The sequence below is a fragment of the Pontibacter sp. E15-1 genome (assembly GCF_022601975.1).
Lineage (GTDB): Bacteria > Bacteroidota > Bacteroidia > Cytophagales > Hymenobacteraceae > Pontibacter.
Map to the genome: position 1 here is coordinate 230686 of NZ_JAKVIR010000002.1, position 40472 is coordinate 271157.

Below are 40472 nucleotides of genomic sequence, written 5' to 3' on the forward strand. Positions count from 1 at the left end.
CATATTTGGGTATAAACTTCCTCTGATAAGGAATGATGCTTCTGCTAAACTAAATTGAGATTATACCCTGCGCTATATGGCGTGCAATTATTGTCGCATCACTTTTAACCTATACCCCATGAAAAAACTTCGTTTCCCTCTCCTGGCCGCCATTATCACGCTGATGCCTTTTGCCACGTCGTACGGCCAGAAAATTCCGGTGGAGCTTCCTTTATACACCAAAGGTATACCAAACGAGAAACCTGGCCCTGACGAGGAAAAAACGGCAACCACAAACGGTATCCTGCGCATCAGCAATGTGCGCACGCCAAGCGTATATGTATATCTTCCGGCTCCCGAAATAGCAACTGGCACTGCTGTGCTGATATGCCCCGGTGGCGGGTATGGCATTTTGGCTGCGAGCCATGAGGGGCATGATGTAGCGAAAAAATTTAAAGAGCAGGGAATTGCCGCCTTCGTTCTGAAGTACCGCCTGCCCGATGCCAAAACGTCTTCCGATCCTTCCATCGCACCGCTTCAGGATGCTCAACAGGCACTCGGCATGATTAGGGACAGCGCCACGGCCTGGCACCTGAACCTAAACAAAGTAGGGATTATGGGATTTTCTGCCGGCGGGCACCTGGCAGCTACCGTGGGAACTCATTTTCAGAAATCTTATCTACCCAATGCTGCGAAGGAGGCAAATGTGCGCCCAGATTTTATGCTGCTGCTATACCCCGTGATCAGTAGCGACAAGGCCATCGCGCACCAGGGTTCCTTCGACAAATTATTGGGCAAAGAGGCGTCGCAGGCGCGGCTACTTGAATTTTCGAACGAGAAAAAGGTGACACCACAAACTCCGCCAACGTTCCTGGTGCATGCTTCCGACGATAAAGCAGTACCAGCCCAGAACAGTATCGTCTTTTACGAAGCCTTGCTCCAGAACAACGTGCCTGCCGAACTCCATATCTATCAAAATGGCGGGCACGGCTTTGGCCTGAATAACCCCACCACCTCTGATGTATGGTTCGAGCGCTGCATTAACTGGATGAAGAGTAACAAACTATAACGACGTGCTGAATTAGCCAGCGAGTACATCAAAACCAAAGGCCCACGGATTGTATGATTCGTGGGCCTTTTATTTTGATAGTAGATGATGGTGACCAACATTGTGCTCTTATCATGCACTCGGGAATAGCTGTAGGTTACTTCTAATCTTGAACTATTTATTTTCATAGCTTGCTGTGCGCTCCACGCCCGCTGGGGCGCGTTTTCCCGCTCAGCACTGTGTAGCTGAAGCTGCCTTCGCCCTGCTCAGGCTGCCTCACTGCGTTCGGCACCGCAACATCTACAAGGTGCCTCTCGGAAAAACTGGGTATCATTTTACCCTGATTTAGCTAAACTATACTTATCCAAAGCAGAAAAACTCATTTGAAAGCGAGTTAACGCACAACTATTCCAGAGTTCACGTTACCTTTAGTTAAACCGAAACTGAAGGTACTTAATGGGCACACCTTCAGCCAGATACCGCTTTTCATAGGTGGTATAAATACTCATGGTATGTTGCTGTAGATCAGAGGTATAAAGATCGTCAGTATAGAGCAAATCTCTGATTTTTCCTTTTAGTTCGTGCTGTAACGTCTCGAGGGTAAAGGCATATAGGGCAAGGTTGTCTGTCTTGAGGTGCAGGATGCCGTCTGGCTTCAGGATTTTCTGGTATAAGTTCAGGAAACGCGGTGAGGTTAGCCGTCGCTTAATATCCCGGTCGCGCGGGCGGGGGTCCGGAAAGGTTATCCAGATTTCATCTACCTCATCAGTGTCGAAGTTATCCTCCAGCTGCTCTATAAAAGTGCGCAAAAAAGCCACATTGCTCAGGTCTTCGCTCTCAGCTAGGGTGCTTCCTTTCCAGAGGCGTGCTCCCTTTATATCGCTCCCAATAAAATTCTTCTCCGGAAAGAGGCGCGCCATCCCCACCGTATACTCACCGCGGCCACAACCTACTTCCAGAATCAAAGGCTTGTTATTATCAAAATGGAGCGCACGCCATTTTCCTTTCAGTTGCCCATAGCGCTCGTCGCCCGGCTCCACCACGTTCTCCCGCTCCCCGATGGCAGCAAATTTTGCTAGTTTAGATCTTCCCATGAAGTTTTAAAGTTCCTCAATTTCTGCGACCACAAAGGTACTGCCGCCAATGAAAATAACCTCATCCGGGGCTGCATTTGCCCTGGCTGCCGCTATTGCCTCAGCTACGGTATTATACCCATTGCCTTGCAGCCCGACGGTTTGGGCCATGTCTAGTAATTGCGCCACAGGCAAAGCCCTTGGGATAGCGGCCTGGCAAAAATAGTAAGTATACTCAGCAGGTAACAGTTGCAGTATACCGGAGATGTCCTTGTCGTTGACGGCTCCAAACACCATGTGTACCTGCCTTGCGTTAATCCCCCTGAGCTGCTTCAGTATTTGTTTTATACCATCCTCGTTGTGCCCTGTATCACAAATGGTTAAGGGTCGCTTCGCGAGCACTTGCCAACGCCCTTTAAGTCCTGTCAAAGTCTTCGTGTTAGCCAGGCCACTCCGCACAGCTGTATGGGAAATATGCCATCCGCGCTTGTGCAGCAACACCAGAGCCTGTAAAACCCCCGGTAAGTTGTGTTTTTGGTAAATACCTGCCAGGTCAATCTCCAGGCCGGGCAAAAACGATTTCTCATCATGGTATACCTGCAAGACCTGGCGCTCGTGCGTGGCTTCGGTCACCTCTATCCTGAAATGGTCCGGTGCAAAATAGATGGGCGCACCTACTTCCTCGGCCTTCGCCTCAAACACCTCCTGCGCCTCCTCCTGTCTCGTGCTGATCACGGTGGGAATGCCCGATTTAATGATACCGGCTTTTTCGGAAGCGATCGCACTGATGGTATGGCCCAAAAGGGCTTGATGATCATAGCCAATGTTGGTGATCAGGCACAGCTCCGGCGTAATGATATTGGTAGAATCCAGCCGCCCCCCAAGCCCGACTTCGATCACGGCCACCTCCACCTCTTGATCAGCGAAATACCGGAAGGCGAGTGCCACCGTCATCTCAAAGAAGGAAGGTTGCACGCGCTCAAAAAGCTGCTGGTGCTGCTGTACAAAATCGATAAGGTAGCGCTCAGGCAGTTCCTCGCCGTTTATGCGGATGCGCTCCGTGAACGACTTCAGGTGCGGCGAGGTATACAGCCCGGTTTTGTAACCAGACTCCTGGAGCACGGCGGCGAGCATGTGGGAGCTGCTGCCTTTCCCGTTTGTGCCCGCCACATGTATAGACTTAAACTGATGCTGTGGCTGGCCCAGCGCTTCACAAAGTGTTTCGATATTGTCCAGGCTCTTCTTAAAAGCAGCATTGCCGATGCGTTGGAACATCGGCAATTGCTGGTATAGGTAATCAAGGCACTCCTGATAGGTCATAGGTAAAGGTACTGGGCGCGGCTTAGCGCGAGGTAATTCTAAATGTCACGACGCCAGAGGCTCCGGAATTGACGGTGCCGGAACCTGTACGGCTAAATGTGGTTTTCTGCAGCTGCTCTTTGTACCAGGCCACCACCTGCGGCGACACATTACTTTCAAGCACGGTGATTCCCTCCAGGTTTCCGTCTGCGTCGATCTTGATCGAGAACTTGACGAGGCCCGTCACATTGCTGTAAGGGTCTTTGCGGGGCTCAATGTCATAGCGCCAGCCCGGCATGTTCAAGGATCCGCCTCCGCCGCCACCCGCTTTGCCGTAAAGTGACTTGGCGTCTACTTTTCCTTCCGGATCGCCTTTGTCGCCAACGGCTCCGTCGTTATCTCCGTTATTGTTGCCGGTAGCGGCATCTGAAGAACCGTTTTTGCCATTGCCTGTACTGTTGGTAGGCTTGCCGGGGTATAAAGACTTCGGCTTTTCAGGCTCCTTTTTAACAACTTCTTCCTTTGGCTCCGCCTTGGGCTGAGGCTTCGCCTCTTCCTTTGTTGGCTGCGGCTTTAGTTGTGGCTTCACTACTTCCTTCACCGATACCGGGGCTTCGGCCGTGGTCGTGGTTACCTTAGGCGTTTCCACGGGTTGCGGAGGCGAAGGCGGTGTTGGCTTGGCCACTGGCTGAGGGTCTGGCAGTGGGTCAGGCTGCGTTGGGGCTGGTTTGCTGTCCTCTGTGTTTTTGGAGGGGTTCGGGGTGGCCAGGGTCTGTACATCCCCGCTTCCCACAGCATCTAAGCCGAAATTCAGCTCAATCCCGTACTCGGGTGCAGGTGGGTCGGGAGCGCTCCAGGCCAGCATATAAATCAGAAAAAGCAAGAGCAGCACATGCATGCCGATGCTCACACCGGCAGCAATGCGCTTGTTCTTCTCTTCTTCTTCTATTGGGTAAGGGGCAATGGCCATATTCCGTTTTTATTCAGTTGGCACTGTGGCCAATGTTACGCTTGCGTTCAGGTTCTTGGCGATTCCGGCCACCTTCACCAGGTACTCTACCGGCACGCTCTTGTCAACGTGTAACACCACGGCCCCTTCTTCTGTTCCTTGCAACAAGGCAGTCAGCTGAGGCTCTATCTGCTCAAGGGGGATTTGCTTTTCGTTTAAGTAATACTTTAAGTCCTCGGTAATGGTCACGCTTATCTTTTGCATCACAATGTCCGAGGTCTTGCTGCTTGGCAAGCTCACCGGAAGCCCGGAGGGCGTCACGAAATTGGAGGTCAGCATGAAGAAGATGAGCAACAGGAAAATAATGTCCGTCATCGACGACATGCTAAACTCGGCATTTGTCCTGTTTTTCGAGCGAAGGTTCATTGCTAAAGCTGTGGTTCTTGTAAGAGATCAAGGAACTCGATAGACGAGTACTCCATGGCATGCACAATGCTGTCGATTTTGGATACCAGGTAGTTATACCCCACATAGGCCGGAAGACCGATAATCAGACCTGCCGCCGTGGTTACCATGGCCTGGTATATACCGCTCGAAAGCAGCTTCGGGCTCACGGAGCCTTCAGCCTGGGCAATGGCGATAAACGCCTCAATCATACCTGTTACCGTACCAAGGAAGCCCAGCATCGGGGCCGCACCCGCGATGGTGGCCAGGGCAGACAGATTTTTCTCCAGGCGGCTGATCTCGATCTTGCCCACATTCTCAATGGACGTCTCGATGTTCTTCAGTGGGTTTCCGATGCGGGTAAGTCCTTTCTCCAACATGCGGGAAACCGGTGTATTGGTTTGGGCGCAAAGCATCTTGGCTCCATTTATGTCGCCGGCCAGCACCATTTTCTTGATGCGCTCGTTAAAGCCCTCCGGGTTTTTGGCGGCTTTCTTCAGGGTAAGGAACCGCTCCACGAAAATGTAAATGGCCGCCAGCGAAAGCAGAGCCAGCGGAATCATTGCCCAGCCCCCGGCAAGCGCCAGGTCGAGTAGCCTTACAGATTCTGGTGCCTCTTTGGCACCTTCAACCAATGCAGTGGTCGTGTCAGCGGCTGTTGTTGTGATTTGTAATAAGAGTGAGGTCATGTTAATAATTAAGTACCCAAATTGTTTCTCCGAATGATTTTTTAAAGTCGCTGAGCGCAGCCTTCGCTTCATCTGCCGAGGCAAAATCCGCTACCGACACGCGGTAAAGTTTACTGTTCTGACCCGGTACCAGCACTTTGGAGGCGTGTCCCTCCTTGCGCACGGCGTCCCGTTTCAGCTCTGCATTCTGGTTGGTGGAATATCCGCCAATGATAATATAGGAACGACCGGTCTGGCCATTAATTGTAAGCACAGGAGCCTCCGGCTGCTTGGCCTCTACCTTTGCAGGTGCCTCGGCTTTTACCACTTCCTCAGTGCCTTCTGCTGTGGTTTCAGGACTAAACGCCTCAGCCGGAGTCTCTTCAGCAGCGACTTCGGGCATTGTCTGCCATACCTCCTGTGCTTCGGTCACGGCATCTGACTGAGACAGGATGGTGCTGTATACCTCCGCCTGTTCTTCTGCCGTAAAGGGCACATAGTCTGCAGCATATCTGTCTGTAGCTGCAGTACTGCTTGCGGCGTGGCTATAATTAAATAAGGTTACCGGGTTGAGGCTGCTCAAATTGTAATCTGCCTGCAGCGACAGAAAGTATAAGGCGGCTCCGGTGAGACCAGCCAGTGCCATACCTGCCGCCACGTTGTAGGCCCGCTTCAGACGCTTACGAAACGGCTGCTTTTCCGCCGCATGCTCCTGCTGCCGCTCTTTGATAAGCGTGCGCAACACAGCGGGCTCCTCTATCCGGATTGGGCGGGCCACCAACTCAGGCAGCCCAAAGCTGGCATCCAGCAGGTTGTCGCCCTCTATGTACTCAAATTCGATCTTATGCTCCGGACTATACCTGAAAATGCCAATGCCAGCCATCTCCAAACGGTTCTCTGTCTGCAGACGGGCTTTTGCCTGTAGCACGAACGAGGCGACAAGTTGCTGCGCCTCTTCATTAGAAACTCCGTTGTGGTATGCGATCGTGCTGATCAGCAGGCCATCGTTCAGTATAAGCTTCTCGTTAAAGGCGACCTTTTTGGAGGGAGGCGCAAAAGAATGCTTTACCGGATTTATCCTGGCCGCTACATACCGCGTAATCAGCCCGCCGAAGTCGGGTATGATGACGCAGTCGTGGTCATAGAGCAGTGACTTGATATACTTTTCAACCATATGCAGTTAGAATGAGTAAGAAACGCCTCCGATCAGGTTTATGCTCTTGCCCGGATAGTTGACGAACCTTTCGTACTTCTGCCCGAACAAGTTGTTGGCCATCAAAAATACGGTGAAATTGTTTGTAAAGCGATAGTCTGCCTTCAGATTTAAATCCACTATATTGTCCGTCTGGCGCAACTCGGTTGTTCCGTCCGGACGGGTGATCCGGCCAAATGAGTTTCCAATATAATAAAGTTCTGAATTAAAGAGAACCTTGTCGTAGAAGTTATAGGTACCGAACACGCTCGCCATGAGCTCGGGGCGGTGGAAGGGCTGCTCTAAGGAAGCCATGTTATAACTATTATAATCAGCCTTTACGCCCAACCGTATTTCATCGGAATAGTTGAAGGAGGCCTCTGTATAAAAATTCAGCACGTTGGTCACGCCGTCGTCATACAGCAGGTCAAACTTGGCCGGGTCCTCCACTGAGTTATTGAAAAAGTAAAGGTTTCGGAAGTTCTGATAGGCCACGCGCGCATTTAGCTGCACATAGTTGGCAATATTCGCCTGCATGCCGCCGTATACCTCAAGCCCTTTGTTCACGTCAGCCACCTGCGCATTCGGCGCCAGCCAGGGGTTTTCCTGAGTTAGCTGGTATAAAGTAACCCTTTCCAGGTCTCCCCCTAACCCAGCGTATAACAACAGGTTGCCTTTAATCGGCTCTACTGCCAGGCGCACCATGGGGTATACATTCACTTTGCGCGCATCGTTAATGGTATCCCCGGTGTAGGCCACCTTGGCCCCCAGTGTCAGACGGACGGCGTTAAGCTGGCGCTCGTAGGCGGCATGCAGCTTAAAGAAACTGCGGGTTATGCTCAGGGAGTCTTTCTGCGAAAGGAAAGAAAGATCCACGTCAGTCTTAAAAGCAGACTCCTCGTCGATGCCATACTCACTGCGCAGTTTCAGGGCGAGGTTGCTCTCGCTCATGGCAAAGCGGTCGTTCAGATACCGGAACTGCACATCGCCTTTGTACTGCAATGGGGCGTCAGATGTCTGGTTATGCAGAAACCCATTCGCAGAAACACGGTTAAACACCTGACGGATAGTATCCTTATCCACCTCCTGGTCACCCTCTACTGCAGGCTCATACCCATAAAAGAACACCTTGTCGCGGCCGTAGTCCAGTTTGCCCCCCACGGTAAAATCTCCCACATAGCGCTCTCCGTGCAGGGTAATCGCGGAGTTGGCCACGGCAGAATTGCTTTTGTCCACAGGGCCCCGGGCAGAGGCGATATGGCTCACCGACGCGCCGAAGTCTGACGTCTCGCTGCGTTTGTTGTGGAAATACCCTTTCAGGTAGAGCGAGGCGTAGTTACCGAGTCCGGCCTTGAGGTAATTGCCGTAGAGTTTCGTCAGCTCGTCCTGCTTGATGGTCAGCACGCGCATCTGCAAGTCAATGTCCTGCTCCGGCAAACGGTAGTCCGAAAAGCGATAGCGCACGTTGCGCTCTTCGTTAGAGGGTGGGTCGATGCGGAATTTCTCGAAATTACGGGCAGCCTGGGGCAGTTCGTTCACGCGGTTCTTCTCCACAACTACCTCGGCGTCTTCCAGTTTGGCTCCCTCACCCCAACCTTGGGTTTGCGCCTGCACCGTGTTCAGGTAGCTATACCCCACACTCATCACAATGGCCAGGGAGGCTAATCTTATCTTATTCTTCATGATAACGATTCTGTTCTAAACTAAAACGGATGTTGTACTTGCTTACTGCTGGTCTGTGGTATCGCTCGGCATCTGCATTTCCAGCGAATCAGTGGGCGGCGTCAGCCTTGGCTGCGGGGCCTGCTCCTGCAGTTGCTGTGTGTTGTCTGTAGTGGATTTTCCTTCCAGCTTTGCCAGCTTCTGCTTCGCCTCCGCCACAATCTCCTTGTTAGGGGCATTCTCGATGATGGAGTTGAGCGTGGCCTTGGCCTGGAACATCTCGTTTTGGGCAGTGTAGTTGTCAGCGATGATCAGGAAGGTTTTGCCGAGCCAGAAATCATAGTTCGAGTATTTGGTGTTGAAGCCAAAGGCCACATCAATGGACTCTTTGTATTTTTTCTGCTTATACAGGATTTGCGCGATCAGGTACTGTGCCTCCGCCCCGTTCACATCGGCAGCCGAAGCGACTGTCTCGCGCAATTCCGTTAGGGCCTGCTCCATGTTTCCCTGGGCGTAGGTAGACTTTGCCCGGAACAGCAGCGCAGAATTGTAGGCATTCAGCGAGGCGTTGCCTTGGCTGATCAGCTCGTTGGCCGAGCGCTTGGCAGACGTGTAGTCGTTGCTCTGGTAATAGGCCTGCATCAAGCCGATCAGGGCCGTCTGTTGTTCTTTACGGTTAGAGGCCAGGTCGCGCAGGCGGCTGTAATACTTGATGGCCTCGGTGTAGTTTTTAGCCTCCAACTCCAGATCCCCAACGCGCTGCACGGCACGGTTCACGTACTCCGATCGGTTCTCGTTAATAACCTCTTTCATACGCTTCAGGCCCTCCGGGATATTGTTCTGGCGCAGGTATGAGTCAGAAAGGAAGTAACGGGTGTCCGCCGCGAAGGAGCTCTTGGGGTATGATTTGAGATAAGCTTCGAACTTCGGAATCGCCTGCTCATACTTCTGGCTGAAATACAGGGTTTTGGCTGCCTCATACTCCACGCTTTCTAAAGCATCACTCTGCGGGTTGGCAGACTTGAAACGGTCCAGGTATGCGTCAAACTCGTTGCTGCGGTTCTCAGTGCCCAGCACCTCCTGCAGGCTGTAGAGTGCGCCGCTGGCTACTTTTGCGGAAGGGAACTCCTCCAGCACGCGTTTCTGGTCGGCAATGGCCAAGTCATTTTGCCGCAGGTTGGCGTAGGCTGTGCCGCGCTTCTGCAGCGCGTTTGGCACCAGCTTGCTTTGCGGCATGTTATTGATCAGCGTGCTGAATTCTGCCACGGCCGCCTTATAGTTGCCAGACTCATAGTCGATTACTGCCATCTGGTAGTAGGCATCGTCCAAGTACCGCGACTTCGGATATTTGTTAATCAATTCCTGTAAGGCTTCCTTGGCCTTGTCGTTGCGGTTGTTGATGCTCAGCACCACGCCTTTCTGGAAAAGGGCATAGTCGCGGTCCGGGGAGCTGGAGGCAATCACGCGCTCATACAGCTTCAGGGCCTCGGCATAGTTTTTAGACACATAATAGGTATCAGCCAGGCGCACCGTGGCGTCGTTGTAATTGGGGTTGCTCGGCTGAATCGACTCCAGGTATGCTTTGAAGTGGGTCAGCGCCTTGTCATACTCCTTCGTGTTGAAATACGCATACCCGATGCCATACCGTGACTTGGTATAATAGTCTGACTTTGTGGATGGGGTGGTTCGGAACACGGCTGCGTAACTGTTGATCGCGTCGTTGTAGCGCTGCCCGATAGAATAGGCCTCGCCCTTCACAAAGTGACTCGACGCTGTCACCTCCTTATCGTAGGGGTACTGCAGCGACTTGTCCAGCATTTGCACAGCCTGCGGGAACTTGGCATCGTTGAACAGGTTTACGGCGTGATAATAGGTCACACGCTGATAGGTTTGCAGGATGCGCCAGCTCTTGGTGGGCAGGCTTTCGATGTGGCGGATCGCCTCCGCGTAGTTGTTCGAGCCGAAGTAGGAGTCGCTCAGCAGTTTGTCTGCCTCCTCTGCCTGCTCCGAGTTGGGGTACTTGTCGTTGAAGTCGGCCAGAGAGGTGATCACCTCTCTGAAATTGCCCAGCTCATAGTTTACCTGCGCATACTTGAGCGTGGCCGCCTCCGTCACGGCTTTATCCTGATCGTTCTTTCTGGCTTGGTCAAAGGCAGTTAAGGCAAACTGCTTGTTGTTCTCCTTCAGGTAACTCAGGCCCAGGTAATACGCTGCGTTCTGTCCTAGGGCATCTTTTTTAAGCGCGATTTCCTTGAAGTTGGCTATCGCGTTTTTGTAGTTGTTGTTCTTAAAGTCGGTGAAAGCGATTTTATACTGTACTGTTGGCTCAAGCGTACGCTTGCCGTTCGCAAACTGGTGGAAATACTTTTCAGCAGTTTTGTAGTCGGCTTTCTGGTAGTAGGCATCCCCGACCAGCAGGGCAATGTCATCAGTCTGCTGCACCGGCGGCGATTTGGCCAGCGCCGCCTCGCCATAGCGGATCACTTCGTATATGTCGTTTTCCTTATACAGGATTTCGGTAACCATATAGGGCACGATGGCGGCGTATGCCTCATTCTGCTCCGCAATCTTCAGGTCTGCCTTGGCAGCGGCGTAGTCGCCTTTGCGGTATGCGATGTATCCGGCATAGTAATTAGAGGCATAGGCAAAGCGATGCTCATCCTGCCGAAAGCCGGTCGTCTTGTTTTTGTCGAAGTAGGTTTTGGCGTTATCGAAGTCTTTGGTGGCAAAATACGAGTAGCCCAGCTTAAACTCAAGCTCCTTATTCTGCTTGATGCCAAGCAAATGCGTGGGCGCCTGCAGCAACAGTTCAATGGCTTTTTTATAGTCCTTCTGCTCGAAATAGTACAGGCCAAGCTCGTAGTTTGCCAGGGCTGTCTTGGGGTGCGAGGGGTAGTTGCTGGCAAAGTTCAGGATCAGTTGTTCTGCATCCGGATGGAAGAGGTATAGGCCGCTGAGCGCGTAGTAATACTGGGCGTCAGCTGTTTTGGCGTCATCGCCCATCACATCGATGTACTTCTGAAAAGCCTCCTGGGCAGCGCCGTACTTGGCGCGGTCAAAAAGCTCTAGCCCTTCATGATAATACCGTTCTTCATTCTTAAAAACCTGCGTATGCTGTGCGGCTACTATATGCGAGCCGCCTGTAAGTACGGATGCAAGTGCTATTTTGTACGCTATCTTCATATATTGTTTTCTGCCCTCTCAGGCCTTCAAATTTATCGGGTTCTTCTAAAAAACACATCCCTTCAAACCAACCTTGGCTCCTCTTCCGAAGCCATAGCCACCTCTTCCAAAGTTAACAAAATTTGATTAGCAGCGACCTACAATTTGATAATCTTGTCGCACTTACGCCGCATAAATATTGCCTGCAATCTATATACTAGGAATTGCCCCAAAATATTGTGTGGTGTGGATAAATTACTTGTTTCAGGAGGCCAGGGCCCTGGGCACCGGGTGCAGCACCTTGAACACGAGCTCGCGCAAAATGGCTGCGTCGGACATGTCGCCACCTGTAATGCCCTTCACCTGCAAGTCGGCCACCCGGATGCCGTGAATGATGTCGACGCAGCGCGCCAACGGGAACACGCGCAGGGCCTGCATGTACTCTTTCACCAGGAAGCCGCGGTTGCCGAGGCTCTTGCGCACCCCTCCTTCCGATTTGTCGGCAGAGGTATGCAGACTCAATAATTTAGTGAAAAAAGAGAACAGCAGCGACAGGTTGGGTATGAGCGGGTTATTTTTGGGATTCGCCTCAAAATATTGGATGATGCGGTAGGCTTTCAGGGCATCACGGGCAATCAGGGCCGACTGCAGCTCGAAGATGTTATACTCCTTGCTGATGCCGACGTTTTCCTGCACCACACGCTCGTCTATCGTGGCCCCCGGCTTCAGGTTGATCAGTAGTTTGTCGATCTCGTTTGCCAGCCGGGACAGGTCCGCTCCGATAAACTCACTCAGCAACACGACTGCCTGTGGCGTGGCCCGCACGCCTTGCTGTTTCAGGTAACTGTTTACCCAGGCAGGCACCTGGTTGTCGTAGAGTTTCTTGGTGGTCAGCAGCACGGCGTGCTTCCCGATGGTTTTCGCCAGGGCCTTCCGGCCATCTAAAGTCTTGTGCTTGAAGCAGAACACCAGCACCGTTGAGGTCAGCGGGTGGTTCAGGTAGGTCTCCAGCTGTTTCATCCCCTCCTCCTTCTCGATGTCCTGTATGCTCTGGGCCTCCTTCACAATCACCACCGACTTCTCCGACATCATCGGGAAACGCTTTGCCTGCAGCAGCACCGTGGCCACATCTACATCCTTGCCATAAATCACTACCTGGTTAAAGCCCTTCTCATGCTCCTGCAGCACATGCTCCTCTATATAATCCGAAATCAGGTCTATGTAGTAAGGCTCTTCGCCTTGCAGAAAATACACTGGCGCATACTGCCGCTTCTTGAGTTGCTCCAGGATGCCTTCGGAGGTATGGGACATGGGTGTCAGGTTAAAATTTACAGTTCACAGCTGCTTCTTCGCGCTGTTACAGATTGCTGCAAATTTAATACTTTAACAGAGAAGATGAAGGGGAAATGGTATGAGATAATCGGCTCGCTCATGAGTCAGCAACTACGTTGGCTAGTATTGTATTTGTGAGGGATTAGGTTGAGCATTTTACCACAGTACTTCGACATGGTATTTCGCTATATTGCTGTCCTTTGAAATAATTGCGAGATGATCAACTAGGCACTGTGCAATCAAAATTCTATCAAACGGGTCGCCATTTATAAAATCTAACTCGGCAACTTTCAATGTATGCTCGAATGTAATAGGCAATTATTCGAAGCCGTTTTCAGCAATCATATTTGCTAAATCAGAAAATGCAGCAAATTCAAGTTTTTTTAAACTAATTTTTATGGCCATTTCCCACAAGCTAGCAGTAATTATGTCTTACTATAGAGCCATTTACAGCACGTATTCCTTAAAGTCATCTAGCGGTTCATCGAAGTCAGGAGACATCTTGAATTGCCCCTTTGTATAGCCAAACTTAGGTTTATTCGCTTTGACGGCTTTCTTTTTCTTACTTAAAAGGAAATCGATGAAATCACTAACCTCCGCCTTAAGTGCCGGCGGAAGAGAACTTAATTTAGTAAAGAGTTGCAAATGTGTCATGGAATTTTTCGAGAGTGTTCTGATTTACGTTTACGAATTTCCAGTTTACATGATGGGTCATTAGGATGAGAATAGCGCTTCTACCTAACTTAAAAGCTTTCGCTTGATTTATGCAGTTAGCTTATCATCTATCCATCTTCATATATAACATCTTTTTCACCAAGCCCTGTTCGTCGAAGTATCACTGGTATCCTTGCCGCACCAGATTGTCTGTCCCCTTTTACTTTTAATATCTCCATAGCTATCGTGTGTCCTGATACAAGGGAGGATTATAGTTGGTAAGCTTTTCCATTCTCTCTACTTTACTTTCCATGATTTCATCATAGCCAATTATCTCTGAATGTATGAAGCCATCAGGCCCAAAATCTGTACCTGCGCCAACTGACCAACAGAATCAAATTTTGCTACAGAAAATAACCCTCCTGATTTATAGTAGCCTTACCAAATGCCTAGTATAGCAAAGGTGTATTCATCCTAATTAACTCGCACCCGCATAGAACCCCACCAACGAGTTTATCAATTACTAAAATTAGTTGTTTTGCTATTTTATAAAATAACACGTCTCTAAATTGGTTATTTTATTCCAATTGACGCAGAGGTTTCTTTAACAAAAATTAGCCCTTCAAAATCATAACCAGGTCTTATCGGTAGTGGATTGGGCTCTTTCCAATTAGAATAAATATTGGTGATTTTATTAACTGTATTTATAAATGGATTGCCTTGTGTAGTGAAATCTATAAAAAACGATGGATATATAGCTTTAGCAAATAGACTCGAAAATGTATCCTCATTTCCTTTAAAGTAGTGCTTTTCCAGCTCTCCATTATTTAATACATTCACACTTCCTTTGTAAGTGTCAAAACCAATAGCGTAAAAGTTGATGCCAAATTCCTTTTTAAGGTAATAGCCCATTGCCTTAAACTCAGCCATAGTGGTATCTTTCGCAATATGTAAGTTATGCGCCCAGACAATAGTTTTGCAATTCTGAACTGTACGTGCTTTAATAAGGCTTTCTGCCATTAATTTATCTCGCGTAAACGGATTTCCCCAATATTCTTCGCTATCATAACCTATTAGTTTGACTTTATCTTTATCAGATTTGTTTTTGTTATAAGTCATTATCCATAGACATAGTTTATACATTTCTTCTGAATTATAAAGACCCATAGCTTTCAGCATGACTTTCATATCTCCTGTACCATCTTGTAGAAACTGATTAATGGGTTCTATAGTAGTACTTGGAGATTCTAAAGCAACCATCTTATAACCTGCTTCTTGAATTAGATATTCTACTATACGTCTCTTTTGATAGTAGAATTCCTGTGTACCATGAGAAGCTTCACCAAGACCGATGATGGATTTATCTTTTAGCACCTTAGATAAAAACCGAAGGTCGTGGTAGTTACTGGAAGAGGAATCTGCTTGTAAAGGATAGGCGTTTTTATTCACCCAATTGATAGTGATATCCTGTGCATTTACAGCACCAGTAATGAATAATAAAAAGCAAAGCATTTTGAACATCGTGTAGATTTTTTAGTTGGTTAAACTGTATGCTTTTTGTTGACTGCTATTTGACACCAACGGTTTCGATATGAACAGTACGGGAGCAAATAGGCGATTACTTACTACCACTCAAATAGCAATCATCAATTTGCTCAAACCTTTGGATAAATCCCGAACCCCGTATTGTTTATAGGTTGTGTTGTTGTCATTAATTATTTACAGGATATAGTAGAATATGAAATAGGTCATTGCAAAATTGAACCCTGAGTGGCTAAGAATAGCGCCATAAATTGATTCCGTTTTTGTTTTGCAATAAAAAAATAGCCTACTGATCAAGAACATTAGTGTCATCCATAAAATAGCAGGAACAAACAAGAATTTCCAACTTCCGCTGGCGTATACAACTCCAAAATGAGCCAAGTGAACAATGGCGAATGCAAAACTGTCCAAAATTGACGCTTTATTATTTCCGAATTTAGGAACGAAACTTTGGTGGATTAGTCCTCTGTATAATAGCTCTTCGCCAATCGGGCTGAAGGTCATTCCAATTCCCGCAAACATTGCAAAAAAGAATAGTTTATTATCTCCTTTAAGTTGATCGATGGGGATGCTGCTATATGATTTTGAGATATACACAAACCAATTTTCTATAGATTTTTGGTAAAGATATTCTCCAAGAAAAAATATTATTGTAGATGCAAAAATTCCTAGTACAAATGAACTGCCTAGCCATTTAAGGTTTTTTGTCCCTTTTATACCAATTAACTCACGCCCCTTCTTTGATAAAAGCAAAAATGGGGTGAGCACCATAATCACAAATATTATTGAAGTAAAATTGTAGTTTCCAGTTCGATTAGCCTCCAGAACAAGTAAAAAGCGAGTTATTCCAAATAAGAGGATAAGGGCCAAACCAAATTGCCAATTAAACTGTAATTTTCTAAATCGAAAAATGTTCTTCATAATTAATGACAACTAGCTGCTAACAGGAGTACCCTACTATCTGCACTTTATATAAAGCAGCATAAGCGTCTACTTTTCACATAGAGTCAACACAATATAAACATTTGACTCGAATGCCACTGCACCTTCGTCGCCACAAACTGGGAACTCTTTTATATATTTGCCTAGAACAGACGAAATAAGCAATACATGAATCTTATTGAAGAATTGCGATGGAGAGGCATGCTCCACGATTTTATGCCAGGCACTGAAGAGCAACTGGCAAGCGAAATGACCACCGGCTATATCGGTTTCGACCCGACAGCCAACTCACTCCATATCGGTAACCTGGCCACCATCATGCTTTTGGTGCACCTGCAGCGCGCCGGCCACAAGCCTGTTGCCCTGGTTGGCGGTGCCACCGGTATGATAGGAGACCCTTCCGGGAAGTCTGCGGAGCGCAACCTGCTATCAGAGGAAGTGCTGCAGGAAAACCTGGCAGGTATAAAGCAGCAACTAGAGAAGTTCCTCGACTTTAACGCCGGGGCGAACTCAGCCGAGATCGTGAACAACTACGACTGGTTTAAGGAATTCAGTTTCCTGGGTTTCCTGCGTGAGGTTGGCAAGCACCTTACCGTGAATTATATGATGGCGAAAGACTCCGTGAAAAAGCGCATCAGCGCCGACGAGGACGGCGACCGTGCCGAGGGCCTGTCGTTCACAGAGTTCTCGTACCAACTCATCCAGGGGTATGACTTCTACCATCTCTATAAAAACAAGAACACAAAACTGCAGATGGGCGCCTCCGACCAGTGGGGTAACATCACGACCGGCACGGAGTTGATCCGACGCATGGGTGGCGGCAAAGCCTTTGCCCTGGTGGGCAAGCTGGTAACGAAGTCGGACGGCACTAAATTCGGCAAGTCGGAAGGTGGCAACGTATGGCTCGACCCGAACCTGACTTCGCCTTACAAATTCTACCAGTTCTGGCTGAACCTGTCGGATGAGGAAGCCGAAAAGCTGATAAAAGTTTATACCCTCCTCCCCGAGGACGAGATAAACCGCATCGCCGAAGAGCACAAACAGGCACCGCACCAACGCGCGTTACAAAAAGCCTTAGCTAAAGATGTTACAATTCGGGTGCACTCCGAGGCCGACTACCTGGCAGCCGTAGAAGCTTCAGAAATTTTATTTGGTAAAGGCGATTTAAAGACCTTAAAGGGCCTTCGGGAGGATATTTTGCTGTCTGTGTTCGAAGGTGTGCCGCAGATTGAGGTGAGCAGGGAGCAGTACACGGCCGCTGGCACCGTAACCGACCTGCTGTCTGAGATTACAGGCGGGCAGGTTTTCGAGTCGAAGGGCGAAGCCAAGCGCATGATCAAGAACGGCGGCGTGAGCATTAACCGCGAAAAGGTGCAGGGCCCGGATGAGGCCGTTACCTATGAACTGCTGCAAGGCAAGTACCTGGTGGTGCAGAAAGGAAAAAAGAACTACTATCTGGTTAGCGTTAACTAACTAATTAACAGCATATTAACTAAAAAAGGTGACCGATATGGCCACCTTTTTTAGTTAATACTCACCAGGGAGTTTACCTATTTAGCGCTTTCAGTGCTGTTTTTCATATCCTGAACTTCCTTACGGATGTCCTGAGCCATGTTTTTCAGATCCTGCATGCCTTTACGTACGCGAGTACCTGCAGCTGCATTATTCTTATCATAGAACTTCTCGAAGTCGCCTTCCAGTGACATTACTAAATCCTTGAGTTTGCTGAAGTTGTTGTTCATTTGAGCTATTGATTATGTGAAACAATTGATTTATTAGCTCCAATATACACATTTAATGAAAACTAGCAAAGATTAAGGATTTTTAATATAGGCCTTTAAAGCCATTTAAGCGGGTACAGCCGGACTTGAATACAAGCCCTTGTCTAGCTTTTGTGCAATTTTCTCGAACGCTGCGATGGTTTCTTTCACGTCATCCAGGGTATGCGAGGCAGTTGGGATAAGGCGCAGCATGATCACGTCTTTCGGCACGACAGGGTATACCACGATCGAGCAGAAGATGCTGAAGTTCTCGCGCAGATCCAGGGTCAGTTGAGTGGCATCCGGAATCTGGCCATTCAGGAACACGGGCGTAACCGGCGACTCGGTGGTGCCGATGTTAAACCCTTTCTCGCGCAGGCCGCTCTGCAGGGCCGTTACCACCTCCCAAAGCTTGTCTTTCAGCTGAGGCTGCGTACGCAGCAGCTCCAGGCGCTTCATCGCACCCACCGTAATCGGCATCGGCAGCGACTTAGCGAAAATCTGGGAACGCATATTATAGCGAAGGTACTCTACTACCTGCTCGTTGGATGCCACAAAGGCACCAATGCTGGCCATGGATTTGGCAAAGGTAGAGAAGTATACATCGATTCCGTCCTGGCAGCCCAGGTGCTCCCCGGTGCCAGCCCCTGTGTCGCCCATGGTACCGAAACCGTGCGCATCGTCCACAAAAAGGCGGAAGTTGAATTTTTCTTTCAGGGCCACCACGTCTTTCAGGTTGCCCAAATTGCCGGACATACCAAAAACGCCTTCTGTGATCACCAGGATGGCGCCGCCCGTGTTCTCAGCCCAGCGCGTGGCACGCTCCAGCTGTTTCTCCAGACTCTCCATATCGTTGTGGGCATACACAAAGCGTTTGCCCTGGTGCAGGCGCACACCGTCTATAATGCAGGCATGCGACTCGGCATCATACACTATTACATCGTGGCGGTCTACGAGGGCGTCTATGATAGAAACCACACCCTGGTATCCGAAGTTGAGCAACAAGGCATCCGGCTTCTGCACAAACGCAGCCAGCTCAGCCTCCAGTTGCTCATGTATGTTGGAGTTACCAGACATGATACGGGCACCCATCGGGTAGGCCATACCCCACTCGGCAGAGGCTTCCGCGTCAACTTTGCGCACCTCAGGGTGGTTCGCAAGGCCAAGGTAGTTGTTGAGGCTCCAGGTTAACACTTCCTTGCCCCTGAACTTCATGCGCGGCGAAATGTCCCCTTCCAGCTTAGGGAATGTGAAATAGCCATGCGCATAATGTGAGTGGCTTCCCAAGGGGCCTCTGTTGGACAACAACTTTTCAAATAAATCCACTTGTGTAATAATTAGGTTTTCAGGATAGTTTCAAACGTAATGTCAGCCTTTTACAGTGCGATCCATATATGCACAAGGCTGCGCAAAGTTAGGGTTTATTCGAATCATATACAATCCATATGTCTGCCGCCTCCAAAAGCTTTTTAGGCCCTTTCTTTTTACTTTCCCCGTAATAATGTTTCTTTGAAGCAAAACAACAGGATGCTCCTCTATGAAAAAAATAAAGAAGGTTCTGGTAGCCAACCGGGGTGAGATTGCCTTGCGCGTGATGCGCACAGCCAAGGAAATGGGTATCAAAACAGTAGCTATTTTCAGTGAGGCCGACCGTAACGCGCTGCACGTCCGCTTTGCCGACGAAGCCGTGTGCGTGGGTGGCCCGAAGTCCAGCGAATCATACCTGCGCGGCGATGTGATCATTGATGTTTGCAAGCAGCTGCAGGTAGACGCGATCCATCCCGGCTACGGGTTTTTATCCGAGAACGCCGGCTTTGCCCGCAAAGCACAGGAGGCGGGCATTATCTTTATCGGCCCCTCGCCGGAGGCCATTGAGCTGATGGGCAGCAAACTGGCGGCCAAGGCGGCTGTGGCCCGATACAATATCCCGATGGTGCCCGGCACCGAGGAGGCGATTACAGACGTGGAGGCAGCCAAGCAGATTGCCAGCCAGGTGGGCTTCCCAATCCTCATCAAAGCCAGCGCAGGCGGCGGCGGCAAAGGGATGCGGGTAGTGGAGAATGTGGGAATGTTTGAGGAGCAGATGAAAATGGCTGTCAGCGAGGCGACCTCCGCCTTCGGCGATGGGGCCGTCTTCATCGAAAAGTACATCGGCTCTCCCCGCCACATCGAAATCCAGGTGCTGGGCGACACACACGGCAACATTGTGCATCTGTTTGAGCGGGAATGCTCTATTCAGCGCCGCCACCAGAAAGTGATCGAGGAAGCCCCTTCGGCCGTCCTCACCCCTGCCCTGCGCGAGGAAATGGGGCGCTGTGCCGTGAACGTGGCCAAAGCCTGCGATTATGTGGGAGCCGGTACGGTGGAGTTCCTGGTGGATGAGAACCTGAATTTCTATTTCCTGGAGATGAACACCCGCCTGCAGGTAGAACACCCGGTAACGGAGCAGATCACGGGCCTGGACCTGGTGAAAGAGCAGATCCAGATCGCTGAAGGGCATCCGCTGGGCTTTAAGCAGGAAGACCTGCAGATAAACGGCCATGCGCTGGAACTGCGCGTGTATGCTGAAGATCCTGCCAACAATTTCCTGCCCGACATTGGCCGGCTTGAGACGTATACCCGCCCGCAGGGCCAGGGCGTGCGGGTGGACGACGGCTTTGAGCAGGGTATGGACATCCCGATCTACTACGACCCCATGATCGCGAAGCTGGTGACATTTGGCAAGGACCGCGAAGAGGCGATCGCCAAAATGCTGCGCGCGATTGACGAATATCAAATCACAGGCATCGAGACGACCCTGCCGTTTGGCGCATATGTGCTACAGCACGAGGCTTTTAGGAGCGGAAACTTCGACACGAAGTTCATCGAACGCTACTTTAGCCCTAGCGTGCTAGAGCAAAAACCCGGAATCGAAGAAGAAGAAATCGCAGTTGCCTTGGCTGCGCTGCTCCTCGAAAACAAAAAGCCCGATACCGCAGAAACTAGCAATGTGCCGACCTCCACTTCCAACTGGCGCAGAAACCGAACCTAAATCCACAAAAAAAGGTCCTGCATTACAATGCAGGACCTTTTTATACCCCTTGGATGAAGTGAGCACAGGCTTATATCAAATCAAATAAATTACGTGTGCCCACAAGCCTGTCTGCAGTAAAGCCCTCGCCGTATTTTACGCCAATGGCATGGCCAAACTCCTGTGCCCTTGATTCAATAAAATTCAGAAACTCCGGAGACGAGATGTAGGTGTTCGGAGACGCATCGTCGGGGTTGTGGAACTGTGAGCGAAAGGCACGGATGGTTTCCATTTTCTTCTCCCAGAAAGGGCTAACGTCCACCACAATATCAGGGGTAATCAGGCGGTCCTGTATAAAATGGTAGATCACTTTGGGGCGCCACGCCTCCTGCTGCTCCCCGTCTTCTCCTGTGGTTTTGATCATTTTCAGTCCTGCCTTAAAGCAAGCCTCGGTTACCAGCTCAGAGCCGCGCCCGTGATCGGGATGGCGGTCGTGCACGGCATTGGCCAGCACAATCTCAGGCCTGTACTTCCGGATCTTCTCTATCACCTGCAGCTGGTGTTCGCGGTCGTTCCTGAAAAAGCCGTCAGCCAGGCCCAGGTTATCGCGCACAGACACCCCCATGATTTTGGCGGCGTCTTCCGCTTCCTGCAGCCTGATCTCCGCCGTGCCGCGCGTGCCCAGCTCGCCCTTTGTTAAATCCACGATGCCAACGGTCTTTCCTGCGGCAATGTGTGCAATCAGCGTTCCCGCGCAGCCCAGCTCCACATCGTCCGGATGGGAGGCAAAAGCCAGTATGTCTAATTTCATGTGTGTCTTATGTTATCGTATGCGTAATGATTTTCCCACACGCAGCGTTGAGCGCGAACTGATGCCGTTGAGTTTGGTGAGCTGGCTCACGGATACCCCGTACTTTTTTGAGATCGCCGAGAGGGTATCGCCGCTCCTGATCTTGTGGTATGCGGCGCGCCGACCCGTGGAAGTACCTCCTCGGGATGCATTGGAATACCGAAAAAGCGCCGAGGTAATCTGGAAGCTCTCTCCCTTGAGAAGGTAATCTGGGAAGTCGTAGATGTTTTCGGGGTCCAGGGGGTTGCCCTGATACCGCACTTCATAGTGCAGGTGCGGGCCAGAGCTGCGCCCGGTGCTGCCGCCAAGCCCCAGCAGGTCTCCGGCACGCACATACTGCCCGACCTCCGCTATGGGCTTGCTCATATGCCCATACAACGTCTCAAGCCCATTGTAGTGCCGCACCACAATGTAGTTCCCGTAGCCGCCTCCGTCCCACTTGTTGATCCGCACCACCCCATCGAAGGCCGCAAATATGGAGTCGCCGGTGTTCAGGTCGATGTCGGTGCCATAGTGCCAACGGGAACCGCGCGCCCCGAAATGGCTCGTGATCGGCGTCTTCTCCAGTGGCATGTTGTAGTTGCGCTTGCTCGACAGGTCGTATAGCTTGATTTCGACGGTATCCTTTAGCTGGCGGCTGTCCATCTTGTATGGATTCAGGTTTCGGGTGTCCCAGATGGAATAATACCCCGCTATTTTAATCCAACTGGAATCCACTAACATCTCCTCCGACATCTCCACGATGTGCTGTTCCCCCAAATCCAGTTCAGAGGTATCCTCACTCACAATGGAGAGCTCTTTCTTTGGGTTGAAAAAGACGGAATTGTCGGCATCGGAGCCCTCATCCGGAAAGTCCTCATACTTGATGAGTATGGTAGTATCCGGTCGGACATACTGAATCTTGGGCGTTTTTACCTTAAATAGGTCTTTAACAGTGCCTTGCGCCAATGCACCTCCAGCCGAAACGAGCAGGAAGAGCATGAGCGAAAGAAAGAAAGTAGGTAATTTGATTTTATACATCCGGTTTTCCTGATGGGCGTTGCTGCAAGTTTCAGCACTTGATTCTGCTTAAATAAACTTCTGGCAAGCCATTTTATTGTAGCCTCCCGCAACTGCACAGAAATCGGCAGCGTTGAGACAGACGAAAAATCAGTGCAAATTTTGGGCCGCAAGATACCGTTCTGCATCCAGTGCTGCCATACATCCGGTGCCTGCCGCCGTTACTGCCTGGCGGTAGGTAAAGTCCTGCACGTCGCCGCACGCAAACACGCCGTCGATATTGGTTTTGGATGTTCCCGGAATCGTTCGGATATACCCGTTCTCATCCAGGTTCAGGTAGTCGGCAAAGATGTCGGAATTTGGCTTGTGCCCGATGGCCACAAAGAAACCAGCAATCGGAATTTCCCGTGTTTCCCCGTTTACCACGTTCTTGACACGCACGGCCTCCACGGTCTGCTCTCCCAGAATCTCGTCCGTAACAGAGTTCCACAGAATCTCTATGTTAGGTGTGTTCTTCACGCGTTCCTGCATAATCGTGGAAGCGCGCATTTCCTCGCGGCGCACGATCATGTATACCTTCTTGCACAGGTTTGCCAGGTAAGTGGCCTCCTCAGCGGCAGTGTCACCGGCTCCAATGATGGCTACGTCCTGCCCGCGATAAAAGAAACCGTCGCATACGGCGCAGGCAGACACCCCGCTCCCGTTTAGCCGGGCCTCAGACTCCAGTCCAAGCCACTTGGCCGACGCACCCGTCGAGATGATCACCGTCTGGGCCTCAATTACCTTTTGGTCATCAATCGTCACTTTATGGGGTTTGGAAGAAAAATCCACTGCGGTGGCGATGCCGTAGCGCACATCGGTGCCAAACCGTTCGGCCTGTGCCTTGAAGTCTTCCATCATTTGCGGGCCGTTAATCCCCTGAGGGTAACCCGGATAGTTCTCAACATCATTCGTGATCGTCAGCTGGCCGCCAGGCTGGAGACCCTGGTATAGCACAGGAGTGAGACCGGCTCTGGAAGCGTATACTGCTGCTGTATACCCAGCAGGCCCCGAACCGATGATGAGGCATTTTACTTTTTCTATTTCCATTTTAATTTTGTTTCAAAAGAAATCAGGTTGCAAACATACAAAATTTCTGTGCCTCTGCCTGCATCAGCACCGCAATTTGCATGCTTGGGAGGGTAACAAAGCAAAAACCCCGGCTGTTTGGCCAGGGCTTATACTTTCCTTAAATAAATGCTTATCCCAGGTAAGGCTTCAGGGCCTTGCTTCTGGATGTATGGCGCAGTCTTCTGATTGCTTTTTCCTTGATCTGGCGCACGCGCTCACGCGTGAGGTTAAACTTCTCCCCTATTTCCTCGAGGGTTAGGGAGTGCTCGCCGTTCAGCCCGAAGTACAGGGTGATGACATCTGCCTCGCGCTTTGTCAGCGTGGACAGCGCGCGCTGCACTTCTTTGCGCAGTGAGTCGTTCATCAGGCCCATGTCCGGCGACTCTTCGTCGTCGTTCTCAAGCACGTCTAACAAACGGTTTTCCTCGCCCTGCACGAAGGGGGCATCCACTGACACGTGGCGACCCGAGATTTTCAGGGTGTCCACAACCTCTGCGGTTGTTAGCTCCAGTACTTCTGCAATCTCTTCCGGCGAAGGCTCACGCTCAAACTTCTGCTCAAGCTCAGAGAAGGATTTGGAAATCTTGTTTAGAGAACCTACCCTGTTCAAAGGAAGGCGCACAATCCTGGATTGCTCGGCCAAAGCCTGCAAAATAGACTGGCGGATCCACCAAACGGCATAAGATATAAATTTGAAGCCCCTGGTTTCGTCGAAGCGCTTGGCCGCTTTGATCAGACCGAGGTTTCCCTCGTTGATCAGGTCACCTAAAGACAGGCCCTGGTTCTGATACTGCTTGGCCACCGACACCACAAATCGCAAGTTGGCTTTTGTTAATTTCTCAAGTGCAAACTGATCTCCTTCTTTAATTCGCTGTGCCAGAGACACCTCTTCGTCTGGAGTAAGCAAATCGACTTTACCAATCTCCTGTAGGTATTTGTCAAGCGATTGGCTTTCGCGGTTTGTAATCTGTTTGCTTATCTTGAGTTGTCTCATCAGAGTATTTTGTTATTCCAAAAATGTAAAAAATAAATTAGGCCCGGTGACGTAACACTAGAAAATCGCGCAAAGTTCTGGCATCTTTTAAATAAAGTCAAGATGTCGCCCCTTGCGGGAAGTAAGAAACTCTTGGTACCATGTATTTAACCAATACAAGGCACCAAGAGTTCTATACTGGTATGATGTTACTGATTTTGTTCTGTTGCGCCTGGTCTTGGCAACAGGGCTTTACGGGACAGCTTGAACTTGCCCGTCTTTTTATCTACATCAATCAACTTCACGTTTACTTCCTCGCCAATTTCCAGAACGCCGTCCATTGTCTCAAGGCGCTCGTGCTTGATCTCAGAAATATGCAACAGGCCGTCTTTTCCGGCCATAAACTCTACGAACGCGCCATAAGGCTGAATAGACTTCACTTTACCGATGTATACCTCGCCTACTTCGGGCATGGCCACAATGGCCTTGATTCGGGCAACGGCAGTGCTCATAGCATCCTGGTCGCTGGCGAAGATATTCACGTGGCCTTTCTCGTTCTTCTCTTCGATGATGATCGTGGCTCCGGTGTCTTTCTGGATCTGCTGGATCACTTTACCGCCTGGCCCGATCACGGCACCGATGAACTCCTTGTCGATCACCATGTTAAACGAACGCGGTGTATGCGGCTTGTAGTCGGTGTTTGGCGCGGCAAGCGTCTTGGCCATCTCGTTGAGAATGTGCGCACGACCTGCGTTTGCCTGAGCTAGCGCCTGCGTCAGCACCTCATGCGACAAGCCTTGTACTTTGATGTCCATCTGGCAGGCGGTGATACCGTCTTTTGTGCCAGCAACTTTAAAGTCCATGTCTCCCAGGTGATCTTCGTCTCCCAGGATGTCAGACAACACGGCGAATTTGCCGGTTTTCTCATCTGTGATCAGACCCATGGCGATACCAGAAACGGCACCTTTTACAGGTACACCGGCATCCATCAGGGCTAAGCTACCCGCACAAACGGTTGCCATAGAAGATGAGCCGTTTGACTCCAGGATATCGGAAACGATACGGATGGTATATGGGTTTTGATCTTCCGGGGGAAGCACTTTCTTCAGGGCACGCAACGCCAGGTTACCGTGTCCTACCTCACGTCGGCCTGGGCCTCTGTTTGGTTTAACTTCTCCTGTAGAGTAGGCTGGGAAGTTATAGTGTAATAAAAATTTGTTTGTGCCGGAAACCATGGCGCTGTCGATCATCTGCTCGTCCAGCTTCGTTCCAAGAGTTACCGTGGTCAACGACTGCGTTTCGCCACGCGTGAATACGGCGGAACCGTGTGTAGCTGGCAGGTAGTTCACTTCTGACCATATCGGGCGAATCTCGTCCAATTGGCGGCCATCCAAACGCACACGGTCATTCAGGATCATGTCACGAACGGCTTCCTTCTCCACATCGTGGTAGTAGGTTTTAATCATGCCCATGTCGTAGGTATGATCTTCGGGCAGTGAAGAAACGAATCCTTCCAGCACGCTGGCAAAACCAGCCTTACGATCATTTTTGTTGGCGCTGCCCCTTTTGGCAACCTCGTATGTCTGGGCATACGTGGCATCATATATACGCTGACGAAGTTCATCGTCGTGTGTTTCGTGGGAGTACTCACGCTTCACCGTCTTGCCTACCAGTTCGGAAAGCTCGATCTGCGCCTGGCACTGCACTTTAATGGCTTCGTGTGCATACTGGATGGCTTCGAGCATTTCCTCTTCAGAAACCTCGTTCATCTCACCCTCTACCATGGCTACGCTGTCGATAGAAGCACCCACCATCAGGTCGATGTCAGCACGCTGCAAGTCAGAAACGTTCGGGTTGATGATCAGTTTACCATCTATACGCGCTACGCGCACCTCAGAGATCGGTCCGTTGAAAGGAATATCCGAAACGGCCAGCGCGGCAGACGCCGCCAAAGCAGCAAGCGCATCCGGCATGATCTCGGTGTCGGCAGAGATCAGGTTGATGGTCATCTGGGTCTCTGAGTGGTAATCCGACGGGAATATCGGACGCAGAATGCGGTCTACGAGGCGAGACACGAGCACTTCATAGTCAGAGAGTCTGGCCTCGCGACGGAGGAAACCACCCGGGATTTTGCCTGAAGAGGCAAATTTCTCCTGGTAATCCACAGAAAGGGGCAGGAAGTCTACCCCCTCGCGGGCGTCTTTGTTAGAAACAACGGCAGCCAGAAGCATGGTATTCCCCATCCTAACTACGACTGAGCCGTCTGCCTGCTTGGCAAGTTTTCCTGTTTCAATTGTTATCTCCCGGCCATCCGGAAGCTGAATAGTTTTTTTAATCGCGTTGTAAGGCATCTTCAGTTTTTCGTTAACATCAAAAAGACAGGGCTACCCATTGTGGCCGCTGTCGGTGTTGGCAATTGAGGAAGGAAAGAGTGGCACTAAAAAAGATTAGGGAATCTCTGTGTGAAGAGATTCCCTAAGGCTTGATAGCTTATTTACGGATACCTAACTCAGCAATGATTGCTCGGTATCTTTCAATATCGTTTTTCATGAGGTAGTTAAGAAGTCTTCTTCTTTTACCTACTAATTTCAAAAGGCCCAGGCGTGTGCTGAAATCCTTTTTGTGAATTTTCAGGTGCTCCGTCAGGTCGGCGATGCGTGTTGTGAACAGCGCGATCTGCGACTCTGCAGAACCTGTGTCAGACTTAGACTTGCTAAAGCCGTGCTTCTCGAAAATTCCTTGTTTCGCTTCGGTGGTTAATCTCATTGCGTAATTATATCAATCTGTTTTTATCTTGCAAAGATTACTATACAAGCCACAAAGGTATATAATATACTTAAACAAAAAAACTTTTCCCTAATGTTTATATACCAAATCGCCTATAGCTTGTTGCGCCGCAAACGCGTCATCAGCTTGCGCCAGAAGTCAACTTCCAGCAGGTTAGAGTCGTTGCGCGCCTGGTTCAGGAAAAACAACCCGATGGGCAGCAGGATAAAGTTTCCCGCCCAAAGGCCGACGCCCACTTCCACAAGTCCTTCCCGCGCCCATTTCTCGCCGAGTATCGACATAACATACATCAGGATAAAGAAGAGGATCGAGATGAGTACCGGCACCCCCAGTCCGCCTTTCTTGATGATGGCCCCCAAAGGCGCCCCGATCAGAAACATGATCAGTATGGCTGCAGACTGGGTGAATTTTTTCCAGATCTCGATTTCGTAGTTATTCGCCTCGCGTCGCGTGTTCTTGATGCGCTCAACGTAACTGTTTGTAAAACTCTTGATGTTCCGGGCCTTGTTGGTGGCCAGCGACAGCACGTTCATGTCCGGGGCGGGCAGCTCTTTCTTCTTAATCTTTGCTGGGTCGGGCAGGTCGCTCAGGCGGCGGCCGTTTTTCACATGGCCTGTGTCTGCTTTAAAGTAACTGTAAAAAGGGTCTACGTTGGGGGCAAAAAACTTTACTTCCCGGGCGCTATACCGGTGCAACGAGTCCGTCACGATGTTCAATTCCGTGATGTTCTTCATCATCTTGTTTTCGGAGAAGAACTCCTCGCGGGTGCGGTTGAGGTTGAAGGAGGCCATGCTCAGGATGATCTTGCTCTCGTCGAACTGCTGCCGCACAAACTGATCGTTGGAGTTGCGGAACGACTCAGTGTTCTGGGCCACATAGGTGTTGCCCCTGAACAAATCAAGGATCAGGTAGCTGTCGTTGTGGGCCATGTACATCTCCCCCGAATCCGCTAATATGACGGTGGTATTAGAGCCGCCCTTGGAGTGGTCATAAATCATCACGTCGCCCAGGGTCTGGCCGTCGTTCAGCTTCTTATTTACCTTGATGCTGTAGCCGGGGATGCCATTGTAAAAAGCGCCTTCCTTAAAGTTCATGGCAGGTTTTTTCTGCCGGATGTCCCAGAGCAGGCTATAGGCTTTGAGGTTGGCCTTGGGCACCACGTTGTTGTTGAAGAAGAAGGCCCCGACGGTAAGCAGCGTGACTGAAATGAAGACAGGCCGCAGGATTCGGGTAAGGGTAATGCCGGAGGTTTTGATGGCGGTGAGCTCGTTGTGCTCCCCCAGGGTGCCAAAGGTCATGAGCGAGGAAAGCAGCACGGCCAGCGGAAGCGCCACCGGCGCCATGTTGATACTAAAGTAAAAGAGCAGTTCGCCAAACACCTCCCCGCCCAGGTTTTTACCCACCAGCTCATCGAGGTACTTAAGCATATACTGGGTGAGCAGAATAAACTCCACCACAGCAAAAGTAAGTATGAATGGCCCAAAAAAGGCCTTTAAAATAAGCTTGTCTAATTTTTTCATGCGCAACAATGGGCAGTATGGCCAGGCGCCACAGCTTCTAACCCTTGCCTTAGGCTCTCAAATACCATGCAAAGATAGGCAGCCGCAGGCGGAAACCTGCTACCCCCCCACTATTTCGCGCAGATTTTGCATCAGGTTCTCCCAAAGCTCCTCCAGCTCCTCTATGTCTTCCTCGCTGGTATAGTCCATCACTTTCAGGTACTGCTCCTGCGTCAGGTCACTCGATTCGATAGAGAAGTCAATGTAGGAGGCATCCGAAAGGTGCGCTTTGTTCTCGCCCAGGAATAGGAAGCGGATAGAGCGATTGGTGCGGTGGCCGGTCAACTCGGCGAAGTGGTTGCGCCCGTCCCAAAGGAAATTGTAAATTTTGTCTGCGTCTATCGTCACGTCATCGCAAAACCACTGCGAAAGTCCGCCGGGGGTAGAGAGATAAGGATACAGAAGCTTGGCTGAAGCATTGATCGGGTACTCGCGAACAAATTTAGTCTTCGTAGCTTTCGTCATGATGGATCGTCTAAGTGTCTGAGTAAGTATAAGCTTTATTTCTGACTGTTTATATATCGGGAATTTAAAATATTTTTTTCAAATCAAAATTTGTTTGTTTCAAAAACTAACTGTTATATTTGCACCACAATTCGGCGGGGTAGCTCAGATGGTTAGAGCGCAGGATTCATAACCCTGAGGTCGGCAGTTCGATTCTGCTCCCCGCTACAAGTGCAAAAGCCGCACCATCTTCTGATGGCGCGGCTTTTTTTGTTACTCTATCTCTCCAGCTCCCTGGCAAACGCCTTAGGTGCTTCACTCAAAGTACGTTGCAGGCTGCTTGGCATGTCCGGTACCAGAAACCGATTAACATAGTTGAGGCCAAACTTCCCTGCTGGATTTTTCCATACCTTTCAGTTTTTTCCTGAAAATTAAACACCCATTCATACACGCAAAATGAACCATTAAAATAGCTTACCAGTCTCTAAGTATACAGATAGGAAACTTTTAAACTCAGCAGGCTGCCATGGCGAACTCCAAAATCCACTCCCCTTCCATCCTTCGTATTCTTTTTCTGCTGATCTTCCTGATCCATTTCGGCTTCCCATCCCAAGCACAGGAATTGCCTGCCGTGCCCACGCCCACGGTCCACTTTTATCCCCTTGATTCCACGTTCTTTGCCCCTCCTTCGCTCAGGAGGCAACCCTTGCAAACACCGTTTCTCAAAAGCTCAGCTTTAATCACGGCAGGAGCCACCGCCTTTGTGCTTGTGTTCTCGGTGGCGGATGAGCCGCTGCAGCAATTCACGCAGAGCCACCGCGGCGCTGCCGCCAACACCATTGCCAATGTGGTGCAGCCGCTTGGCCGCCAACGGAACCTGGCTCCGCTTGCGGGCGCGGCGCTGCTCGGCGGCATTGTGGCACAAGACCAGAAACTGCAGAAAGTGGGCATCCTCTCGCTGGGGAGCATCGTCACGAACGCAGTGGCCACCAGCACCCTGAAGGCCATGTTTGCCCGGCAACGCCCTTCCAACACAACAGAGAACCACTTGTTCGACAAGCCTTTCAGCAACTCCGGAAACACCTCGCTTCCCTCCTCCCATACCTCGACGGCCTTTGCCGTGGCTACTTCGGTGGCCACCGTGTACAAAGACAACAAACTTGTGCCCCCCATCGCCTATGGTGTGGCCACGCTGGTTGGCCTGTCCCGGGTGAACGACAACATGCACTGGGCTTCGGATGTGCTGGCCGGGGCGGCTGTGGGCTACGTGAGCGCCAAAGTGGTGAACCATGTGTATGACATCGCCTCTCAAAAGCTCCGCGCCCGAAGGACAAAAATGTATTTCACGCCGCAAATCGGAACCTCAACCGCTGCCATGAGCATGACGGTGGTTTTCTGACGCTGCCATACCTATACCTAGTGCTATGCCAAATTAAAAATTAGACATTAAGAATTAGAAATGAGGTATAACAGGCGTTTTTAAGCATGTAAATACAATTGCTAATTCTGGTAATTATATTGGTCTAGTACTAGCAGTCGCCCGCTTGCTGCCATCCTTTTAAATCAGCCCATGCTATACCCCTATGGAGATTTTTTAGGTTGCTTTATGGAGGTATACAGTACTATTCTGGCACAGAATATAAGTCATCACATTTTAGTGAGCCTACCCCCCTGGCATAGCCACTGTTTAAAACCTTATTCTGTTTTGTTGAATATCCTCGCGTGATCTGCTCCGTACAACCAAGACTAAAAATCAACGCAGCTCAGATTTATGAAGGACACACAACAAGAGAAACCACTTTGGTGGCATAAAGGCATTATCTATCAAATATACCCGCGCTCGTTTCAGGACAGCAACCACGATGGCATCGGCGACCTGAACGGGATTATTCAACGGCTGGACTACCTGCAGTGGCTCGGCGTTTCAGCGGTATGGATCTCCCCCATCTACCCCTCGCCCATGGCTGACTATGGGTATGATATCGCGGACTACTGTGCCATACACCCCTTGTTCGGCACCATGGACGACTTTGACAGGCTGCTGGAGGAAATCCACCGCCGCGACATGAAACTCATTCTCGACCTTGTGCCAAACCATACCTCCAGCGAGCATCCCTGGTTTCTGGAGTCGCGCTCATCCAAAGACAACCCCAAGCGAGACTGGTACATCTGGAAAGACGCCAAAGAAGACGGCAGCGAACCCAACAACTGGCTCAGTGTTTTCGGGGGCAGCGGCTGGGAATGGGATGAGGACACGCAGCAGTATTACTACCACGCCTTCCTGAAGGAGCAGCCCGACCTGAACTGGCGCAACCCCGAGGTGCAGGAAGCCATGTTCGACGTGATGCGCTTCTGGCTGGACAAAGGGGTTGACGGCTTCCGGGTGGACGTGATGTGGCATATGGTGAAGGATGAGGAACTGCGCGACAACCCGCCAAATCCTGAGTATCAGGAGCACATGGCTACCTACGAGAAGCTTGTGCCCGCTTACTCCACAGACCAGCCGGAGATACACGACATTGTAGCCAAAATGCGGCAGGTGCTGGATGCGTATGACGAACGCATGATGATCGGTGAGATCTACCTGCCTGTCCATCGGCTGGTGACCTATTACGGCAGCGACAACAATGGAGCGCACCTCCCCTTCAACTTTATGCTTGTCAACCAGGATTGGAACGCCCGCACCCTCTCGCTGCACATCGACGAGTACGAGGGAGCCATACCTCCGGGCGGCTGGCCAAACTGGGTAATCGGCAACCACGACCAACCGCGCATCACCAGCCGTGTAGGCTACTCGCAGGCCAAAGTGGCCGCCATGCTCCTGCTCACGCTCCGGGGCACCCCCACCATGTACTATGGCGATGAGATCGGGATGCGCGACGTGCCCATACCCCCTGAGGAAGTACAGGACCCCCAGGGACTGAACATGCCCGACAAGGACCTGAGCAGAGACCCCGCCCGAACCCCCATGCAGTGGGACACCTCAGAGTTTTCCGGCTTCTCAGACACCAAACCATGGCTGCGCCTGCCCGATAACTTCAGGCGGGTAAATGTGGAGGTGCAGAAAGAAGACGAATATGGCATGCTGAGCTACTACCGCCGCCTGATCAGGATGCGCCAGGAGGAACCAGCCCTGCACATCGGCGACTACGTTCCGGTGATTACCAAAGGGTCGCTGCTCACGTTTATCCGCAAGCATGAAGACAGGCAGTATCTGGTGCTCCTGAACCTAAGCCATAGACCGAGCCTGTTCCGGCCCGAACACGCCAATTATACAGGTACCATCGTGCTGGCCACAGACCCTGAGCGCGAAGGCGCGCGCGTGGAGCAGAACATCAGTATGTCCGGCGACGAAGGGATTCTGATCCTCCTGGATTAGCGCCATCAATTCTTCCTATTCTTTTTGCCGGAGAACTATGTTTCCGTTAAATAATCATGTCTTAAAATAAATGAAAACAGTAGGTTCAGAACTTCAGGGGAACGGACGCTGCCGCTTTACGGTATGGGCACCTGAAAAAAAGAGCATGACGCTGCACCTGACATTCCCCGAGGAGCGGGAGATTGAAATGGAGCGAGCCGAATGGGGATATTTTACAATTGAGATAGAGGATGCCTCACCGGGTATCCGCTATTACTATAAGCCGGATGGCAAGCAATCGTACCCGGACCCGGCTTCGCAGTACCAGCCCGAGGGGGTACACGGGCCTTCAGAAGTGGTTGATCATGGCGCATATGCCTGGAGCGACACCGACTGGAACAACCTGCCAATGCAGGAACTGGTGCTCTATGAGCTGCATGTGGGCACCTTTACTCCCGAAGGCACTTTCGAGGCCATCATCCCGAGGTTGAAGGACCTGCGCGAGACCGGCGTGAACGCCATCGAGATCATGCCTGTCGCGCAGTTTCCCGGCGACCGCAACTGGGGCTACGACGGGGTTTTCCCGTATGCCGTGCAAAACTCATACGGCGGGCCGCTCGGACTGAAAAAGCTCGTGAACGCCTGCCATGCCAACGGTATAGCGGTATACCTGGATGTGGTGTACAATCATCTGGGCCCGGAGGGAAATTACTTTGGGAAGTTTGGCCCTTATTTTACCGACGCCTGCAGTACGCCATGGGGAGACGCCATCAACTTCGACGGCCCATACGCGGATGGGGTGCGGGAGTACTTCACCAACAACCCCTTGTACTGGTATGAGCACTTCCATGTGGATGGGCTGCGCCTGGATGCCATCCATACCATCTTTGATAAGGGAGCAGTATCGGTATGGGAGTTGCTGCAGAACAAGCTTCAGGCAGTGACCGAGCAAACCGGGAAGCCCTTTTACCTGATCGCAGAAAGCGACCTGAATGACCCCAAAGTAGTGAAAAGCCCGGAAGTGGGCGGATTTGGGTTTAACGCGCAATGGCTGGATGATTTTCACCACGCGCTGTATGTGCTGCTAGACGCTGAAGGCCGGAAATCATACGAGGATTTTGGAAAGGTGGAGCAGCTGGCGAAAGCCTTCACGGACGGGTTTGTGCATAGCGGCGATTACGTCAAATTCCGGAAAAAGACGTTTGGCAGGTCTTCCGCTTCCGTGCCGGGCAACCATTTCGTAAACTTCGTGCAAAACCACGATCAGGTAGGCAACAGGGTATACGGCGAGCGCCTGTCGGTGCTGGTGGGGCCAGAAAGACTAAAATTGGCCGCTGCCGCAGTGCTTCTGGCCCCCTACATCCCGATGCTGTTTATGGGTGAGGAATATGCCGAGGATACCCCGTTCATGTACTTCGTGAGCCACTCAGACAAGAAGCTGATCGAGGCAGTGCAGGAAGGCCGTAAAAATGAGTTTGCCGATTTTTCTCAGAAAGGCGACTTCCCGGACCCGCAAAAAGAGGGCACTTTCCTGAAATCGAAGCTACAGTGGGAGAAAAGGCAACAGCCGAATCACCAACTCCTCCTGGCCTGGCACCGGGAGTTGATCCAACTCCGCCGTAACATGCCAGCGCTACAGAATTTCAACAAGGTGGATGTGGCGGCGCAGGCTATCGGCCAGTCAGGTATGGTTTTGCTGCGGCAATCCCATGACCACAAGCAGCAGCTGGTATGCCTGTTCAACCTGTCTGAGAAAGAGATCGTTTATACCCTGCCAGACCATGCCGCAGGATGGGAGCGCGTGCTACACTCAGGTGAGAAAAAGTGGATGCCAACAAAAGATGCAGAGAACGCCACCAAGGTGCCAACCCGCATCAAAGCCGGTCAGAAGCTTCATCTGCCCCCACTCAGCGTAACGGTCTATCAAAATGAAAAGTAGGGCCGCCGCCTTCAGCAAGCCGTAAATCAGTATACAAGAGATGCCCCGGAATTTCCGGGGCCTCTCTTGTATACTGTATGGTATGGGAATCACATCGTGCGACGGTAATGATCAGTCTGCAATTTTTGCCTCAAGGTCTTCCACTTCCAGCATCAGTTCCTCCCATTTCCCCTGCGTTGTGTCAATTTTCTGCTGGATGGCCTCAAACTTTTGCGTAACCTCCTGCAAGGTTTCGATGTTGCCAAAAACGTTCGGGTCAGACAGCTGCTTCTCAAACTCTGCGCGCTTTTTCTCCAGCTGTTGCACCTCGTTCTCGGTGTCGCGAAGCTGCCTGTTGACGAGCTTTAGTTGGTTGGTCAGCTGCACAAAGTCACTTTTCTCGCGCACAACCTTCGGTTTCTCCTCGTGCTTCTGCTCTGGCGCTTCCACCGCAGACTTCTTGCTCTCTTTCTCGCGTTTTTCCATCCAGGCATCATACTCGTGGTAGGTGCCGGGGTATTCTTTCAGCTCATAATCCTCGATATACCATATTTTGGTGGCCACATGCTCAACAAAAAAGCGGTCGTGGGAGATGATGACGAATGTGCCTTCATACTGCTCCAGCGCCTGAATGAGGATATTGACGGACTGCATGTCGAGGTGGTTAGTGGGCTCATCCAGCATCAGGAAGTTAGCCTCCGAGATCAGCGTTTTGGCAAGCGCCACCCGGCTTTTCTCTCCTCCCGACAGTACCTTGATCTTTTTGAAAACAGTGTCGCCCGTAAACAGGAAAGAGCCGAGCAGCGTGCGCAGTTCCATCTCTGTTTTTTTAGACCCGGCCTGCTGCATCTCCTGCAAAATCTCGTTCTCCACGTTCAGCGACTCCAGCTGGTGCTGGGCATAGAACGACATGATCACGTTATGACCCAGCTCGCGGTTGCCCTTTATTTCCTCGGTGCCGGCAATGATGCGCAGCAGCGTGGACTTGCCTTTTCCGTTGGCCCCCACCAGCGCAATCTTGTCGCCGCGCTCAATGTGCACGTTGGTGTTCTTGAAAATCACTTTGTCGCCGAACCTCTTGCTCATATGTTCCAGGCGAAAGATGTGGCGGCCCGGCTGGATATTAAACTTAAAGCTGAAGTTAACTTTCGCGGCGTCCGGGGCCACCTCCTCAATGCGGTCCATGCGCTCCAGTTGCTTCATGCGGCTCTGGGCCTGTTTCGCTTTGGTTGCCTTAGCCTTGAAACGCTCGATAAACCGCTCCGCCTGCTTTATTTGTGCCTGTTGGTTTTCGTAAGCGCCCTGCTGTATCTCATTCCGGAGCACTTTCTCCTCCATGTAGAAGCTGTAGTTTCCGGGGTATAAATTCAGCTTGCTGTTGGATACCTCCACGGTGATATTGGTCGTGCGATCCAGAAACTCCCGGTCATGCGACACGATCACCACGGCTCCCTCGAAGCGCTCGAGGTATGACTCCAGCCATTTGATGGAGGGCAGGTCGAGGTGGTTGGTCGGCTCATCCAGCAGCAGCAGCGACGGCTTCTGAAGCAGGATCTTGGCCAGCATGACGCGCATCCGCCACCCTCCGGAGAAGGTAGCCAGCGGCTGCTGCAGTTCCTGCGTGGAAAAGCCAAGTCCCTCCAGAATCGCCTCTGCGCTGGCCTGCATCGTGTAGCCTCCCAGCGCCTCAAAGCGCTCCTGCAGGTGCGCCAGCTTGTTGACCAGATCATCGTGGAAATTGTTCTCAAACTCCACCAGCACCTTGTCGATCTCCTGCTGCAGGTGCATCGCCTCGGCAAAAGCCTGCATCGCCACCGACAGGATGCTCTCGTGCGTCTCGTAGCTCAGCAAATCCTGGTTCAGAAACCCGATGGTGGTCTCTTTGCTCATCTGGATGCTCCCGCTGTCTGGCTTATACTCCCCCACAATGATGCGCAAGAGCGTGGATTTGCCCGTGCCGTTCAGCCCAATAAGCCCGATTTTGTCTTTTGGCTTGATGTGCAGGTTGGCGTCCTCATACATGGGGCGGCTGCCGAAATGGAAATTGAGATTATTGATCGAGATCATGTGCTAGCTTCTTCTGAAACCACAAAGGTACTTAATTTTGCGCGTCTCTGAAAAGCGCAGCCCAATCCATACCTGGCAGCGCTGCATTCAGGCCTTCAGCAGGCAAGACATCTTCTCCTTTTTCGGCCAACCTTGCCTTACATACAGCACATTCAGGGTTGAATATGACAACTCGGGAGCTAATGAGTGCATACGGTGTAACGATATAAACACGCGGCCCTGGATGCCGCCTGAAAAAGTGAACCGGGCTAAACAATAATAAAACCGGCACGTTTCATATCTTTGTGTCTTGTGCGAGCCATTTTGCCCACACCTAAAGACGTACTAAAAGCCATACCCTATGATTGCGATTGCTTCGCTTTTAGACAAGACTGCCACAGAGCGCGTTTCGGACCTTACTGACCAATTGGAGAAGAAGTTTGGCATTAGCGGCGTGAAAATTACCCCTTACCCGCACCTGACGGCCCTGACGGCAGAGGTACCGGACATGGAGGAATTTAAGGAATACCTGGAGTCTACCTGCCTGGAAACGCGCAAGCTGACTGTCAGGACCACCGGGCTGGGCGTGTTTCCGGGGCCGAATCCAGTCATTTTTATACCTGTGCTCCGTACTCCTCCCCTCAACAACCTGCACGAGCGCCTGCACCGCGATATTTCCGAGATGAGCACAGAGATGGGTGTCTATTATAACCCTAAACTGTGGCTGCCCCACATCACCCTGGCCTTGGGCGACACGACCCAAGAGCTGCTCGGGCCTGTGCTGAATTTTCTGGGAACTTTCAATTTTAACTGGGAAATTACGCTGGACAACCTGACCATCATGCAGAAGTGCGGCGAGTACTACCTCAAGGAAGATGCCTTCCAGTTCGGGAAGCGAGAGCTGATCAATTAAAAAAGCCGCCCCAGGTTGAGGCGACTTCTGTATCAGTTAATTAAAAAGATAGGAAAGCTGTACTGTGCTTGCCGACTTTATCACATTCAGGCCGATGTATGGCGAGAAGCCGTTTCCACGCTCATACCTTGCCGACACAACAAACTGACTGTAGTTTATACCAGCCCCAAGCAGGATCGCCTGCTCCAGCTTTCGCATTTCCTCTAGCGGTGGGTTTTCGTACTCACGAACAATGCCATACTGGCTTCTGGTTGATGTCTGGTTGCTCTTATCACCCACCAGAAAATTCATAGCCAATCCTGCGCTCAGGAATGGTCTGAGCTTGCTATCGCCCTTCATGGTATAAACTACCTGCATATTTAATGCTGCATACTGCAAATCAAACGTAGTTTTATAGTCTAAATAGGAGCTCGAAGAAGACTTCTCACTGTAATCTCCGCTCATTTTATACGTCTTGTAAGCGAGTTCAGAGGATACACCCCACCGGCCGTAACCACGCGGAAGCACCATGTCTATAATTAACCCGGCATTGGGGTTCATGCTGCTAAAATTGCTGCCTACCAGTTCATTATAATCTCCCTCGTTATGAGCAGTATACGTCGCTACCCCAAGACCCGCGGTTACCCCGAAGCGCAAGCGCGTCTTTTCTTCTTTAGCAACATACTCCTCCTGGTTCGGCTCCACGCAGCTGTTGTATTTGTTTATGATCTTGGTCAGTGCTTCAGCTTTAAAAGAAGTCGAATGCACCGAGCGCTCTGTAACACCGCAGTCGGATAAGTACACGAGCAACAAACCCTTGTAGAGCTCCTGTGTAGCAACCATGCGCTTTCCGTCCACCTCTTTTTTAACCTTGCGGTACATCAGTTCCTTCGGCTCCTCATTGCCTTTCTGGATGTAAAAGTGCCTCTTCCCTCCTTTGTCGTTTAACTCATATAAGTTTGCCGGCCCGCTAACTAACAGTCGCAGCAATACGGTATCGCGCAGTATAACTGCTGGCTGATTGACAGCCATGTTGCTTAGGCTTAAAGGCGATGCATCTACATCCACGGTGAATTTACGGTATACATCGCCCTGCGCTAAGCCAAAGCCAGCGATCTCGGCCTGCGTAAGCGTGCGGGTTTTGCCCTGCTGCATGATAGAGATTTCGTTCGGGTTCCTGATCCAGTTTTCATCCTGGATCTGCACCTGCACGGTGTCGCCGGCCTGTGTGGTGTAATAGCCGTTCTTAAAGCCGGACTGCGCGGCAGCGCCAAGGCTTATAAGGCAAAGGGCAGAGAGTAAAATTGTTTTCATAGGACATTATTAACAAAAAGGGCTGCCATGTAGTATAGCAGCCCTCAAATATAGGAATGAATAAATTCTTGGCCAATTACATAGCAGATGCAAGGGCGAAAATAAGCGGAGCAACAATCGTCGCGTCTGACTTAATCACATATTTTGGCGTGTCTTTGCCCAGCTTGCCCCAAGCAATTTTCTCATTTGGCACTGCCCTGGAGTATGAGCCTAAGTTCGTGATGGAGTCAGAGATCTGCGCAAATTGGCCGTCAGGACCACCGATATATACACTCCACCAGTTGCCACAAATAATATCGCAAGCCCGCTGGAATGTTTGGAAATTCTGATATATTAGATGTGCAAAATGTAATCACGCGGTCGCAGCAGCGCAATTGCACTTGGAAACGATAAGTTGTAAAAACCTGCTTCTGCAGCTCCGTACATAGTGCCCATAACCGTATGTTCACGCTTTCGAGGTAGTTGGCAGTAACCTAAAAAATAAAAATGACACTCTCTTTTCCACCACCAAAGACTTGGCAGGACTTCGAAACGTTGACAAAAGACTTAGCTCGCCTTAAACTTGGAGGTGACTTTGATAATTATGGACGCCTAGGGCAAAGCCAAAATGGAATTGATATTTTTGGATGGGATAGCAATAATAAGGTTACTGCAATTCAATGTAAACACAAGTCAAATGCAAAAGCCAGCTCTAAAAAAATTGTTACAGAAATTAAAATAGATGTAATTGATAAAGAAGTAGCTTTAGCCGACACGTTTGAACCTACTTTAGATAATTTTATTATTGCTACTACAGCATTTCGAGATACAACTATCCAAAATCACATAAACGCTTTAAATATTAGTAGAAAAAGCAAAAACTTACCTAAAATTAGCATTTGGACTTGGGAAGATTTTGAGGAAGAAATTTATCGACATTCTGAATTGCAGTACATTTACTACGAAAAGACTTTAAGAACCTTCGACCAGTATAATAAAGACAAACATATTCTAACGCTATTAAAATATGCATTAGATAGACCCGCTTTTGGCACTGAATTTTATGTTGAAAATAATTGTGAGGATTTTATAAAAGCAATATCGGATACACAAAAGGCTTTCTCAACGGGTAAATTGAATGATAGAGAAGGAAATCCTTTATCTTCTTCTTTTCCACCGGATAATTTAAGTAATCCAGAAGATAGAGATAACTTAAATAGAGCTCAAATAATTTTACAAGAGATTAGGGACTTTGTTACTCAACAGATAAAGCTTGGAAATATAATTCAGGAAAATAATTATTTAGAGTTTAGACAAAATTGGGAGTTTAAAATTAGCGACTATTTGAATAGTTCAAGAGTAAAAATTATTCATCTTGTAAACAAAGCATTGAAGAGAAATAACCTTAGTGAAATTGAATCAAAATTATTAAAATAAAAAGGCTCCTGCCAATCGTGTAGACGGCCCCGCCAGCTTTAGCTGACGGGGTGCGCCTCACACACCACTGTACGTACGGGTCTCGTATAC

At 50.3% G+C, this 40472-nt stretch carries 32 protein-coding genes, 1 tRNA gene and 1 pseudogene; 9 read left to right on the plus strand and 25 right to left on the minus strand.

The genetic code is table 11. The features are described 5' to 3' along the window. The first annotated feature begins 118 nt into the window (after positions 1-118). Positions 119-1048 carry an alpha/beta hydrolase gene (locus MKJ04_RS02475; RefSeq protein WP_241638981.1) on the plus strand — a complete coding sequence of 310 codons (930 nt, stop codon included), beginning with the start codon at positions 119-121 and terminating at the stop codon, positions 1046-1048. A 407-nt stretch (positions 1049-1455) separates the two neighbouring features. Here MKJ04_RS02475 and trmB read toward each other — a convergent pair whose 3' ends face one another. The 12 genes from trmB to MKJ04_RS02535 all read right to left on the minus strand — a co-directional run bounded on the left by trmB (position 1456) and on the right by MKJ04_RS02535 (position 15925). Continuing rightward, complete coding sequence (trmB, locus tag MKJ04_RS02480; protein ID WP_241638984.1) at positions 1456-2121, minus strand: tRNA (guanosine(46)-N7)-methyltransferase TrmB; 666 nt, start codon at positions 2119-2121, stop codon at positions 1456-1458. 6 nt (positions 2122-2127) lie between these two features. Then, entirely contained in the window at positions 2128-3420 is a 1293-nt protein-coding gene (locus tag MKJ04_RS02485) for a bifunctional folylpolyglutamate synthase/dihydrofolate synthase (protein ID WP_241638987.1), read from the minus strand. A gap of 22 nt (positions 3421-3442) precedes the next feature. Beyond that, on the minus strand, positions 3443-4369 hold the full coding sequence (locus MKJ04_RS02490; protein ID WP_241638990.1) for a hypothetical protein: 927 nt from the start codon (positions 4367-4369) through the stop codon (positions 3443-3445). 9 nt (positions 4370-4378) lie between these two features. Next, on the minus strand, positions 4379-4774 hold the full coding sequence (locus tag MKJ04_RS02495; RefSeq protein WP_241638993.1) for an ExbD/TolR family protein: 396 nt from the start codon (positions 4772-4774) through the stop codon (positions 4379-4381). Positions 4775-4776: 2 nt separating this feature from the next. Then, the gene (locus MKJ04_RS02500; protein WP_241638996.1) at positions 4777-5481 is read right to left on the minus strand and encodes a MotA/TolQ/ExbB proton channel family protein; all 705 of its coding nucleotides are present in this window, start codon (positions 5479-5481) and stop codon (positions 4777-4779) included. Position 5482: 1 nt separating this feature from the next. Further along, positions 5483-6634 (minus strand): SPOR domain-containing protein, encoded by a 1152-nt coding sequence (locus MKJ04_RS02505; protein ID WP_241638999.1) that lies wholly within the window; start codon positions 6632-6634, stop codon positions 5483-5485. Positions 6635-6640: 6 nt separating this feature from the next. Beyond that, on the minus strand, positions 6641-8335 hold the full coding sequence (locus MKJ04_RS02510; RefSeq protein WP_241639002.1) for a hypothetical protein: 1695 nt from the start codon (positions 8333-8335) through the stop codon (positions 6641-6643). Positions 8336-8377: 42 nt separating this feature from the next. Beyond that, positions 8378-11497: a tetratricopeptide repeat protein gene (locus MKJ04_RS02515; RefSeq protein WP_241639005.1), complete on the minus strand. Its 3120-nt coding sequence runs from the start codon at positions 11495-11497 to the stop codon at positions 8378-8380. A gap of 243 nt (positions 11498-11740) precedes the next feature. Beyond that, positions 11741-12787, minus strand: coding sequence for a DNA polymerase III subunit delta (gene holA / locus MKJ04_RS02520; protein WP_241639008.1), 1047 nt, complete (start codon positions 12785-12787; stop codon positions 11741-11743). Between the two features lie 468 nt (positions 12788-13255). Then, positions 13256-13462: a DUF2281 domain-containing protein gene (locus MKJ04_RS02525; RefSeq protein WP_241639010.1), complete on the minus strand. Its 207-nt coding sequence runs from the start codon at positions 13460-13462 to the stop codon at positions 13256-13258. A 573-nt stretch (positions 13463-14035) separates the two neighbouring features. After that, entirely contained in the window at positions 14036-14983 is a 948-nt protein-coding gene (locus MKJ04_RS02530; protein ID WP_241639012.1) for an erythromycin esterase family protein, read from the minus strand. A gap of 198 nt (positions 14984-15181) precedes the next feature. Further along, positions 15182-15925, minus strand: a complete 744-nt coding sequence (locus tag MKJ04_RS02535; protein ID WP_241639014.1) for a CPBP family intramembrane glutamic endopeptidase — start codon at positions 15923-15925, stop codon at positions 15182-15184. 189 nt (positions 15926-16114) lie between these two features. Here MKJ04_RS02535 and tyrS point away from each other — a divergent pair, with 189 nt between their 5' ends. Further along, positions 16115-17419, plus strand: a complete 1305-nt coding sequence (gene tyrS, locus MKJ04_RS02540; protein ID WP_241639016.1) for a tyrosine--tRNA ligase — start codon at positions 16115-16117, stop codon at positions 17417-17419. A 77-nt stretch (positions 17420-17496) separates the two neighbouring features. On the opposite strand, the gene MKJ04_RS02545 is transcribed toward tyrS, so the two are convergent. Both MKJ04_RS02545 and MKJ04_RS02550 read right to left on the minus strand, forming a co-directional pair. Beyond that, entirely contained in the window at positions 17497-17688 is a 192-nt protein-coding gene (locus MKJ04_RS02545) for a histone H1 (protein WP_241639017.1), read from the minus strand. A 105-nt stretch (positions 17689-17793) separates the two neighbouring features. After that, on the minus strand, positions 17794-19032 hold the full coding sequence (locus tag MKJ04_RS02550; protein ID WP_241639020.1) for an aminotransferase class I/II-fold pyridoxal phosphate-dependent enzyme: 1239 nt from the start codon (positions 19030-19032) through the stop codon (positions 17794-17796). Positions 19033-19243: 211 nt separating this feature from the next. Between MKJ04_RS02550 and accC the strand changes: the two genes are divergently transcribed. Beyond that, positions 19244-20737, plus strand: a complete 1494-nt coding sequence (accC, locus tag MKJ04_RS02555) for an acetyl-CoA carboxylase biotin carboxylase subunit (RefSeq protein WP_241639023.1) — start codon at positions 19244-19246, stop codon at positions 20735-20737. Between the two features lie 70 nt (positions 20738-20807). Here the strand turns inward: accC and bshB1 are convergent, their stop codons facing one another. The 8 genes from bshB1 to MKJ04_RS02595 all read right to left on the minus strand — a co-directional run bounded on the left by bshB1 (position 20808) and on the right by MKJ04_RS02595 (position 29459). Beyond that, positions 20808-21527: a bacillithiol biosynthesis deacetylase BshB1 gene (gene bshB1, locus MKJ04_RS02560; protein ID WP_241639026.1), complete on the minus strand. Its 720-nt coding sequence runs from the start codon at positions 21525-21527 to the stop codon at positions 20808-20810. 12 nt (positions 21528-21539) lie between these two features. Continuing rightward, on the minus strand, positions 21540-22586 hold the full coding sequence (locus MKJ04_RS02565; protein ID WP_241639028.1) for a M23 family metallopeptidase: 1047 nt from the start codon (positions 22584-22586) through the stop codon (positions 21540-21542). A 129-nt stretch (positions 22587-22715) separates the two neighbouring features. Beyond that, positions 22716-23654, minus strand: a complete 939-nt coding sequence (gene trxB, locus MKJ04_RS02570; protein WP_241639031.1) for a thioredoxin-disulfide reductase — start codon at positions 23652-23654, stop codon at positions 22716-22718. A gap of 151 nt (positions 23655-23805) precedes the next feature. Continuing rightward, complete coding sequence (locus MKJ04_RS02575) at positions 23806-24669, minus strand: RNA polymerase sigma factor RpoD/SigA (protein WP_241639034.1); 864 nt, start codon at positions 24667-24669, stop codon at positions 23806-23808. 188 nt (positions 24670-24857) lie between these two features. Next, positions 24858-26999 carry a polyribonucleotide nucleotidyltransferase gene (pnp, locus tag MKJ04_RS02580; protein ID WP_241639039.1) on the minus strand — a complete coding sequence of 714 codons (2142 nt, stop codon included), beginning with the start codon at positions 26997-26999 and terminating at the stop codon, positions 24858-24860. A 139-nt stretch (positions 27000-27138) separates the two neighbouring features. Continuing rightward, positions 27139-27414, minus strand: a complete 276-nt coding sequence (gene rpsO, locus MKJ04_RS02585) for a 30S ribosomal protein S15 (protein ID WP_241639042.1) — start codon at positions 27412-27414, stop codon at positions 27139-27141. Positions 27415-27527: 113 nt separating this feature from the next. Beyond that, on the minus strand, positions 27528-28955 hold the full coding sequence (locus tag MKJ04_RS02590) for an LptF/LptG family permease (protein ID WP_241639044.1): 1428 nt from the start codon (positions 28953-28955) through the stop codon (positions 27528-27530). A 99-nt stretch (positions 28956-29054) separates the two neighbouring features. Beyond that, a complete protein-coding gene (locus MKJ04_RS02595) occupies positions 29055-29459 on the minus strand; it encodes an START-like domain-containing protein (protein ID WP_241639046.1) in 405 nt (134 codons plus the stop codon). Between the two features lie 133 nt (positions 29460-29592). Here MKJ04_RS02595 and MKJ04_RS02600 point away from each other — a divergent pair. The 4 genes from MKJ04_RS02600 to treZ all read left to right on the plus strand — a co-directional run bounded on the left by MKJ04_RS02600 (position 29593) and on the right by treZ (position 34735). Then, positions 29593-29666: transfer RNA gene (locus MKJ04_RS02600), tRNA-Met, on the plus strand. Positions 29667-29964: 298 nt separating this feature from the next. Next, positions 29965-30837, plus strand: a complete 873-nt coding sequence (locus MKJ04_RS02605; protein ID WP_241639048.1) for a phosphatase PAP2 family protein — start codon at positions 29965-29967, stop codon at positions 30835-30837. Between the two features lie 372 nt (positions 30838-31209). Continuing rightward, positions 31210-32817: an alpha-amylase family glycosyl hydrolase gene (locus MKJ04_RS02610; RefSeq protein WP_241639050.1), complete on the plus strand. Its 1608-nt coding sequence runs from the start codon at positions 31210-31212 to the stop codon at positions 32815-32817. 70 nt (positions 32818-32887) lie between these two features. Then, positions 32888-34735 (plus strand): malto-oligosyltrehalose trehalohydrolase, encoded by a 1848-nt coding sequence (gene treZ, locus MKJ04_RS02615; protein ID WP_241639052.1) that lies wholly within the window; start codon positions 32888-32890, stop codon positions 34733-34735. A gap of 111 nt (positions 34736-34846) precedes the next feature. Here the strand turns inward: treZ and abc-f are convergent, their stop codons facing one another. Then, on the minus strand, positions 34847-36781 hold the full coding sequence (gene abc-f, locus MKJ04_RS02620; protein ID WP_241639054.1) for a ribosomal protection-like ABC-F family protein: 1935 nt from the start codon (positions 36779-36781) through the stop codon (positions 34847-34849). Positions 36782-37121: 340 nt separating this feature from the next. Here abc-f and MKJ04_RS02625 point away from each other — a divergent pair, with 340 nt between their 5' ends. Then, positions 37122-37673: a 2'-5' RNA ligase family protein gene (locus MKJ04_RS02625; RefSeq protein ID WP_241639057.1), complete on the plus strand. Its 552-nt coding sequence runs from the start codon at positions 37122-37124 to the stop codon at positions 37671-37673. A gap of 36 nt (positions 37674-37709) precedes the next feature. Here the strand turns inward: MKJ04_RS02625 and MKJ04_RS02630 are convergent, their stop codons facing one another. Then, positions 37710-38966: a porin family protein gene (locus MKJ04_RS02630; protein WP_241639058.1), complete on the minus strand. Its 1257-nt coding sequence runs from the start codon at positions 38964-38966 to the stop codon at positions 37710-37712. 76 nt (positions 38967-39042) lie between these two features. Then, positions 39043-39216, minus strand: a pseudogene (locus tag MKJ04_RS02635) (deoxyhypusine synthase family protein); the annotation flags it as partial. Between the two features lie 236 nt (positions 39217-39452). Here MKJ04_RS02635 and MKJ04_RS02640 point away from each other — a divergent pair. Then, positions 39453-40382, plus strand: coding sequence for a hypothetical protein (locus MKJ04_RS02640; protein WP_241639059.1), 930 nt, complete (start codon positions 39453-39455; stop codon positions 40380-40382). The last annotated feature ends 90 nt before the right edge of the window (positions 40383-40472 follow it).

Bases quoted from the DNA above. Each gene is read 5' to 3' on its own strand.
- MKJ04_RS02475 (WP_241638981.1), top strand. From the start codon at position 119: ATGAAAAAACTTCGTTTCCCTCTCCTGGCCGCCATTATCACGCTGATG.
- trmB (WP_241638984.1), bottom strand. From the start codon at position 2,121: ATGGGAAGATCTAAACTAGCAAAATTTGCTGCCATCGGGGAGCGGGAG.
- MKJ04_RS02485 (WP_241638987.1), bottom strand. From the start codon at position 3,420: ATGACCTATCAGGAGTGCCTTGATTACCTATACCAGCAATTGCCGATG.
- MKJ04_RS02490 (WP_241638990.1), bottom strand. From the start codon at position 4,369: ATGGCCATTGCCCCTTACCCAATAGAAGAAGAAGAGAAGAACAAGCGC.
- MKJ04_RS02495 (WP_241638993.1), bottom strand. From the start codon at position 4,774: ATGAACCTTCGCTCGAAAAACAGGACAAATGCCGAGTTTAGCATGTCG.
- MKJ04_RS02500 (WP_241638996.1), bottom strand. From the start codon at position 5,481: ATGACCTCACTCTTATTACAAATCACAACAACAGCCGCTGACACGACC.
- MKJ04_RS02505 (WP_241638999.1), bottom strand. From the start codon at position 6,634: ATGGTTGAAAAGTATATCAAGTCACTGCTCTATGACCACGACTGCGTC.
- MKJ04_RS02510 (WP_241639002.1), bottom strand. From the start codon at position 8,335: ATGAAGAATAAGATAAGATTAGCCTCCCTGGCCATTGTGATGAGTGTG.
- MKJ04_RS02515 (WP_241639005.1), bottom strand. From the start codon at position 11,497: ATGAAGATAGCGTACAAAATAGCACTTGCATCCGTACTTACAGGCGGC.
- holA (WP_241639008.1), bottom strand. From the start codon at position 12,787: ATGTCCCATACCTCCGAAGGCATCCTGGAGCAACTCAAGAAGCGGCAG.
- MKJ04_RS02525 (WP_241639010.1), bottom strand. From the start codon at position 13,462: ATGACACATTTGCAACTCTTTACTAAATTAAGTTCTCTTCCGCCGGCA.
- MKJ04_RS02530 (WP_241639012.1), bottom strand. From the start codon at position 14,983: ATGTTCAAAATGCTTTGCTTTTTATTATTCATTACTGGTGCTGTAAAT.
- MKJ04_RS02535 (WP_241639014.1), bottom strand. From the start codon at position 15,925: ATGAAGAACATTTTTCGATTTAGAAAATTACAGTTTAATTGGCAATTT.
- tyrS (WP_241639016.1), top strand. From the start codon at position 16,115: ATGAATCTTATTGAAGAATTGCGATGGAGAGGCATGCTCCACGATTTT.
- MKJ04_RS02545 (WP_241639017.1), bottom strand. From the start codon at position 17,688: ATGAACAACAACTTCAGCAAACTCAAGGATTTAGTAATGTCACTGGAA.
- accC (WP_241639023.1), top strand. From the start codon at position 19,244: ATGAAAAAAATAAAGAAGGTTCTGGTAGCCAACCGGGGTGAGATTGCC.
- bshB1 (WP_241639026.1), bottom strand. From the start codon at position 21,527: ATGAAATTAGACATACTGGCTTTTGCCTCCCATCCGGACGATGTGGAG.
- MKJ04_RS02565 (WP_241639028.1), bottom strand. From the start codon at position 22,586: ATGTATAAAATCAAATTACCTACTTTCTTTCTTTCGCTCATGCTCTTC.
- trxB (WP_241639031.1), bottom strand. From the start codon at position 23,654: ATGGAAATAGAAAAAGTAAAATGCCTCATCATCGGTTCGGGGCCTGCT.
- MKJ04_RS02575 (WP_241639034.1), bottom strand. From the start codon at position 24,669: ATGAGACAACTCAAGATAAGCAAACAGATTACAAACCGCGAAAGCCAA.
- pnp (WP_241639039.1), bottom strand. From the start codon at position 26,999: ATGCCTTACAACGCGATTAAAAAAACTATTCAGCTTCCGGATGGCCGG.
- rpsO (WP_241639042.1), bottom strand. From the start codon at position 27,414: ATGAGATTAACCACCGAAGCGAAACAAGGAATTTTCGAGAAGCACGGC.
- MKJ04_RS02590 (WP_241639044.1), bottom strand. From the start codon at position 28,955: ATGAAAAAATTAGACAAGCTTATTTTAAAGGCCTTTTTTGGGCCATTC.
- MKJ04_RS02595 (WP_241639046.1), bottom strand. From the start codon at position 29,459: ATGACGAAAGCTACGAAGACTAAATTTGTTCGCGAGTACCCGATCAAT.
- MKJ04_RS02605 (WP_241639048.1), top strand. From the start codon at position 29,965: ATGGCGAACTCCAAAATCCACTCCCCTTCCATCCTTCGTATTCTTTTT.
- MKJ04_RS02610 (WP_241639050.1), top strand. From the start codon at position 31,210: ATGAAGGACACACAACAAGAGAAACCACTTTGGTGGCATAAAGGCATT.
- treZ (WP_241639052.1), top strand. From the start codon at position 32,888: ATGAAAACAGTAGGTTCAGAACTTCAGGGGAACGGACGCTGCCGCTTT.
- abc-f (WP_241639054.1), bottom strand. From the start codon at position 36,781: ATGATCTCGATCAATAATCTCAATTTCCATTTCGGCAGCCGCCCCATG.
- MKJ04_RS02625 (WP_241639057.1), top strand. From the start codon at position 37,122: ATGATTGCGATTGCTTCGCTTTTAGACAAGACTGCCACAGAGCGCGTT.
- MKJ04_RS02630 (WP_241639058.1), bottom strand. From the start codon at position 38,966: ATGAAAACAATTTTACTCTCTGCCCTTTGCCTTATAAGCCTTGGCGCT.
- MKJ04_RS02640 (WP_241639059.1), top strand. From the start codon at position 39,453: ATGACACTCTCTTTTCCACCACCAAAGACTTGGCAGGACTTCGAAACG.